The following is a 50312-nucleotide window of genomic DNA, read 5'->3' on the forward strand; positions in this document are numbered from 1 at the left end:
TTCCTCGTCACAGCCCTGCGCTCACCCATCGAAAGCTCCACACCATCAGGCGTACCCGCAGCCGGAGATTCCTACATGAGGCAACGACCACCAGCACGCGGAGGTTTCCCATGAGTCAACGCGTCGAGTTGCATCTTCCTTGCGAGCAGTAGTATGCTGATCGGTCCGATCCAGATGAATGGGTGTCTCGGGACATCGTTCCTGCATGACACGAGCGAGGAATCGCGCGATTGTGCTGGCGATCGTGGGGGACGGACTGACCGTGTCCGGAGCGGCCGGCCATTTCAGAGGCAGAACTACAGTGCATCAAGACCTTGCTGACGCGGCACCACCGAGGAGGTCCGGATCACCTGAAGCCTCGGTCCCGGCATTGTGGGACTTGGTGATCCCTGACTGCATGTGCGCAGGCAAGCTGTTCCACCAGTCCGGAACCTGGCTCTGAAGCCCCGCTCGCGCGGAACGATGTCCTGAGACATACCCCCGCCAAAAACAGAAAAGTCTCAGGACATCGAGTGAACGATGTCCTGAGACTTCACATTGGTCGGGATGACAGTGTCTGGTTTCAGGACATCGTTCCGGCATGTCTCGCGTCATGCTTCCGTGATGTCCCACGTCATCGTTCCGGGGGTGTCCCGCGTCATCGTTCCTGCATGACGCAAACAAGGAACCGTGAACCGTCCCGGGTTCTTTGCCGCTGTTATACGGGTTGCGGCACTTCGGTGAGGGCCGCGTAATGGGCCGCCTCGAATTCGTTCGGGGTGACCATTTGCGAGGCTACCGTGGAGCCGGCGGTTGTTGTACCAATCGACCCATCCGGCCGTGGCGTACTCGACGTCCGCGAGGCTCTTGTAAGGGCCTTGGTGGAAGACCGTGGTGCGGATGCACTCGGCCTTGTAGAGGCCGTTGATCGTCTCCATCAGGGCATTGTCATAGGCGTCCCCGACGGACCCGATGGACGGTTGGATGCCTTCCAGGGCCAGGTGCTCGGTCAGCTTGATCGAGGTGTACTGAGAGCCCGCGTCCGAATGGTGGACCAGTTGTCCGGGCCTGACGGGGGTTCCTGCCCGGTCCCGTTCCCAGAGCGCCATCCGTAACGGGGTGGTGACCAGGTCGGTGTGTTTGCTCGTTTGGGCGTGCCAGGCCACGATCTTCTGGGAGTACACGTCCACGATGAACGCCACATACACCCAGGCCGGCGCCCACGTGCGCACGTAGGTGAAGTCCGTGACCCAGACCTGGTTCGGCGCCTGGGCGGTGAAGTCCCGGTTCAGCAGGTCCCCGGCCCGGACTCCGTCTTTGCCCGGGATCGTGGTGCGGACCCGCTTGGTGCGGGTGACGCCTTCCAGGCCCAGCAGCCGCATGCCACGGTCCACGGCCCCGCGGGACGCGTCCGGGACCCGGGTCCGGCGCAGATAGGCGGTCATTTTCCGCCGCCCGTACAAACCCTCCGGTGCCAGGACCCGACGGACGCTGCCGTCCGGGAAGACTCTGGTGGTCCAGGCTGTTTCCCGCAACGCCTCCACGACCTGCGCGTCCGTCACGGTCCGGGCCGCGATCCGGGGTTTGCGCCAGGACCGGTAGGTGCGCGCGGCGATCTTCACACCCTGCTGACGCAGAACCCGCAAGACCGACTCGACCGAACGCCCGTCACTTCTCATCTGGTCGATGAACCCGGTGATCACCGGTTGCGGGGGTCGAGTTCCCCCGCGAAAAAAGTCGCGGCCGCCTTCAAGATCGCCACATCCTCGCGCAGGCGCTTGTTCTCCGCCTTCAGCCGCTTCAGCTCAGCATGTTCCTCGCTGGTGGTCCCGGCCCGGTCCCCGGTATCGATCTGGGCCTGCAGCACCCATCGCCGCACGGTTTCCTTCCCGACACCGAGCTGCTTGGCCACCGCCGCCGACGCGGCCGTCAACGACGCGTACTCCCCGGCGTGCTCCGTGACCAGACGCACAGCCCGCTCACGCACCACGGGATCGATCTTCTTGGGCATGATGACATCCTTCCAAACTCAAAAGAATGCGGCATCAAACCCAGGCCGGTTCATGATCCTCGGGCGCGGCACCGGAGAAATCATCGCCACATTCCACATCGACCCAGCCAAGGACTACCAACCCAAAACCCGGTCCTGAACCCCGCCCGAACGGAACGATGACCCGAGACATGTCCGGAACGATGACGCGGGACATACCCCACCGGACACAAAAAAATCCCAGGACATCGAATGAACGATGTCCTGGGACTTCACATGGTCGGGCTGACAGGATTTGAACCTGCGACCCCCTGACCCCCAGTCAGGTGCGCTACCAAGCTGCGCTACAGCCCGCCTTGCCTGACCGTTATCGCTGTTCGCGGCCGTTCAAGCAACGGGTTCTACCCTATACGAAACCGGGCCAGATGAGAAATCCTGGCCACCCCGTGAGCCTGCGTGTCGCGCCCCAGAACGCCACAGGGCCGCGGAGCCCGCGGACCGGCCGCCACGCCCCACCAAACTCCCCGCAACCCTCCCGTCACCGGCCATTCAACCCGGCTCGCTAGCCTCCCTAAGCACCCACTCCCCCGGGCCTGCACCCACGCCGCACAGCAAGGACTTCCCCATGGACCGCCGTCGCTTCTTCACCGCCGCTGCCGCCACCACGGCTGCCGCCTCCCTTCCGCTTCTCGCCGCCGAGCCGGCTTTCGCCGACTCCACCGACGCCCAGGACAAGAGACTGACCCGTCTCATGCTGGACGCCCTCGGCCGCGAGCTGGACGATCCGGCCACTGCCGCCGTCGTCGAGCCCCACATCCAGGACGTCGGCTTCAACTGGCACCCGCCCGTCGTCGCAGTGGCGGACATCGACTACATCGTCGCCTACTCCTTCGGGAACCGCGCGCCCGCCGGCGGCGGCGACCCGGCCAAGGTCCTCTACGAGCCCGGCCCCGTCAACGAGGCCCTCGCGGACACCATCGCCGCCGTCCGCAAGCAGAAGACCGTCCCCGTCTTCGCCCAGTGGGAGATCGCCCGTTTCCTGAGCTCGAAGTACAACATGACCCAGGTGATCTCCATCGAGCCGGTCATCGCCAAGGACGGCACCATTACTTACCTCAGTACTGATGGCGTCGCCGCCCAGGTGGTCGCGCAGCGCGGCACCGGCGGGACGGCCGGCGTGATCGGCTTCCGCGACCACGTGAAGCGCTGCGTCCAGACCACCCGCGACCGCGGCATGACCGCCTTCGCCCCGGCCGGCATCGACATGCCGGGCACCTACGATCCCGAGTCCGGCCAGCCCTGGACCCGCCGCCGCGACCTCTACCTACTCCACGACATGTACGCGCAGATGGCCGTGCTGCGCGCCAAGGAGATCGCGAAGGCGTACCCGAACGGGTAAGGCGCGGCGGGTTCGGCGTTGTCACTTCTATTGCGTCCACGCAATAGAAGTGTCTATACGGTGCACGGACCGTGGTCGGACGGACAGACCCCTCGACTTCAAGAAGTCTCATCAGAACATTCTCATCTTGAGAAGGTTCTGACGCGGCCTCGATTGCCAAACTAGGACACCTCATTGAGATCGCCACGGGTCAGCTTGAGTTCGTCGCCACGGCTCATCTGCTGGACAAGAAGATCTCTCGCGTGGCACTCGCCACGATGGAGTCCCGGGGTCGTCCTGTACGCCTCGCCGACAGCACACCACAAGTGACCGTCGCCAAAGCAAGTCTGTACCAGCAACTGGCAGTTCATTGGACTGCTGTACCTGGCCTCAGTCCCGAGACAGCAATTTCATTCTGGGAGATCGGTAGCAGCAACCCGTACGTCACCCACCAGACCGTGGCTCGCAACGGGTGCCTCCGACGGCCCAGAAGGGACGGAACACGGCCCACCGAGAAGACCTCAAGCCGGGGCAGATCATCGGGTGGCCCGGCGTTCAGCCCTTCAGAACCCATCATCCGCGCGGACGCTCAACGCTTGTCCACACAGGCACGGCAACGGTTCATGCCGCGCCGTAGCGGCGGGGCGGAGGTCAACTGGGGTGAATTCCGCGTGCTCGTGAAACCCATACCAACAAGGCCAAGCTCCGGCGAGGCAATGACTAGGTGGCTTTGTTTCGGCATCTGACGGACACCAAGTGTGTGCCATCTATCAATTAATTCACCTTGCGAAAATTGCCACCCACGCATTGTGCTCTGGAGCCGCATTGACGCACTATGAGTGAGTATCGATGTCAAAAATTTCGGACATCCCAAACGACAGCGACCTCCGGGCATAAGTCAGATCTATTCGATGGAGTGTTGACTTTCGTTCGCAGAGCCATACTGCGCCGACCTCATGTCCTAAAAGCGATCAAAGCTGAGCTAATTTTCTCCGCAGAAGGGGGCGCAAGCAATGTCTGAACAGCCCTCACAAGATGGGAATGGAAATGACGCGGCGGGCGCAACGGCAGACGCTACAATCCAAGCTCGGCCGCTTGAGGGATCGAAGCCGTGGGGCGCCACGGCACCGGTTCCTCTCGGTTCCGGTCCAGCAATTCAGGCAGTGGGCGAGGTCGCAGCGCCACTCCTAGCGGGTTTCTCGATAGCGCTCATCGGCGTGATCGCTCAAAATCCTGGCTCATTCCGATGGGCCGGGCTGAGTCTTCTGCTGCTAACCCTCGCTGTCGGCATGCTCCTGCTCTCCGTGCAATCAGGATTCCACGCCCGACAGATGTACTGGACCCGCGATGAACTACTGCCGTGGTTTGCCGGGTCACTTAACGAAACGAGCGAGAAGGCCTTCAGCGGCATGCATACAACCCACCTCCAGCTTTGGAAAAAGTGGGTTGACCGGACCAGACGGTCCTACAACAGCGGAATCATCCTATTGATGCTTGGAGTGGCGGCGACCCTTGCGCCTCCCACCGCGCAAGCTAGCGACCTCATCTCGGCAGCTGACCCGCTCTTTCGATGGTCGGCGGTGGTGGTTGCCGCGTTACTGGCAGTAGCAGAGTTCATCTGGTGGTGGGCAACGGGAAAAGAGGGGAAATGACATCCATGATGGGCGAGTTCGACGGCGAAACAAGGCCGATCGAAGTGGCTGGTTGGCAAATTTCATCAAAGAACATCTCAGTCCCCGAACTGCCGTTCGAGTTGCAAGTGCCCGTTGAAAATGAGCCGGCCTTCGTTGACCTTACGGCCGCATTTGGTTCCTCGGAGCCTGTAGTCCTGCGGCTGATCGCGACGACTACAGTTCGCTTCCGTGAAGACATCATCCAGGTTGAGGGGCCGCAATGGCAGGAACCTCTCCTTCTGGTTGGAGCAGTCGAACTTGGCACCCGAATAACCGTGGGGGCCGAAGACATTGCAGTGAAGCTCTGGCCAGCCTGCGTGCATGGCTTTGCACCGCCTTCAATCTGCGCGACCTGCTCTTCTCCTTCGACGACAGGTCCCGAAGAAGCCCTGAGATAGGAGGACTTCGCCGCGTCCAACAACACCAGCATCACACCACTCCACCAATGGTCCAGATAGATGATTCCTGTGCACTTTGTGGACTCGCAGCGAAAAAGGTCTGTGATGTCCGAATGGATTCTCATCCGCCATTGCCGAGATCTACACCAGCCGAACGAAGGTCGCTGAGATCTAGGGCCGTGCAACATTTCGTCAGATGGGTACTGACCATCGCTCCACAGCGAGTGGCCTTTGGCGGGTGGAAGGGTCACTAATCGAGCGACGATTCCCTGCAGGCAATACGTTGCGTCAGCTCTCAGCCTAAGCGCCTCCGCCTCCGCTAAGGCGTCGCCCTCTTGTGGCGCGCCGCAGACGGTGACGCCCCGCCGTCGTACTCCTCACAGCCCAGCCAGCACCGCCGCCGCGGCTTCCCGGTACCGTTCCTGCCCGCCCTCCCCGATGAAGACGCTCTGCACCATGTAGCCCTGTACCAGGCCGACCATCGCCGGTGCCGCCCGGGCCGCCTCGGCCGCGGCCTCCTGCTCCCCCAGGCCCCGCGACTGCCGGAACCACGCCGCCAGGTACTCCGCGAAGTGCCCCGTGACCTCGCCGATCAGCGTCTCCGCCGTCTCCGCGAGCTCCACCGAATGCACCGCCTCGCCCCACACCTGCACCGCGGTCCCCGGGAAGAAGCCGTCCTGCGGCATGGCGTTCATGAACGCCGGGATCACCACGCTGGGCGCAGGCACCTCGGGCATCGCCAGGAACCCGTCCAGCACCGCGATCTTCTCCCCTAGGATCCGCCGCCCGACGTCCACCGTCAGCTGCTCCTTGCTGCGGTAGTAGAGATACACGGCCCCCGCGGACAGCCCGGCCTCGGCGATAATGTCCGCCATCGACGTCGCGGCGAACCCCTTGCGTCCCACGCACGCGACCGCCGCGTCCAGGATCCGCTGCCGCTGCCGTTCCCGGTGTTCCTCACTGACCTTGGGCATCTCCGTGCCGCCTCCCGTTAAAAACGAATGATCGTTCTTGACAGTCTAGCGCCTCGGTTCATAATAGAGAACGAATATTCTTTTTGTTGAAGGAGTCGCCATGAGCACCACCTCCACCGAGGCGCAGCACCACCCCCGGCACGCCGACGACGCCCGGCCCGCGGACGCCTCCCCCGGCCGCACCACCCACGCCCCGCACACCCCCTGGGCGCACGCGTTGCGCACCGCGGTGCTCGCCGCCGTCGCGGTCTGCCTGATCCTCCTCGCCTTCGCCTGGCCCAGCGTCACCGCCAAACCACAGCACCTACCGGTCGCTGTGGTCGGCACCACCGAGCAGATCCAGCAGCTCACCGCCAAAGCGCCCGACGGCATGCTGGACATCCACACCGTCGGTTCTCGGGACGACGCCATCAGCCAGATCAGGAACCGCAGCGTCTACGGCGCCGTGATCCTGCCTGCCGCCGGCGCCCCGGAGATCCTCGTCGCCAGCGCTGCCAGCCCGGTCGCCAGCACCGCGCTTACCCAGCTGGGCGCCGGGATCCAGAAGCAGATCGACCAGCAGGCCATCGCCGGCCTCACCGACGCGGTGAAGAAGATGCAGGCCGCCCTGGCCGCCCACCAGCCGCCGGTCACCGACATTCAGCCGACGACGACGGCGCCCACCGCGCCCGCCGCCGTCCCCACCGTGGTGGTGACCGACGTCGTCCCCCTCTCCTCCGATGATCCGCGCGGCACCGGGCTGGCGGTCGCGGGCCTTCCGCTGGCGATGGGCGGCATGGTGGGTGGCGTGCTCATCAGCCTGCTGGTGTCCGGCGCGTGGCGACGGCTCGCGGCGGTCCTTGGATACGGCGTGCTGGGCGGGCTGGGGCTGGCCGGCATTCTGCAGGGCTGGTTCCACGTGCTGCAGGGCGACTACTGGGCGAACTCGCTTGCCGTGGGTCTCGGCCTGGCCGCGACGGCGGCGATCATCGCCGGGCTGTCCTCGCTGATCGGTCAGGCGGGGGTGGCTGTGGGCGCTGTGATCACGATGTTCATCGGCAATCCGCTGTCCGCGCTGACCCAGCCGAAGGAGTTCCTGCCGGCGCCGTGGGGCGACGTGGGCCAGTGGTTCGTGCCGGGTGCGTCGGGGACGCTGCTGCGCGATCTGTCCTACTTCCCGGATGCGAGCACGGCGTTCCCGTGGCTGGTGCTGGGTGGGTGGGCGGTGCTGGGCGTCGTACTGATCGCGACCGGGCACTTCCGGAATCAGGGGGCTGTTGCGGAGGTGTGATTCCTGTTAGGTGGTTCTCCCGGGGCCGTCCTCCGGCACCCTGTGCCGGCGGCCGGCCTTCGCAGTCTTGTGGATAACTTTCGTCACTCGATTGTGATGCCGTGTAGGGTGATAGGCACATCACTCACCACATGATCGGGGATCATCATGAAGCGTGCTCTGTCGGCGTGCGCGTCCATCGCACTGCTCACGCTGGGTCTTGTGGCCTGCGGTTCTGAGGCGGGAAAGCCCGGCCCTTCGGCGAGCTCGACGACGTCCGTCAGCGCTTCGGCTTCCCCCACGCCTACTGCATCCGCCGCCTACAAGCCGGCCACCGCGACGAGCAAGGCCGAGAACGTTCCGGTTCCGGTCATGCCGGCCGCTGCGAAGGCGAAGACGCCCGAGGGTGCGAAGGCGTTCGTGGGGTACTGGGTGGCGATGCTGTCTTATGCGTATGAGACCGGGGACACGAAGACGGTATCCGCAATGTCGGCCCCCGATTGCCAGCTGTGTCAGACAATGATCTCCGCAGTTCAGGAGCAATGGCACGCGGGCGGGTGGATCGAAGGCGGCAAGCTCCGCACACCAGCTGGCGACATCAAGGTCACGCCCAATTCGGAACGAGTGACCCTGATTGCCCAAGTAATCCAAGAGCCCTTTGCGGTTCATGATGCCAAGAACTCGGTAACCGAGGAGCAGAAGGAAAGGGCCAACCTGGCATTGGCATTCGTCGTCGACCGCGTCGGCGACTCGTGGAAGATCCACGACACCAAACGCTGGGTCGGATGATGTTGAAGATCCTGGCAGCAACCGTTGCCGTCCTCATCGTGCCGTTCACCCCGGCTCCAGTGCCGGCGCCGACTGCCACGGGTTCTTCTGGAAGTAGCGTTTCTCTGGACAAGCAGTCGGCAGACGCTACGACCACTAACGAACTCGACCAGAAGACGGGTGAGCTCAATTCAGTCCATACTTCTCCCGAAGCGCCGAAGTACCAGTGGCTCCTAGGCTTGCCCTGCCAGATCGACAAAGAAGGCACCCGAGACAGCAAGTGCCTGGCCGCCGAGCGGAACAACCAGAAATGCCCTCCAGGCAACGGCCACAAGGACGCCGGCTTCCTTGCCCAGTACAAGTACGCACCGATCGGTCTGAACAATCCCGAATGGTCCCAATGGGCCAACGACGGCGCCCCCACCTGCGTCTACAACCCCGCCGAAGCCCAGGCCCTGCTGAACATCCCCGGCCTCATCGCCAAAGAGCTCCAGTCACGGAAGCTCGCCGCAGCCACCTTCGTCATCCAGCCGAATCCGCACACCCTCATCGGCTACCAGACCAACTTCACCGCCCACGCCGACACCCAGAAGATCACCATGACCCTCCTCGGTCAGCGCATCGACATGACCATCTACCCCGTCTCCTACACCTACGACTACGGAGACGGCACCACCCTCGGCCCCACCAGCCTCGAAGGCTCCTCACTGCCCAAAGACCAATGGGGCAGCGAGACTCGCACCTCACACTCCTACGCCAAGACCGGCGACTACACCGCCACCGTCACCACCCGCTACCACGGCACCTTCAGCATCAACGGCGGACCCGCCATGCCCATCCCCGGCGAAGCCAACGTCCCCAGCCCCGGCATCCGCCTCTCCGTCTGGCGCTCCAAAGTCGACTGGTACGCCGACGACTGCAACCAGAACCCCACCGGCCCCGGCTGCTGAACCAGCTCCGCCCCACGAAGCCCGAGCTGCTCAGAACTCCTGCGGCCGGATTCACTTTTCGCGGCCGAATCCGCCCGCGAAAAGCGAGTCGGGGCGCACCCCGCGGCTAGGCAGGGACCACGCCGCCGCCATCCGGGCGCCCTTGTTGACACCGGGCTCCCCAATCGCGGAGCCCAACGTCAATAAGGGCGCCCGGGCGCCGGCCCGGCCCACAAAACGAACCCCCAGCTCCCCCAGAAAACGCCGAACGGCGGGCCTCCCACCCAGGGAGACCCGCCGTCGTCGCACATCAGAAGAGGTTACTTGCCCCGCCCGCGGCGCTCACGCACGCGCATCGACACCTCGATCGGCGTGCCACGGAAGTCGAACGTCTCGCGCAGACGGCGCGTGATGAAGCGGCGGTACCCCGGGTCCAGGAACCCCGTGGTGAACAGCACGAACTTCGGCGGACGGCTGCTCGCCTGCGTGGCGAAAAGGATGCGCGGCTGCTTGCCACCACGCACCGGGTGCGGGTGCGCGGCCACGAGCTCGCCCAGGAACGCGTTCAGCTTGCCCGTCGGAATACGGCGGTCCCAGTTCTCCAGCGCCAGGTCCAGGGCGGGCACCAGCTTGTCCTTGTGCCAGCCGGTCTTCGCGGAGATGTTCACGCGCGGCGCCCACTCCACGTGCGCCAGATCCTGCTCGATCTCGCGCTCCAGGTAGCGGCGGCGGTCCTCGTCCAGCAGATCCCACTTGTTGAACGCCAGCACCATCGCCCGGCCGGACTCGATGGCCAGCTGAATGATACGCACGTCCTGCTCGGACAGCGTCTCATCCACGGCCAGCAGGATCACGGCCACCTCGGACCGCTCCAGCGCGGCCTGCGTGCGCAGCGACGCGTAGTACTCGGAGCCGTGCGCCATGTGCTGACGGCGGCGGATACCGGCAGTGTCGATGAACTTCCAGGTCTCCCCGCCGAGCTCGATGAACTCATCCACCGGGTCACGCGTGGTCCCGGCCAGTTCGTTCACCACCACGCGCTCCGCGCCGGCCAGCTTGTTCAGCAAGGACGACTTGCCCACGTTCGGGCGCCCGATCAGCGCGATGCGCCGCGGACCGCCGGAACGCTCCGTCGCATCCACCGCGGAGAACTCCGGCAGCACCTTCATGGCGTGATCCAGCAAGTCCGCCACACCACGGCCGTGCACGGCGGACACCGGCCACGGCTCGCCGAAGCCCAGGCCCCACAGCGCAGCCGCCTCGGCCTCCTGGACGAAGTCGTCCACCTTGTTGGCCACCAGGATGACCGGCTTCTTGGCCTTGCGGAGCATCTTCATGACCAGCTCGTCCGTGGACGTCGCACCCACCGTGGTGTCCACCACGAACAGCACCGCGTCGGAGAACTCCACGGCCACCTCGGCCTGCGCGGCCACGGAGGCGTGGATGCCCTTGGCGTCGTGCTCCCAGCCACCGGTGTCCACCAGGGTGAAGCGCTTGCCGTTCCACTCCGCCGGGTACATGACGCGGTCACGGGTCACACCCGGAACGTCCTCCACCACGGCCTCACGACGGCCCAGGATGCGGTTGACCAGCGTGGACTTGCCCACGTTCGGCCGGCCGATGATCGCCAGCACCGGAGCGGGCTTCCGCTCCACCTGCTCGAACTCCTCGCCGTAGAACTCGCCCAGCAGCGCGGCGTCGTCCTCATCCAGCTCATAGTCGTCCAGCCCGGCACGCAGGCTCGCCGCGCGGGCCTCAAGCTCGGCCTCGTCCATGGCGGCGAACGTCTCGTCCACGGTGTCCGGACCGGAGGGGATGTACTCCTCGTCCTGTCCGTTCAGCTTCTCGCTCATGTTCTCCCTTACCAATTCACCGGCCGGTCACGGCCGCGTCCACGCTGCCTTCCGGCAGCTCAAGTCCACTTCTCTGCACGACGCCGGCGACTTCCACCACCAGCGCCTGCCTGATCTCCTCGGCCGTCCTGTCCATTGAAGCACGGCCGCTTTCACCCGCCCGGCGCGCCGCCCGCAGCGGCTCCCCGAAGCTCACCGCGAACTGCCGTCCCGGCTTCGGCACGTGGTCCACGTGCTCACCCGCGCGTCGCGTCCCCGTGATGCCCACCGGAACCACGACGGCGTCCGTGTGCAGTGCCAGCCACGCCACCCCGTTGTTGAGGCTCACCGCCGTCCCGCTCCCCCGGGTGCCTTCCGGCAGGATCCCGACGTTGCGGCCCGCATCCAGCAGCGCCTTCGCGGTGTTGAGCGCTTCACGGCCGTGTGTCCGGTCCACCGGAATCTGCCCCGAGCCCCGCAGCACGCCGCCCAGGAAGCCGGAGAACATCTCCTGCTTCACCAGGATGTGCATCGGCACCGGACTGGCCCCGAACATCACGGGCCCGTCCAGATAGCTCAGGTGGTTCCCGGCGAACAGCACCGGCACGTTCCGCGGGACGTTGTCCGCCCCGAACACCCGGGTCCGGTACGCCACGTTGTCCAGGATCCAGCCCACCGGCCGCGCCCACCACATGGTGGCGGGGTGCGGGATGCGCACGCTGTCAGTCACGGGTTTCCACGACCCGGTGCTCCAGCACCCGGTGCACGATGTCCAGCACCGCGTCCACCGTCTGCCGGAAGTCCAGATCGCTCGAATCCAGGGTCACCACGCCGTCGGCCGCCCGGGTGAAGTTCACCACGGTCGAATCCTTCTTATCGCGCTCCAGGACCTGCTGGGCCAGCTGTTCCTTGCTCTGCGTCCCGCCCAGCTGCACGCCGCGGCGGCGCAGGCGCGCCTCTTCGCTGGCCGTGAGCAGGAGCCGAACCTCGGCCCGGGGAGCCACCACCGTGGTGATGTCCCGGCCCTCCACCACCATGCGGTTGCGGTGCTTTTCGATCTGCTCGCGCTGACGGCGGATCAGCTCGGTCCGGGCACCCAGCGTGGTCGCCACGGCGGACACGTTCTCCGAGATGCGCGGCTCACGGATCGCCTCCGTGACGTCCACGCCCCCGACCTTCACGAACTCCGCGTCCGGGCTGGTGCTCTGCTCCAGCGGCAGCTCCTCCGCGGCGTTCTCCACCGCGGCGGCGTCCTTCAGGTCGATGCCACGGTCCAGGCAGTACCAGGTCAGCGCCCGGTACATGGCGCCCGTGTCCAGGTAGGCCAGGCGCAGCGCACGCGCCGCCGCCTTGCTCACGCTCGACTTGCCGGAGCCGCTGGGGCCGTCCACGGCCACCACCAGGGGATGCCCGGCGCGCAGCACCGGTTCCTGGCCCGACGTCGTCATGGTCCCGTCACTCACTGCAACACCCTCCAGCCGCGTTCGCTCAGTTCTTCCACCAGGGCATCGTGCTTGCTCGGCAGCACCGAGAGCTCCACCATGCCCACGTTCTGCCCGGACGAGTGGTCCAGGCGCAGGTCCTCCACGTTCACGCCGATCTCGCCGATCTCCGTGAGCAGGCGCGCGATCTGCCCGGGCGTGTCGTCCACCAGGACGGTCAGCCACGCGTAGCTGCGCGCCGGCCCGCCGTGCTTGCCCGGGATGCGGGCCTGCCCGGCGTTGCCCTCGCTCATCAGCTGCGCCAGATCCAGCCGCGCACCCGGCGCCTTGGGGGCTTCCAGGGTGCTGATCAGCCGGTTCAGGTCCTCCCGCACACCGTGCAGGATCTCCACCACCGGCCCCGCGTTGGCGCCGAGGATCTGGATCCAGAGGTCCGGGTCACTCGCCGCGATGCGGGTGGTGTCCCGCAGGCCGTTGCCCGCCAGGGAGAGCGCATGCTCCGGAACCTCCTGCAGGCGGGTGGCCAGCAGCGACGACATGACCTGCGGCAGGTGCGACACCAGTGCCACGGCCTCGTCATGCTCGGCGGGTGCGAACTCGTACACCGTCGACGCCAGGTCCACGGCCAGGGTCCGCGCGGTCTCCACCGCATCCGGTGACGCCGCCGGCCCCGGGCACAGCACCCACGGCATCGAGGTGAACAGCTCACCGCGCGCCGCCACCGGCCCGGACTTCTCCCGGCCGGCCATGGGGTGCGTGCCGACGTACCGCTCCAGCTCCTCCGGCGTGGCCCCCGCGGTCACGGCGGCCAGGATCCCGGCCTTCACGCTCGCGATGTCCACCACCACGGCGTGCGGGTAGCGGCGCAGCGCGTCCAGCACGACGGCGGCCGTCACGTCGGGAGGCGAGGCGACGACGGCGAGGCGCACCGCGCCGTCGTCGTGCCCCCGCACCTGCAGTTCAGCCAGCGGCAGGCCGGCGCCGATGTCCACGGCGACCGCCTGGTTGGTGGGCGACGGGTCGGAGAGGAAGACCTCCACGTCCCGGCCGCGCAGGCCCAGGCCGATGCTGGCACCGAGCAGGCCGGTGCCGACGATCACCACGGGACCGGTCAGCTGACCGGGCCCGTGCATGCCGAATGCGGACACTGTTACAGACCCACCGCGGCCATCAGGTGGCCGAGTTCCTGCTTGCCCAGGCGGCGGATGCTGCCCTGCTTCTGGTCGCCCAGGCCGATGGGGCCGACCTTCAGGCGCACCAGGCGCAGCACAGGGAAGCCGACGGCGTCGAACAGGCGGCGCACGATGCGGTTCTTGCCGGAGTGCAGCACGACCTCGATCAGGACCTTGCCGGGGGTGGAGTCCACCAGGCGGAAGGAGTCGACCTTGGTGACGCCGTCCTCCAGCTCGATGCCTTCCAGCATCTTCTTGGAGATACCGTGCGGGAACGGGCCGCGCACCTGCACCAGGTACGTCTTGGGGACCTCGTAGGACGGGTGGGTCAGGCGGTTGGCCAGTTCGCCGTCGTTGGTCAGGAGCAGCAGGCCCTCCGTCTCGGCGTCCAGACGGCCGACGTGGAAGAGGCGGTTGCCGCCCGTGAGGCTCGGCTTGATGTAGTCGCTGATGCAGCGGCGGCCTTCCGGGTCCGTCATGGTGGAGACGACGCCCTTGGGCTTGTTGAACGCGTAGTAGACGAGCGAGTCGTTGAGCTGCAGGCGGATGCCGTCCACGTGGATGGCGACCGTCTCCGGGTCAACGCGCAGGCCGAGCTCGGTGACGATCTGGCCGTCCACCTCGACGCGCCCGTCCTCGATCATCTCTTCGCAGACGCGACGGCTCGCGACGCCGGCCTGGGCCATGAGCTTCTGCAGGCGGACACCCTCGGTGGAGTGGAGCTCGTGGTCCGGGGCGTTGCGGCGGGGTGCACGGCGCGGAGTGTTGGTGCGCTTGACCGGGCCCTTGTACTCACCGAAGCGCTCGTTGCCGAACGGGGCGCTGGGGCCGGAGGTGGGGCGGGCGGTTCCGGGGCGGCCGGCGCCGGCCTTGCTCAGGCCCGCCTTGCGGGTGCCGCCGACGGTGCCGGCGCCGCCGCGGCCGGTCCCGGCCTTCGGCTTGCCCGCCTTGGTGAAGCCCGGCTTGCTGGAGTTGGGGCGGTTCGGCTTGTCCTTGGAGAACGGCTTGCCCTCGCCGGATCCTGCGCCGAAGCGGTCATTCCGGTCGCTGCGGCCTGCGCCCTGTCCGCGGCCGTAGCCTTCGGAACGGTTGTAGCCCTCAGAACGCTCCGTGCGGCCGAAGCGGTCGCTGCGCTCGTAGCCGCGGTCGTTGCTGTTGCGGTCGTTGCCGTAGCCGCGGCCTGCGCCTGCGCGGCCCTGGCCCGAGCCTCCGCGGGAGGCACCGCCCTGGCCGAATCCGCCGCCGCGGCGTCCGCCGCCGTCGTTGCGTCCGCCTTGCTGGGCGTCGCGGCCGTACTTGCTGAAGCCCGAAGAGGCCTGGCGGCGGCTGCCGCCCTGATTACGGGCGTCGCCGCCCCGGTGTGAACCCTGTCGTCCCGACTGTGTCATGACCTGTGCCTTATGTTCTGCTGAAATGTTCCAGCGTTGTGGTGTTCCTGTGCGCCGCCCCGATGGTGCTTCCGGGAGGCCGCCCCGTGAGGGGTTCCTGTCCCGGAAAGGGAGCGCGGCCGCCTGACGGCATGCCAAAAAGAGGGCCGAAGCCCGGTACCAGTCTACCGGAAAGGCGCGTGGTCCCGAGGGAGACGTTGCTTACACGAGACCATACGCCCGGTCCCGACCGTCCCGTACCCCACCTGCCTCCCCCTACCGCCGAAACAGTGGGTTTCCGCTGAAACAGTGGTTTAACCCCACTGTTTCAGCGGAAACCCACTGTTTCGGCGGGGCATTGCCCACAGCTCCGGCAGGCCAGGTTGTGCCCATGGGCGATGTTCACTCCGAATCCGCAAACCGCCGGCCCGCACCATCAATTCATGACAACGCAACCCCCTCCCGAACAGTCCCGGCCGAAGACCACGATTCTGGACCTCACCCAGCGTCTGGAAGCCGAAGAGGTACTCTGGTCGACCGCCGAGCTGGAGGCCCGCGGCATCTGGCATGGTGAACGACGACGGCTGGTGCAGTCCCGCGTGCTCGTGCAGATCCAGCGGGGCGCCTATGCGCGGCGCTCCCATGCGGACGGCCTCCGGCGTTCCGAACGCGCCGAGCTCCGGCTGCACGCCCATGCAAAGGTCTATTCGACGCGGCGGAACAGGGGCTTCGTCTACAGCCATACCTCTGCCGCCCGGATCCATGGCTGCCAGCTCTGGCATGCCGATGAGTTCGTTCACGTGACCTGCAGGTCCCGGACTTCGCCCGGCCGGCTGTGCCCTGCCACGGTGATGCACCACCTGTCGGTGGCACCGGACGAAACCGACGGGACCGGCTTCGTCGAGTTCACGACGCTTGAGCGGACCGTGGTGGACTGCTGCCGGATTCTGGATCTAGAGGGATCCCTGGTGATCATGGACCAGGCCCTCCGGCTGGGCGCCGATCGCAAGCTCGTTGAACGCTATGCGGAAAGGCTTCACGGACAGCGAGGCGTGGTGAATCTGCGGAGCGTCCTGGAACTCGCCGATCCCAAGAGTGAATCCATGGGAGAGACCCGGACTCGGTTCATGCTGTGGCTGCTGAACATGTCCATGCCGGTCTCCCAGTATGAGGTGATGACCGACCGCGGCCTCCGGCGGCTCGACTTCGCCTGGCCGGACCTCATGGTGGCGCTGGAGTTCGACGGCAAGATCAAGTACTTCGGGGAAACTCCCACCGATGACGCCATCGCCGAGGAACGGATCCGTGAACGGCGGCTCATGGAGATGGGCTGGATCTTCGTCCGCATCGATTGGAAGGACCTCGACAACCCCGTCGGAGTGAAGCGTTGGATCCACGCGGCGTGGGCCTCGGCGCGCAGCCGGTCCCGGTCGTGACCGCGCCGGCCCGTGAAACAGTGGCTTTCCGCTGAAACAGTGGTCTAAACCCACTGTTTCAGCGGAAACCCACTGTTTCACGGATAGGACCTCGCGGTGGTGGTCCCGGGGCGGCACAGTTTCGGCGCACAAGAGGAGCGCCCGCCCTTACCTCCCCGGGTAGATCGCCGTGGATTCCTCGAGGTCGGGGAGGAACGGGGAGATCGCGGGAAGTTCGGCCAGGTCTTTGACCCCGAGCCGTTCCAGGAAGTACGCCGTGGTCCGGTACTGCATGGAGCCGGACTCAGGGTCGGTCCCGGCCTCCTCCACCAGGCCACGCTGAACCAGGGTCTTCATCACCGAATCCACGTTGACCCCGCGAATCGCCGAAACCCTCGCCCGGGACACCGGCTGCCGGTACGCCACCACGGCCAGGGTTTCCAGTGCGGCCTGCGTCAGACGGGCCGTCTGTCCGTCCATCACGAACCGCTGCACGGCCTCGGCATGCAGCGGGCGCGAATAGATCCGCCACCCGCCCGCCAGGTTCCGCAGCTCAAAGCCCCGCACCCGCCCGCCGGACACGCGCCCGCCGGGCGCACCGCCGTCGTACTCCGCCCGCAGCGCCAGCAGCGCCTCCTCGACCTCCGGCTCCGGCACCTCCAGCGCCGCGGCCAGCTGTGCCGCCGTCACCGGTTCGTCCACCACCATGAGCACAGCCTCCAGAGCGGAGAGCAGCCCGTCGTCAGCCATCGGCTTCACCTTCCAGCGAGTCGAAATCGGAAACCTGGGAAGAAATGGCACCAGTCCCCGTCCAACGCACCGTCAGCTCCCCCAGCGCCTCGGGCTGCTCGAAGGACACCACCTGGTCGCGGAAGAGCTCCAGCAGCGCCAGGAACCTCGCGATCACCACCTGCGCGTCCGGGGCATCCGCCACCAGGGCCCGGAAGCTCAGCTGCGCCTCGGCCTGCAAGCGCAGCGCCAGCAGCTCCGCCTGCTCCCGGACGCTCACGGGCGCGCTGTGCAGATGCTCCACACTCACCGAAGGCGGCACCGATTCCGCACGCGGCGCCAGAGCCTTCGCGGCCAACGCGGCGAACTCGTCCGGCCCGTGCTTCCACACCAATTCCGGCAGCAGCGCCGCGAAGTGCGGCTCCAGGGACACCAGCCTCGGGAACCGCAACGCCTCCTGGGTCAGCTCCTCACCCAGCCGCGCCGCAACCTCCTTGAACGCCTTGTACTGCAGCAGCCGCGCGAACAGCAGGTCCCGCGCCTCCAGGACGGCCAGGTCCTCCTCCGGGTCCAGCTCGCCCGCCGGCAGAAGCCGCGCCGCCTTGATGTCCAGGAGGGTCGCTGCGATGACCAGGAACTCGCTCGCCTCATCCAGCGCCCACTCCTCCCCCTGCTCCTGCAGGGCACGGATGTACGCGATGAACTCGTCCGTCACAGTGGCCAGCGCCACCTCGGTCACGTCCATTTCCCGCTTGGAGATCAGGCTGAGCAGCAGGTCGAACGGCCCGGTGAAGTTCGTCAGCCGGACTTGGAAACCGACGACGACGGCGGCCCCCTCCTCAGCGGGAACGCCCGCCTCGGTGGGAGCCGCCTCAGTCATGAGAGCCTCAGCCGTGCTTACGGGGCACCGCCGCGCTCGATGAGCTCCTTGGCCAGCTGCCGGTATGCTTCAGCGCCCGGGTGGTTGCTGGCGTACTGGGTGATCGGCTCGGCGGCCACGGTGGCGTCGGCGAACTTGATGGTGCGGCGGATGACGGTCTCGAAGACCTTGTCCCCGAACGCCTCCACCAGACGCGTGATGACCTCGCGACTGTGGAGGGTCCGCGCGTCGTACATGGTGGCGAGCACGCCGTCCACGGTCAGGCGCGGGTTCAGACGGTCCTGGACCTTCTCGATGGTCTCCACCAGCAGTGCCACGGCACGCAGGGCGAAGAACTCGCAGATGAGCGGGATGATGACGCCGTGCGCCGCGGTCAGGGCATTGACCGTCAGCAGGCCGAGGGACGGCTGGCAGTCGATGAGGACCACGTCGTAGTCGTCCTCCACCTTGCGCAGGGCGGTGGCGAGGACCTGCTCGCGGGCTACCTCGTTGACCAGCTGCACCTCGGCCGCGGAGAGGTCGATGTTGGCGGGCAGGAGGTCCACTCCCTCCACCCCGGTGGGCTGGATGGCGTCCCGGATGTCCGCCTTGCGGTCCATGAGGATGTTGTAGACGGTGAGGTCCAGTTCGTGCGGATTGGCCCCGAAGCCCGCGGACAGGGCGCCCTGCGGGTCGAAGTCCACCAACAGGACGCGGCGCCCGTATTCGGCGAGCGCCGCGGCCAGGTTGATGGTGGAGGTGGTCTTGCCGACGCCGCCCTTCTGGTTCACCATGGCGATGATCCTGGCGGGGCCGTGGGAGTCGAGGGGCGCAGGGGTGGGGAATTCCCGCAGCGGGCGTCCGGTGGGGCCGAGCCTGACGTCCTCCGCCGTGCCGCCCAGCGTGGTCGTGGAGTGTTCGAGGTTCACGTGACGATCCACTTCTTCCTGCGTCGCTTGATCTTGCCTCCATCCACCCTAACGGTTCCGACACGCGGGAGCGGGGATCTCTTGACAAACCGCCCCCGGTGAGCCTTTACCTTCAAGTAGAGGGTCAAGGTTAGGCGCGCGAGCCCACTTTCTCTCCCGCGGAATCACCCGCCGGCGCGGCAGCCGAACCGTGCCCGTCCGCCAGCATGGTCGCCTCGTCGAACGGCAGTTCACCTGCGAGAACGCTGCGGACACGGCCGTTGTCGATTTCCTTGACCCAGGTGCCGATCAGCACCGTGGCCACCGCATTGCCGGTGAAGTTGGTCAGGGCTCGCGCCTCGGACATGAAGCGATCGATGCCCACGATCACACCCACCCCGCCGAGCAGTTCGGGACGGTGCGCCTGGAGCCCTGCGGCCAGCGTGGCCAGGCCCGCGCCGGTCACACCGGCGGCGCCCTTGGACGCGATGATCATGAAGACCAGCAGGGAGATCTGCTCCCCCAGGTTCAGCGGCGTGCCCATGGCGTTCGCCACGAACAAGGAGGCCATGGTCAGGTAGATGGCCGTGCCGTCCAGGTTGAAGGAGTATCCGGTGGGCACTGTCACGCCGACCACCGGCTTGGAGACGCCCAGGTGCTCCATCTTGGCGATGAGCCGCGGCAGGGCCGCCTCGGAGGAGGACGTGGAGAAGATCAGCAGGTACTCGCGGGCCAGGTACCGCATGAGGCTGAACACGTTCACGCCGGCCACCACGCGCAGCAGGCTGCCCAGGATCACCACGATGAACAGGATGCACGTCAGGTAGAACGCCAGCATGAGCGTCAGCATCGACAGGATCGCCTTGGGCCCGGTGGCGCCCACCACGGACGCGATGGCTCCGAAGGCGCCCACGGGGGCCACCCACATGATCATGATGAGCACGCGGAACACGAGCTTCTGCGCGGTACCGATGGCGCTCAGAACCGGCGCGCCGGCCGTGCCCATGCGCTGCACGGCGAAGCCCACCAGGATCGCCACCAGCAGGGTCGGAAGGACCGGGATGTCGCCGGGGATCATCCCCAGCAGGAAGTCCACGGTGCTGTCCGAGGCCGCCTTGGCGTTCGGGTTGTACGGGGTCAGCTTGAGCCCGTCTCCCGGGTGGATGAGATTGCCCACCACCAGGCCGATGGCGAGCGCGAAGGTGGACATGACCACGAAGTAGCCCAGGGCCAGGCCGCCCACCTTGCCCACGGTCGCCGCCTTGGCGATCGATCCGATGCCCAGCACGATGGTGCAGAAGATCACCGGGGCGATCATCATCTTGATGAGCTTGATGAACCCGTCCCCCAGCGGCTTGAGGGACTTCCCCACCTCGGGGAAGAGAACGCCCACCAGCGCACCCAGCACCACCGCGACGATCACGGCGATGTAGAGGTAGTGGGATGATTCAAGGCGTTTGCCGCGCGCCGCCATTGGCGCCGGATTCCGCTGGGACATGCCTGTGCTCCTTGGGAGTCATCGGAGCGGCCACCGTGGACGCACCGTATGCGACCATGGTGGCCGGGCGGGTGACGCAGGTCACCGTTGCGGTCATATTGGTCTCATCGCGCACCCTGGGAAGGACGGAACGGTGAAGGATCTCCTCTCCCGCTGGGGTACGTCCCGCTGGAGCATCGCGCGCCGCCTCTTCGTGACGAACCTGCTGCTCGTGCTCACCGCCGCGGTGGCTGCGAGCGCCTTCGCCGCCGTCGACCTCCGCACGCGCAGCTACGACGACGCCGGCCGCCGCACCCAGGCGGTCGCCGCGGCGGTGGCGTCCTCCCCCCTGGTCCTGCAGGCGTCGTCGTCGGCTGATCCGCCGGCTCTGCTCCAGCCGTACGCCGTGCAGGTCATGGCGCACAGCCACGTCGACTTCCTGACCATCATGGCGCCAGACCGGACGCGCTGGACCCACGCCAACCCGGCGGAGATCGGCAAGCAGTACATCGGCACGGTGGAGCCGGCGCTTCAGGGCCAGGACTTCACCGAGACCTACACCGGCACCCTGGGCCCCTCGGTCCGGACGATCGTGCCGGTCAAGGACCCGTCCGGGAAGGTCCGCGCCATGGTCGCCGCGGGCGTCACGGTGCAGAACGTGGACTCCGGGATCGCGGTGCGCCTTCTGGCGATCCTGGGTCTGGCTGCGGCCCTGGTGGCGGGCGGTGCCCTGGTGTCCTGGCTCCTGGGCAGATACCTCCGCAGGGTCACCCACGGCTGGGGCCCCGAGCAGCTGGCGCAGCTCTTCGCCTACTACGAATCCGTGCTCCACTCGGTACGCGAAGGCGTGGTGCTGGTGGACACTCACGGCCGCGCTGTGATCTACAACGACCAGGCCGCGGAGCTCCTGGGCCTGGAGACACCGGCGAACGCCGGCACCGCGGGCCCGCGCGCCGGCTGGGGCGGCCCGGCCCCGTCGGTGGCGGAGATGCCCCTGGAACCCGGCCTGCGGGAGCTCTTCGAATCCGGCCGGGACGCCCGCGACGAGATCCATCTGGCCGGGCCCCGCCTCCTGGTGGTCAACCAGCAGGCTGCCGTGGAACAAGTCGGCGACGGCCGTGGCAGGGCCCGCCGGCTCGGCACCGTGGCCACCCTGAGGGACCGGACGGAGATCGAGTCCCTCGGCTCCGAGCTCGCCACCACACGCACCCTCTCCGACGCCCTCCGCGCGCAGACCCACGAGCACGCCAACCGCCTGCACCTGCTGGTCTCCCTCATGGAACTGGGGCGCTCGCAGGAGGCGCTGGACCTGGCGACCCGGGACCTGGAGCTCGGCCAGCGGATGGCCGATGACCTGCTGGGCGCCGTGGACGAGCCCGTCCTGGCCGCCCTGGTCATGGGCAAATCGGCCGAGGCCCATGAGCGTGGCGTCCGTCTGGAGCTGGCGGCCTCCACCCTGCCCGCCTCGCTGGAGCTGCCGGTCCAGGACCTCGTGACGATCGTGGGCAATCTGCTGGACAACGCCATCGACGCCGCCGCGGGCACGGACGGCCCCCGCCGGGTCCTCCTGGGTGTCGCCTCGGACGGCCCGGACGTGATCTTCACGGTGCAGGACTCCGGGCCGGGCATCGCTCCGGAGGAACTGGAACGCGCCTTCGAATACGGCTACTCCACCAAGCCGTCCCGCCACGGCCGCGGCGTGGGGCTGGCACTGGTGCGCCAGACGGTGCGGCGGCTGGGTGGGACACTGGAAGCGGATCCCGGCCGCGCGCCGTCGTTCGTGATGGACGACGGCGGCCTGGCCGGCGCCCGCTTCACCGTCACGCTCCCGCTGGACAGCGGGAGCCCCGCAACGCCTGGAGAGCCGTCATGAATCCCATCCGCGTCCTGGTGGTGGAGGACGAACCGATCGCCCGGGAGGCCCATCTCGCCTATGTGGCACGGCTGAGCGGCTTCACCGCGGCAGGGTCCGCGTCCTCGGGGCAGGAGGCGCTCAGGGAACTCATCCAGGCGCAGGAGCGGGGCGAAGCCGTGGACCTGGTGCTGCTGGACATGAACCTCCCGGACCTGCACGGCCTGGACGTGGCCCGGCGCATGCGCAGTGCCGGGTTCCTGACGGACATCATCGCCATCACCGCGGTCCGCGAGCTGAACGTGGTCCGCGGGGCGATCGCCACAGGAGTGGTCCAGTACCTCATCAAGCCGTTCACCTACGCCACTTTCGCGGAGAAACTGGAGAACTACCGGGCCTTCCGGGCCACACTGGGCTCCGATGCCCCGTCCGCGGGCGGCTCCTCCCCCGCACCGGTGGACCAGAGCGCCGTGGACCAGGCCTTCGCCACGCTCCGCACACCCGTGGACCTGCCGTTGCCCAAAGGCATCTCCGCGGCCACGCTGGCGGCCGTCCGGGAACTCGTCACCGGGGCACCGGCCCCGCTGTCCGCCTCGGAACTCGCGGAGCTGGCGCAGCTCTCCCGCGTCACGGCACGCCGCTACCTGGAGCACCTGGTGAGCGCCGGCGTCCTGAAGAGCAGCCCGCGGTACGGCACGCCCGGCCGTCCGGAGAACGAGTATCGTGGAAGTTAGAGTCCGGTAGCACTTCCTCGCGCCATGGACACGCAAGATCATGCGCGCCTCTGCCCGCCGGCACAGCCAGCGCATAGAAAAGTCGACGAGCATGGGAGGCATGCACATCCTGAAACGACGTGCGGAGGCCAGCCCCCTCCACCGCAGACGACCCTGGAGACTCCTGGCGACCCTGCTGACCGCGACGGCGCTGTCCGCGTCACTCGCGTCCTGCACCGCGGCCCACGGCAGTTCAGCCCTGGGTGCCTTGCCGGAGGAAGCCACCGCCCCCGCAGCCGACGTGGTGGTGATCGGCGACTCCCTGAGCACCGGGTTCATGACCTCAGTGGATGACGCGTGGCCCACCCTGATCCAGGGCAAGCTCGCGGGTGCCACGTCCTCACCGGCGTCGAAAGGCGCACCCCGCTCGCTGTACAACGCGGCGCGGAACGGCGCCGGCTACGTCACGGTGGGCGATCAGGATGAGACGTTCGGTGATGAGGTCCGCGCCGCGGTGACCAAACAGACCAAGGACGTCCTGTTCTTCGGCTCGGACAACGACCTCGGCCAGGATCCGCAAGCCATCACCAGCGCCGCGGAGGCCGCACTGGCCCAAGCGCACGCGCAGGCCCCCCAGGCCACCCTGATCGTGGTGGGCCCGCCCTCCTACACGGAGACCCCGGACGCGGCCCTCACGGCCATCCGGGACGCCCTGCAGACCGCGAGCAAGGCCGAAGGTGCACGCTTCATTGATCCGATCACCGAGAACTGGATCGCCCCGGACGCCGCGAATCTCCTGGCCGCCGATGACGAACACCCCTCGGTGCAGGGTCACCAGTTCCTGGCCGGCAAGATGGAGTCGATTCTCGGCATCGGCTGAGGACCCTTCCGATGCCGGAGGCAGGCCGATCAGGCGATCCCGAGCCGCTCCCGGACCAGCGCGCACGCACTCGGTACCGGCTCCACGATCTCCACGGTGCCCTGCTCCGCGAGCCGCCGCGCGGTCTCGCTCAGCGGCCCTCCGGCGATGATGACGGCCTCCGCTCCGGCCTGGACGCAGCGCCCGACCGCGTCTGAGAGCTCCTGGAACTGCCGTTCGGGGTCCGCCGCCAGCTCCAGCGGAGGGGATACTGTCAGCTCGACGCCGGCGAACGCGGCCCCTCCGCCGTGCTCGGCGGCTAGGACGCCCAGGGACTCCGCCAAGAGGGGCGTACTGGTGGCCATGCCGAATCCGCGGCCACCGGCGGAGGCTTTCAGCACGGACGCCTGACCGATCCCGATCACCGGGATCCCCGGCAGCAGAGCCTCCAGCTCCTTCCGCCCGGGGTCGCCGATGGCCGCCACGATAACGGCGCGCACCGTTCCGCCGTCGTCCGCCAGCCTGCGGTGGACCGCCTCCAGGACCTCCGGCGCAGAGGCGGCCAGCGCCACGGGATCCAGGATCATCGCCGGGCCGGCCGCGGCCGTGAGGCCCTCGACGGCCAGCCCGGTGCCCGCGAGTTCGCGCTCGGCCAGCGAGCGCATCATCTCCGTGGTGGCGATGTTCGTATTCGGGTTGACCAGCAGGACCGTACCGGCCCTGCGCGCATCTTTTGTATACATTGCATGATTCATCCTGGCAATTGTCTCCCAAATTCTCCCTATTTCGGCCCTTTGTGTATACAGTGAAAGGAGTTCCTCGAAGGGAGAATCGTGCGAGCCAGTGACCGCGCCTACCACCAGCTGCGCCAGGAGATCATCACCTGGCGGCTGGCACCCGGCACCGTCTTGGCCGAGGTCGAACAGGCCGGCCGCCTCGGCGTGAGCCGCACGCCGGTCCGGGAGGCGCTCTCCCGGCTCATGGCGGAAGGCCTGGCGGCCACGGAAGGCCGCCGCGGCGTCGTCGTCGCCGAGCTGTCCGTCACCGACCTGGAACAGCTCTTCGAGTTGCGCGAGACGCTGGAGCGCAAGGCCGCCGGCCTGGCCGCGGCGCGCGGCGACCGCGGACGATTCCGGCGGCTCCATGAACAGTTCCTCCACGCGGAGGCCTCCCTGGACGCCCCCGAAGAAGTGGAGGCGTATTACGCCCTGGTCGGAGAGCTCGACGCCGCGCTGGATGAGGAATGCGGGAACGCCTACTTGGCGCTGTCCCTGCGGCAGCTGCGCCCCCATCTGCAGCGGCTGCGCCGGCTGGCCCACGACCAGCCCGAACGCCTCGCAGCGTCCGCCCGCGAACACGCCGCGATCGCCGCCGCCGTCGCGGACGGCAATCCCGGCCTCGCCGCCGCCGCCACCACGGTCCACCTCAGCGCGAGCCTCAAACACCTGCACCACAGCCAGTCCGGCCAGGGAACCCTGGCGCCGGCCCACTCCGTCCACCTCACCACCCACGAAAGCGAGTCACGGTGAAACTCCACAACGTCCGCGTCCACCGCAGCGAAGAGAACCTCAGCCGCGAGGACCAGCTGGCCCACAAGATCGCCCGGGTGGCCACGGACCCGGTGCCCGTCGACGCCGATGTGACGGACATGATCATCAATCGCATCATCGACAACTCCTCCGTGGCAGTCGCCTCCCTGAACCGGGCGCCCATCGTTGCGGCGCGAGCCCAGGCGCTGACCCACTCCCCCAGCTCCGGCGGCGCCGGTGCCACCGTGTTCGGCATCCAGGAGAAGGTCTCGCCCGAGTGGGCCGCGTGGGCCAACGGCGTGGCCGTCCGCGAACTCGACTACCACGACACCTTCCTGGCCGCCGACTACTCGCACCCGGGAGACAACATCCCGCCGCTGCTCGCGGTCGCCCAGCACGTCGGGGCCTCCGGCGCGCAGCTGCTGCGCGGCATCGCCACCGGCTACGAGGTGCAGGTTGACCTGGTGAAGTCCATCTGCCTGCACGAGCACAAGATCGACCACGTCGCCCACCTGGGCCCGTCCGCCGCGGCCGGCATCGGCACGCTCCTGGACCTGGACACCGAGACGGTCTTCCAGGCTGTCGGCCAGGCGCTGCACACCACCACGGCCACCCGTCAGTCCCGCAAGGGCGAGATCTCCACCTGGAAGGCCCACGCCCCCGCCTTCGCCGGCAAGATGGCCATCGAGGCCGCGGACCGGGCCATGCGCGGACAGACGTCCCCCGTGCCGATCTACGAAGGTGAGGACGGCGTCATCGCGTGGATGCTGGACGGCCCGGACGCCTCCTACGAGGTCCCCCTGCCCGAGCCGGGCGAGTCCAAGCGCGCCATCCTGGACACTTACACCAAGGAGCACTCCGCCGAGTACCAGGCGCAGGCGTGGATCGACCTGGCCCGCAAGCTGAACGGCGAGCACCCGGAAGCCACCGACCCGGCCAATGTCGCGAGCATCGTCATCCACACGAGCCACCACACGCACTACGTGATCGGTTCCGGCGCGAACGACCCGCAGAAGTACAGCCCCACCGCGAGCCGCGAGACGCTGGACCACTCCATCCCGTACATCTTCACCGTGGCCCTGCAGGACGGCCGCTGGCATCACGTGGACTCCTACGCCCCGGAGCGCGCCACCCGTGAGGACACCGTGGCGCTCTGGCACAAGGTGACCACGGAAGAGGACGCCGAGTGGACCCGGCGCTACCACTCCCTGGACATCACGGAGAAGGCCTTCGGCGGCCGCGTAGTCATCACGCTCACCGACGGCCGCGTGATCGAGGATCAGATCGCCGTCGCGGACGCCCACCCGCTCGGCGCCCGGCCGTTCGCCCGCGAGCAGTACATCGGCAAGTTCCGTTCTCTCGCCGAGGGGCTCGTGGAGCCGGCCGAGATCGAGAGGTTCCTGTCCACCGTGCAGCGGCTGCCCGAACTGGCCGCCGGCGAACTGGACCAGCTGAACATCCAGGCCGCACCCGGCGTCGTCGACCTCGCCGCCGCCCCGAAGGGCCTCTTCTGATGCTGTACGCCACCCGCACCCCTCAGGCCAAGCGCCGCGCCCTGCGCGAGCTGCTGGCCTCCGGCCGCACCGTGCAGTTCCCCGGCGCCTTCAACCCGCTCTCCGCGCGTCTCATCGAGGAGAAGGGGTTCGACGGCGTGTACATCTCCGGCGCGGTCCTGGCCAATGATCTGGGGCTGCCGGACATCGGGCTCACCACGCTCACGGAGGTCGCCACCCGTGCCGGGCAGATCGCCCGCATGACCGATCTGCCGGCCCTGGTGGACGCGGACACCGGTTTCGGCGAGCCGATGAACATGGCCCGGACCGTCCAGGAACTGGAGAACGCCGGCCTGGCCGGCTGTCATATCGAGGACCAGGTCAACCCCAAGCGTTGCGGGCACCTGGACGGCAAGGCCGTGGTGGACGCGGAGACCGCCACACGGCGCATCCAGGCCGCCGCGCAGGCACGCCGGGACCCTGACTTCCTCATCATGGCCCGCACGGACATCCGCGCAGCCGAGGGGCTGGAGGCCGCACAGGAGCGGGCACAGGCCCTCGTGGCCGCGGGTGCCGACGCGCTCTTCCCCGAGGCCATGAAGACCCTGGAGGAGTTCGCAGCCATCCGTGAGGCCGTGGACGTGCCGATCCTGGCGAACATGACCGAGTTCGGGCAGAGTGAGCTGTTCACGCTTGAAGAACTGTCCTCGGTGGGCGTGAACATGGTCATCTACCCGGTGACGCTGCTGCGCAGCGCGCTCGGCGCGGCCGAACGGGTCCTGGACACGATCAAGGCGGACGGCACCCAGCAGGCCGCCGTGCCGGACATGCTGACCCGTGCCCGCCTGTACGAACTGGTCGACTATCCGGCCTACAACCGCTTCGACACCGGGGTGTTCAACTTCCAGGTCCCCGGAACGCCCCGCTGAGTCCCTCCGGCCCGGGCCCTGCGCCCGGGCCGGAATCCAACCGTCATCCCGTTCGAAGCCGATTCACAGGAAGCAGTCACACAATCAGCCCTGAAGGCTTCATCCGACGAAGGAGTCACCATGAGCACCGCACCCACTGAGAGCACCCCCGACATCAAGAAGGGCCTGGCCGGCGTGGTGGTGGACTACACCGCCATCTCCAAGGTCAACCCGGAGAGCAACTCCCTGCTGTACCGCGGCTACCCTGTGCAGGAGCTCGCCGCGTCCAAGAGCTTCGAAGAGGTCGCATACCTCCTCTGGCACGGCGAACTGCCCACGCAGGAGGAGCTGGCCGCCTTCACCGCCCGCGAGCGCGCCGGCCGTTCCCTGGACCCGGTGGTCAAGTCGGTCATCGACACGCTGCCCACCACGGCACACCCCATGGACGTGTGCCGCACCGCGGCGTCCGTCATGGGCGCCCGCCACCCGCAGGCGGAGGAGTCCAACCCGGAGGCCAACCTGGCCAAGGCGATCGACCTGTGGGCGGCCATGCCCGCCGTCGTCGCTTATGACCAGCGCCGCCGCCGCGGCGAGGGCCTGGTGGATCCCCGCTCGGACCTCGGCTATTCGGCCAACTTCCTGTGGATGACGTTCGGCGAGGACGCCGCGCAGCCCGTGGTGGACGCATTCAACGTCTCGATGATCCTGTACGCGGAGCACTCCTTCAACGCCTCCACGTTCACGGCCCGCGTCATCACCTCCACCCTGGCGGATCTGCACTCGGCGGTCACGGGGGCCATCGGCGCCCTGAAGGGCCCGCTCCACGGCGGCGCCAACGAGGCCGTCATGCACACCTTCGAGGAACTCGGCATCGACCCGTCCGAGTCGGCGGAGGACGCCGCGGCCCGGGCGAAGGCGTGGATGGAGGACGCGCTGGCTGCGAAGAAGAAAGTCATGGGCTTCGGCCACCGGGTTTACAAGCACGGCGACTCCCGCGTGCCCACCATGAAGGCGTCCCTCGACGCCCTGATCGAGCACTACGGGCGTCCGGAGCTCCTGGGCCTGTACAACGGCCTGGAGCAGGCGATGGACGAGGCGAAGGGCATCAAGCCGAACCTCGACTACCCGTCCGGTCCGGCGTACCACCTCATGGGCTTCGACACCCCCGTGTTCACGCCGCTGTTCGTGGCGAGCCGGATCGTGGGCTGGACGGCGCATGTCATGGAGCAGCTGGGCTCCAACTCGCTCATCCGCCCGCTCAGCGCCTACAACGGCCCCGAGGAGCGGCACCTAGGCTAGGCGGTCACGCCCGGTTCCACGTCGAGAGGGCGGCGGTCGGCTTCGGTGCCGGCCGCCGCTCTGTCGTACCTGGCGGACGCCACGTTGTGGTTGTCCTCGGCCAGCGTGATCTCGATGGTGGACAGATGGCCGGCGGTGCCCTCCCGGACGGCCGCGAGCGCCTCCATCAGGATCGGCTGGACCCAGTACCCGGCGTCCGGCCACATCCGCGCGTACGGCAACGAGTTCACCCCGTGCCATTCGGGGGCGATTTCGGCGCTTTCAGAGATCTCACCCTCCCAGCTCCCGGCGGCGTAGAGGACCGTGTCCATGTCCCAGGCGGGACGGGCGGGGAAGCGGAAACGGATGGTCCCCAGGTGGTGCAGCTCTGTTTGAGGTACGACGGCGCCCACCTCCTCGCGCACTTCACGCACCACCGCCTGAGCGACGGTTTCGCCGTCCTCCACGTGGCCGCCGATGCCCACCACCTTGCCGCGCGCGAAGCCGGTCTTCTTCAGGCCGAGCAGCGCCTCCCAGCCGTCGGCGCCGTCCCTGACGGATCTGCCGTCGACGGGGCGGACGAGGAAGCAGAGGGCGACGGAGGCGGCGGAGTCCATGCCCCCATTCTCTCCCCGCGAAGTAGCAGCTCACGCCCGTATGACACGGTTTTCGGGGCGTGAGCTGCTACTTCGCGTTGAGGGGCACTCAGCCCAGCGCCCGAGGATGGGCCGCGGCGTAGACCTCGCGGAGCGTGTCCGCCGTGACCAAGGTGTAGATCTGCGTGGTGGTGACGGAGGCATGGCCCAGAAGCTCCTGCACCACCCGGACGTCCGCACCGCCCTCCAGCAGATGGGTGGCGAAGGAGTGCCGCAGGGTGTGCGGTGAGATCTCACGTTCGACGCCGGCCCGTTCGGCTGTCGCTTTGAGGATCGCCCAGGCGCTCTGCCGGCTGATCCGCCCGCCGCGCACGTTCAGGAACAGTGCGGGCGTCCCTTTCCCCTTGGCCGCGAGCGACGGTCTGCCCCGCACCAGATACGCCTCCAGTGCGCGGGCCGCATAGCTCCCCAGCGGCACGACTCGCTCCTTGGACCCCTTGCCGAACAGCCGTACCAGGGCCGGACCGTCGCCGTCGGGCTCCACGAGGGCCAGGTCGTCCACATCCAGCCCCACGGCCTCGCTGATGCGCGCACCGGTGGAGTAGAGGAACTCCAGGAGCGCCGCGTCACGGAGCCCGGCCGGGGTATCCGTGACGGCGGCCTGCAGGATCCGTTCCACCTCGGAGAACGGGATCGCCTTGGGCAGCCGCTTGCCGGGCATGGGCGGGCGCACCTCGTGCGCCGGATCGTGCAGGGTCAGGCCTTCGAGCGCCCAGAACTTGTGCAGCCCCCGCACCGCGACGATGGTGCGCGCCGCGGACCGCACTCCGAGCACGGAGCCGCCGTCCGCGCCGTCGTGCAATGCCTGGGCGAATGCGCTGACGTGCTCGCGCCCCACGCCCTCCGGGCGCTCAAGGCCCTGGGAGGCGAGGAACCGCGCGTAGCGGTCCAGGTCCCGCTCGTAGGACAGCAGCGTGTTGCGGGCCAGACCGCGTTCCACGGTCAAATGCTGGAGGTACTGCCGGATGGCGCGGTCGACGGCGGTGGGCTCCGGCACGTCCGGCTCCTGGTGGACGGCGCTCACCGGAGGCGCGGGTGGGCCGGCCACGGGGCGTCGGCAGGACGCAGTCCGGCCGATTCGAGTGCCAGGCCGTCCAGCGAGCCGCCCGCGCGGGCCACGGCGGCGTTCAATGCCAGGATGGCCGCCACGGCGGAGACGTTGTGCACCTCGCCGGCCAGGATCGCCGACACGGCATCGTCCAACGGGACCCAGGCGTATTCGAACTCGGCCTCCTCATCCGTGCGCACATGCCGCTCGGATTCCGGAACGGGGCTCAGCCCGGTGGCCACATAGGCGCGCAGGGCCTCGGAGGAGCCGCCCGGGGAATTGAAGAAGTCCACCAGCACGTGCCATTCGGCGGCCACCAGATCGGTCTCCTCCGCCAGCTCCCGGGCCGCAGCGGCCACCGGGTCCTCCCCCTCGACGTCCAGCAGCCCGGCCGGGATCTCCCAGAGGTCCATCCCCACGGGATGACGGTACTGCTTGAGCAACAGGATCCGCCCCTGGTCATCGACCGGGATCACCGCGACCGCTCCGGTGTGCTCCACGTAGTCCCGGACGATCGTGGGACCGCCCGGGCCGAGGGACACCGTGTCGGAGACGACGTTCCAGACGCGCCCCTCGAAGACCGTCCGGCGCTCCGTGACATCCCGCGGATGAAGGGTGTCCGCGAGGCGGGCCTCCGGTTGCCCCTGGACGTGATCCCCTGATGACCGGGTCATGATTCTCCTTACTCCCGTGGCTGATGCGGCCATTAACGACAATAGCGGCGCCCTGGATCGGACGCCGCCATTGGCGGTGCGGGGTCAGGCGCCGCGGAGTGCGGGTTTCAGGCCGCCAGCATCCGTGGACGGCTCCGCGCCGCACGCGGTGTGGCGAGCAGGAGGGAGATGATGGTGCAGCCCACGGCGATCAGAGCCAGCGGAAGGTCCAGGCCGTAGGCTGAAATCGCCACGGAAGGCAGGATGAACAGCACGACGGCGGCCACGGTCGCCGCTGCGGAGACATGGCTCCCGTCCGGTTCGGGGATGGGACGCTCCAGGCGCATGGTGCCCAGGGACACCAGCCAGACCACGGCGAACACCGCCACCATCAGGATTGGGCGGGTGAGCCACCAGGCGGCACTGCCCGGGGCCGGCATGGGCAGCGGCAACAGCAGCTGGAGCCCGGTCAGCGCCACGATGGCAGTGACATGCCAGAGGTAGATGGTCATCAGCCGGGACCCCGCGGCGAACACGACGGCCTGCACTCCACGACGCCGGACCAGTGCCTCCAGCGGCCGGCGCAGCAGTGTGAAGGCGGCCGCCTGGATCGGGGCCAGGACGGCGATGGGAGTGGTGGGCGGCCACTGGTTGCTGAGCATGCTGGGGGAATAGGAACCGAAGAAGACCAGCGCCCCGATGACGGAGAAGCCGACCACGATCAGCCCGGCGAGCTGCCACGAGGCGAGACGGGAGAACCAGCCGTCCTTGAGACAGAAGCCCAGCTGCTGGGCGAAGAGCCAGACGAAGGCGATGTTGGGAAGGCCGAAGAGCTCATCCCCCAGGCCGTAGCCGTCATGGTCGATCTTCCCCAGCCCCAGGGTCCAGATCCCGACCACCAGGCGGATGACATCCACCAGCAGGGCGGCGGCGAGGAGCACCGTGAGCGTCCGCCACGGGGCGCGCTCGTGCAGGAGGATCATCCACGGCGCCAGAGCCTGCACCAGCATGTATGCACCCAGGAACCACAGGACAGACCCCACAGGCACCTCCACCGCGCTCACCAGCTCCGGGTCGACGCCGAGGAGCTTCACCGTGATCAGCACCGCGGCCAGAAAGCAGTACAGCGGCAGGGCCGGGCGGGCCAGCCTCGCCAGGCGGGTTCGGACGAACCGCCCGGCAGACTCCCCTCTGGCCTGGGCCGATGACCAGCCGGTGCGGGCAGCGAAGCCCCCGACCACGAAGAACAGGGGCATGATCTCCGCGACCCAGGAGGCCGGGGCCACCCAGCGGGTCTGGTTCACGGGGTCTGCGAGAAGGATCGAGCCGTCCGGATTACGGCCCACACCGACCAGGACCAGGTGCACGAAGACGACCACCAGGACGCAGGCCACACGGGCCAGATCCAGGGTGAGGTCCCGGCCCGCCGGAACCCCGGGACGGGTGATCTGAGCGAGTGGCTGAGTCATGCGCTCAGCCTAATACTCCAATCGATTTATTAACAAGTGCCCGGACGCGGCGAAGGGCGGCGCTCCGGCTCGACGCCGGGACACCGCCCTCCGCTGGGGACCTACTTGGCCGCGGCCTTCACAGCCTTGGACTTGACCGCACCGGACTCGACCGCACCGGAGTGGGCCAGGGCGGCCTTGACCAGACCGGAGAACAGTGCGTGCGGGCGCGTCGGACGCGAGCTCAGCTCCGGGTGGGCCTGGGTGGCCACGTAGTACGGGTGCACCTCGCGCGGAAGCTCGACGAACTCCACGAGGTTGCCATCCGGGGAGGTCCCGGAGAACACCAGGCCGGCTTCCGCGATCTGCGGACGGAACTTGTTGTTCACCTCGTAGCGGTGACGGTGACGCTCGTCGACCTCGGTGGCTCCGTAGGTCTCGGCCACCACCGAGCCCTCGGCGAGCACGGCCGGGTAGAGGCCCAGGCGCATGGTGCCGCCCAGATCGCCCTTGCCATCCACGATGTCGACCTGCTCCGCCATGGTGGCGATGACCGGGTACGTGGAATCCGGCTCAAACTCGGAGGACGACGCGCCCTCCAGGCCCACCACATTGCGGGCGTACTCGATGACCATGCACTGCAGGCCCAGGCACAGGCCGAGGGCCGGCAAGCGGGTCTCACGGGCGAACTTCAGAGCACCGAGCTTGCCTTCCAGGCCGCGGATGCCGAAGCCGCCGGGCACACAGATGGCGTCCACGCCGGCCAGGGCCTTCTTGGCGCCGGCCTCGGTCTCGCAGGTGTCGGAGGGGACCCAGCGGATCTTGACCTTGGCGTCGTTGGCGAAACCGCCGGCGCGCAGGGCCTCCGTCACGGAGAGGTAGGCGTCCGGGAGGTCGATGTACTTGCCCACCAGGGCCACCTCGACCTCGTGCTTCGGGTTGTGCACGGCTTCCAGCAGACGGTCCCACTTGGTCCAGTCGACGTCCTTGAACGGCAGGTCCAGGGCGCGCACGATGTAGGAGTCCAGGCCCTGGGCGTGCAGGGTCTTGGGGATGTCGTAGATGCTGGGGGCGTCCGCCGCGTTGATGACCGCGTCCCGGTCCACATCGCACATGCGGCCGATCTTCTCGCGCATGGCGTCCGGCACCTCGCGGTCGGAACGGATCACGATGGCCTCGGGCTGGATGCCGATGGACCGCAGGGCGGCCACGGAGTGCTGCGTCGGCTTGGTCTTCAGCTCCTGGGACGGGCCGATGTACGGCACCAGGGAGACGTGCAGGAAGAACACGTTGCCACGGCCGATGTCCTGACGTACCTGGCGGGCCGCCTCGAGGAACGGCTGGGACTCGATGTCGCCCACCGTGCCGCCGATCTCGGTGATGATGACGTCCGGGCTGCCCTTGCCGTCCTTGGGCTCGGAGGGCAGGCGCATGCGGCGCTTGATCTCATCGGTGATGTGAGGGATGACCTGCACGGTGTCGCCCAGGTACTCGCCGCGACGCTCCTTGGCGATGACAGTGGAGTACACCTGGCCGGTGGTCACGTTGGCGGAACCGTCGAGGTTCTCATCGAGGAAGCGCTCGTAGTGTCCGATGTCGAGGTCGGTCTCGGCACCGTCATCCGTGACGAACACCTCACCGTGCTGGAACGGATTCATGGTTCCAGGATCGACGTTGAGGTACGGATCGAGCTTCTGCATGGTGACCGAGAGGCCACGGGCTCGGAGAAGATGTCCGAGGCTGGAAGCGGTCAGGCCCTTGCCGAGCGAAGAGGCCACGCCGCCGGTGACGAAGATCTGCTTGGTGACCTTGTCGGAGTCCTGGAAACGGGAATGAACACGGGAATTGGATCGCTGCACCACGGAATTCAAGCCTATCACTCTTTGCCTCTCTCAAGCGCGGGACGAGGCGGCGAACTGCCGCGCATCATCCAGCAGTTCCTGCGCGTGCGCACGCGCCGATTCCGAATCCTCCTGGCCCGCGAGCATGCGGGCCAGTTCCACCACGCGCGCCTCGCCGTCGAGCACTTCCACATCGCTCGAGGTGAAGCCGCTGTCAAGGCCGCCATCGGCGCCCCGCACACTGTTCTTGATCACACGGACATGCCGGTCCGCGAAGGCCGCCACCTGCGGCAGGTGTGTGACCACCAGCACCTGCACGTGCCGGGCCAGCATGGCCAGACGCCGCCCGATCTCGACGGCCGCGCGGCCGCCCACCCCGGCGTCGACCTCGTCGAAGACGAACGTGGGCACCGGGTCCACCTCGGCCAGCACCACCTCGATGGCGAGCATCACCCGGGACAGCTCACCGCCGGAGGCGCCCTTGCCCACCGGGCGGGCCGGCGCGCCCGCATGTGGCTGCAGGAGGATGGCGATCTGGTCGGCCCCGTGCGGGCCGGGCTCGGTCTCCTCCACCTTGACGTGCAGACGTGCATCGGGCATCGCAAGGGCCGCCAGTTCGGCGCTCACCCGGGAGGCGAGTTCGACGGCGGCATCGCTGCGGAGGCCGTGCAGCCCGGCGCCCAGCGTCAGAAGCTCCTCACGGCGGGCCTGGACTTCGGACTGCAGGGTCTCGATACGTTCGGAATCGCCCTCGAGTTCCTCGAGGCGGGTGCGGGACTCCTCGGCCCAGCTGAGGACCTCGTCGACGCTCGGCGCGTACTTGCGCACCAGCTTGGCCAGCTCCGCGCGCCGGGCCTCGAGGGCGGCGAGGTGCTCGGGTCCCTCGGTCTCCAGCCCGGAGGCGTAATGTGCCAGTTCCGAGGAGATGTCCTCCAGGAGCACCGACGCCTCCCCCACACGGATGGCCAGGGCTTCCAGGGCGCCGTCATGCTGGGATACCTGTTCCAGGGCACGCTGGGCCGTGGCGAGCAACTGGAGCGCGTCCCCGCTCTCCGCGTAGTCGTCGCCACTCAGCACGGCCTGCGCCGTACCGGCCGCAATGCGCAGCTGCTCCACATGAGCCAGCTTCACGGACTCGGCTTTGAGCCGCTCGTCCTCGCCCTCCTCCGGGGCGACGGCGTCGATCTCCTCCAGGGCGCTCTGCAGGGATTCGGCCTCACGGAGACGCTCGCGTTCCGCGGTGGTCAGCGCCTCGAGTTCCTGTTCGGCCGCCCGGCAGGCCCTGTAGCAGTCCTGGTAGGCGGCCAGGGCGTCACCCACGGCGGTGCCGCCGAACTTGTCCAGGGCCTCCCGCTGCGCGGCCGAGCTTTTGAGCCGGATCTGGTCGGTCTGCCCGTGGATCACCAGGAGCCGCTCCCCCACCTCCGCGAGCGCGCCGACGGGGGCCGAGCGGCCGCCCAGGTACGCACGGGAGCGGCCCTCCATGCTCACGCTGCGGGCCAGCAGAAGCTCCGTCCCGGCGTCGCTGTCCTCCGTCTCCGCGCCGGCCTCTTCGGCGCGTTCCAGCGCCGAGTGGCCGTGTGGCAGGAGAGCGGTGGCCTCCACGCTGGCGGCCCTGGCACCCACCCGCACCGCACCGGCGTCGGCCCGTGCGCCGAGCAGCAGCCCGACGGCCGTGACCACCATGGTCTTGCCCGCGCCGGTCTCGCCGGTGACCACGCTGAGCCCAGGACCGAGCGGCAGCCGGGCCTCCGAGATGACGCCGAGGTCCCTGATGCGGAGTTCTTCGATCATGCTGAGTTTTCGTCTCGCTTTCCCCGTGGTCCGGCCTGGGCCGTCACAGGTGTTTCGGGCTGGGCACCGGGGTGCTGGGCTTGGGCTGGTTGATGACGGGGACCGGCCCCGTGGGCTCGTTGCGTGACTGGTGCATGGGCCCCCGCCAGCCGCTGGTGGGGAGCTCGAATTTGCTCACCAGACGTGCCGAGAACGGCGTCTGGTGAGTCCGGGCGAGGCGCACGGGTTTGTCCGAACGGGTCACCTCGATGCGGGATCCGGGCGGCAGGTCGATCGAACGGCGGCCGTCACACCAGAGCACGCCATGCGCATCGGTCCGGGTGAGGACCTCGACGGCGAGACGCGAACGCGGCGACACCACAAGCGGCTTCGTGAACAGGGCGTGAGCGCTGATGGGAACCATGAGCAGGGCCTCCACCTCCGGCCACACCACGGGGCCGCCTGCGGAGAAGGCGTAGGCGGTGGAACCGGTGGGGGTCGCCATGACCACGCCGTCGCAGCCGAAGGACGTCAGGGGGCGTTCATCCACCTCCATGACCACCTCGAGCATGCGTTCCCGGTTGCCCTTCTCCAGGGACACCTCGTTCAGGGCCCAGGTGTGCCAGAGGCGCTGGCCCTTCACCCAGACCTGGATGTCGATGGTCATCCGCTCCTCGACCACATAGTCCCTGCGGGCGATCCAGCGGACGGTGTCCTTCAGATCCGCCCGCTCGCTCTCGGCGAGGAAGCCTACATGGCCCAGGTTCACCCCGAGCAGGGGGAGGTTCTGGTCCCGTACCATCTCCGCGGCGCGCAGGATGGTGCCGTCGCCGCCCAGGACCATGCCGAGTTCGACGTCCGGGAGCTCGCAGTCACTGCCCAGGACCTCCGCGGGCTCGTCCCGTTCTCCGAAGAACAGGGCCATGTCGGCCCGCTCCTCCGGGTCCATGACAGGAATCAACCCACTGGCGATCAGCTCGCGGCAGGCCTCGCGCGCGGCCTTGAGCGATTCCTCGCGGCCGGTGTGGGCGAGGACAAGGATCCGTCGGCTCATGCCTGCTCCTGTGGGGTGGGCCAGATGGCGGTCAGCAGCTCGGCCACCCGGGCTTCCGTCTCCGGTCCCGCGGTGGCCTCGTCTGTGTCGATCTTAGGGGTCCGGGCCGCCCGCGTCTCCGGTGCCGCGCCCGTTGGACGCGAGAGCCAGAGGAAGTATTCCTTATTACCGTCCTGCCCGGGCAAGGGGCTCTCTGCAAGACCTCTGAGGTCCAGCCCGGCCTGGACGGCGCTGGACGCCACCTTGCCCACGGCCTCGCGGCGCTGCATCTCACTGCTCACCACGCCGGTGCGGGACAGCCGCTCGCGGCCCACCTCGAACTGGGGCTTCACCATGAGGACCAGGTCTCCCCCGGGTTCCGTACAGGAGGCCAGGGGTCCCATCACCAGGGTGAGGGAGATGAAGGAGAGGTCCGCCACCGTGAGCGCCACCAGTCCCCCGATGGCGTCCGCCTCAAGGTAGCGGACGTTCATGCCCTCGAAGACGTGGACGCGGGGATCGTCGCGAAGCACCTGGACCAACTGGTCGTGCCCCACGTCCACAGCGGCGACCTCCCGGGCACCGGACCGCAGCAGCACGTCCGTGAAGCCGCCGGTCGAGGCCCCGGCGTCCAGGCACCGCCGGCCCTCCACCTGGACGTCAGGAAAGGCGTCCAGGGCCCCGCGCAGCTTGTGCCCCGCCCGGGAGACGTAATCGGTGAGGTCTGAGGACGCGACCGTCAGCTCGGCGTCCTCCGCCACGGGAAGGGAGGCCTTGGACAGCACCGTGCCGTGACTGCTCACCAAGCCGGCGGTAATCAGCTTGGCGGCCTCGGTCCGCGACCTCGCCAGGCCGCGCCGGGCCAGTTCCTGGTCCAGGCGCGCCATCAGGCCTGGACTCCCGGCACCAGGGGGCCGTCCAGCAGGGCGCTGAGCTGGTCGTGGACCGCGTCCAGAGCGGCCGGGTGCTCGTGCAACGGAGCCTCCTCCACGGCTTTCAGGGTCCGCAGGACCGCTTTCACTGCGGGATCCTGCACGCTGTCCTGGGCCTGGGCGGCGAGCTCGTCATCCATGTCCCCATCGTAATAGTCTCCTCCGACGGAGATCCGCCGTCGCTCAGGAGGAACTGGTCACGAGCCGGCCCTCCGCGCCCAGAGCAGTTCCGGGCTGGTCGCCGTGTCTTCGTCCGGATGTGCCGCCCACCAGGCGGCACACGCGGCACGCCAGCCGTCCAGCGAGTCCTCCACGGCGGTGACGGTGACGACGTTGCCGTCCACGGCCGCCGACGCCTCACCGACGCGCCACACGCCGTCGTCGTGCACGGTCTCAGGGTACGGCTCGTACAGCGCGCCCAAATCGGCGATCAGGTGCGTCGGGCGTTCCAGGGTGAGCGCATTGAGCGCGTCACGCGCCGTGTTGACCCCGGTCAGCACCAGGATCGTGGCGTAGCCGGCGCGGTTGCCGCCCAGGATGTCGGTGTCCAGACGATCGCCGACGACGGCGGGATGGGACGCGCCCAGCCGCGCGGCGGCTGCGTGGAAGAGCGGGACCTCGGGTTTGCCGGCCACGAGCGGCTCGGCGCCGGTGGCCGCCCGTACGGCAGCGACCAGGGTCCCATTGCCGGGTGCGATGCCGCGTGCCTGAGGGATGGAGAGATCCGTGTTGGTGGCCACCCAGAGGATGCCCGCCGCCACCGCGTAGGACGCCTCCGCGAGGTCCTTCCAGCCGAGTCCGGGGTCGAAGCCCTGGACCACGGCGACGGGCTCCTCGGCGGCCGACCACACGGGTTCCAGGCCCGCTGAGCGGACCTCGTCGGCCAGGGCCTCGCTGCCCGTGATGAGCACACGGGACCCGGCGGGGATCCGCTCCGCGAGCAGCCGTGCGGCCGCCTGCGGCGAGGTCACCACCTGCTCGGGGGTGGCCGGGGCGCCGAGCTCGCGGAGGTGCGCCGCGACCTGCTCCGGAGACCGGGAGGCGTTGTTGGTCACGTACGCCAGGCCCACTCCCCTCCCGGCGAGCGCCGAGAGAGCCTCGGTGGCGCCGGGGATGGCGGAGGGGCCGGCGTAGACCACGCCGTCCAGGTCGGAAAGGATCGCGTCGAACGCCTCGACGAGCCCGGTCACCCTCAGGCGTCCTGAGAGTCGTCCGTGCCGGGCGCTTCCTCAGCGGCGTCGGCTTCGACTTCGTGGAGGTCGTCGTCTTCATCCACGCCTTCGGCGGACTCGTCGTCGGGGTCCTCGGCGGACTCCACGTCATCTTCCTCAGGCGCCTCTTCTGCCGGCTCCTCGGTGGACTCGGCGTCGCGGCGCTCTTCGCGCTCCTCCTCGTCCTCGCCGGCCAGGTCGAAGATTTCCGGCTCGGCGTACTGACCGACGCCCAGGGCCTCTTCGGCGACGAGCGCCTGGCGGGCCCAGCGGGTGGCCTCGTCCTCACGGCCTGCGGCGACGAGCGCGTCAGCGTAAGCGCGGAAGAGACGCGGGCTGTAGGAGAAGGCCCGGTTGATGTCCAGCTGCGGGATCTCCAGCTCGGCCACGGCCGCGGCGAAGTCCTCCTTGTCGGCCTGGGCGCCGGAGGCCACGATGGCCAGCTCGACCTTGCCCGGAGCGTCCAGGTCCTGGGCGTCCTCGCTGCGGACCAGTTCCAGAGCCTTGTCCGGGCGGCCCAGGCCGCGCTCGGAGTCGGCCATGAGCGGCAGGTGCACATTGGAGCCGGAGATGCGGCGGAAGGTGCGGAACTCGCTGAGGGCCTCGGCGTAGTGGCCCGCGGTGTACGCCGTGATGGCGACGGCCTCGCGGACGGACGCCAGACGGCCAGCGCGGCGGCTTGCGGCGAGCGCGTGCTGGTAAGCCAGCTCGGCGTCCTCCTCCAGGTAACGGCCGGCCATCACGAGGTGCTGGGCGACGAACATGCCGTTGCGGCTCTCGAGGGAGCGGAGCTCACCCAGGGTGCCGCGGTCCAGCTCGCGACCGGTCACGTCCTCATCGATGTCCGGGGACTTGGGACGGTCGGGGCGGTTGGACGCGCGCAGATCGGCCGCGTTGATGTAACGGCCCTGGGAATCCTGGTTGCCGTAGCGGGGGGCGTCGTCGCGGCGCGGGCCGCGGTCGTCACGACGGCGGTCCTCACGGTCCCGGCCGTAGCCTTCGCGCTGGGGACGGTCGCCATAGGGGCGGCGGTCGCTGCCGTCGCGGTTGAACGGACGGCGCTCACCGCGGTCCTCCCAACGGCGCTCACCCTCACGCTGCGGACGGTCACCGAACGACTTCCGGTCACCGTAGGGACGACGGTCCCCGCCGTCCCGGTTGAACGGACGGCCCTCGCCGGACGAACGACGCTCACCAAAGGAGCCGCGGTCCTCGCGCTGCGGGCGGTCGTTGAACGGGCGGCGCTCACCGCGGTCTTCCCAGCGGCGCTCACCACCCTCACGCTGCGGGCGATCACCGAAAGGCTTGCGATCACCATAGGGACGACGGTCCCCGCCGTCCCGGTTGAACGGCTTACGCTCACCACGGTCCTCCCAACGGCGCTCACCACCCTCACGCTGAGGACGGTCACCGAAAGGCTTCCGCTCGCCGCCGTCGCGGTTGAACGGACGGCGCTCACCCTCACGCTGCGGACGGTCACCGAACGGCTTCCGGTCACCGTAGGGACGACGGTCCCCGCCGTCCCGGTTGAACGGGCGGCCCTCGCCGGACGAACGACGCTCACCAAAGGAGCCGCGGTCCTCGCGCTGCGGGCGGTCGTTGAACGGGCGGCGCTCGCCACGGTCTTCCCAGCGGCGCTCGCCACCCTCACGCTGCGGGCGATCACCGAAAGGCTTGCGGTCACCGTAGGGACGACGGTCCCCGCCGTCCCGGTTGAACGGCTTACGCTCACCACGGTCCTCCCAGCGGCGCTCACCACCCTCACGCTGAGGACGGTCACCGAAAGGCTTCCGCTCGCCGCCGTCGCGGTTGAACGGCTTGCGTTCGAAACCACCGCGACGGTCGCCGTCGCGTCCGTTGCGGTCGCCGAACGGCTTCCGGTTCCCCTGGGGACCGAAATTCCGCCCGCTGCGGCGGCCGCCGTCGTGCTCTGCCATGGTGGTTTCCTCCTCGCGTGAGCCGCATGCCGTGATGCGCTCATCGCTCTTAGCCTGGTGGGTTTCTCCCCGGGGACGCACCCCGGCACAATCCCTTCCATTCTAGGCGACGGACGGCCTGTGGGCGGCGCCACTCATCGCCCGGCCCGGACCCGGAAACGCCGGAGGACCGGCAGCGGTGCTGCCGGTCCTCCGAATGACGATGCGCGGACGTCAGTGAGTGCTCGCGGTCTGGTGCGCGGCCTCTTCGGCGCGCACTTCGGCAATCTCCTCGTCCTCCATCGTGATGGTGAGCGGACGGCGGAAGAAGCGGGTGATGGCCAGGAGCACGATCACACCGGCGGCCAGCCAGATCGCGCCGTACGTCAACGCGTCGGCGTGAAGGTTGACCCACAGCACACCGGTCAGGATCATGCCGATGACCGGCAGAACGAAGTTCATGAAGATCTGCTTCGGGGTGCGGGATTCCTTCTTCTTGAAACCGAACAGGATCATGACGGTGAGGTTCACCACCGTGAAGGCGATCAGAGCGCCGAAGTTGATCATCGAGGAGATGAACTCCAGGGAGAACGGGATCGCCAGCAGGGACACCGCGCCCACGAAGAGGATGGCGTAGAACGGGGTGCGGGTCTTCGGGTGGACGTAGCCGAAGAAACGGGAGAAGACACCGTTGCCGTTGCGGCCCATGACGTAGATCATGCGGGACACGGAGGCGTGGGAGGACAGGCTGGACGCGACGGCGGCGGCGAGAGACGCGGAGGTGAAGAGGATCTTGAAGAACTCCCCGCCCACCTTGAGCGCCATGTCCGGCAGCGTGTCATCGGTGTTCTGGAAGCCGTCCAGCGTGGGGAAGGTCGCCTGGCTGAACCATGCGGCCACGAAGAACACGGCACCGCCGATGAGCAGGGCCAGGACGATGGCCTTGGGAACGGTGTTGGCGTCCTTGGCCTCTTCCGAGTACATGGTGATGGCGTCGAATCCGATGAAGGAGAAGCAGACCACCGTTGCACCGGAGATCACGGCGCCCGTGTCCACGCCGTCGTGGAAGAAGGGCTGCGTGGTGAAGATGGTGCCATTGCCGGCGCCGCCTTGCAGAGCGTTCCAGGACAGAACCAGGAAGACACCGATCAGGATGACCGAGAAGATGACCAGCACGCCGTTGACCTTGGAGGTGCTGTTCATGCTCCAGAGGTTCAGCAGGGTGATGACTGCGACGTAGATGACCACCCAGATCCAGGTGGGGACGTCCGGGAAGAACGACTCCATGTAGATCCGGACGATGAGCGCGTTCACCAGCGGCAGCAGGAGGTAGTCCATGAGGGACGTCCAACCCACCAGGAAGCCGAGATTCGGGTGGATGGTCTCCGAAGCGTAGGTGTAGGCGGAACCCGAGGACGGGAACACCCGGGTCATACGGCCGTAGCTGATGGCGGTGAAGACCATGGCGACCAGTGCCACGAGGTAGGCGGTGGGGACGACGCCGTTGGTCTCCTGGGAGACGATGCCGAAGGTGTCGAAGACCGTGGTGAGCGTCATGTAGCCGATGCCGAGGCCGACGATCGACCACAGGCCGAGCGAGCGCTTGAGCCGGGGAGTGTTCTGGGACATCTGGGGAGTCTTTCTTTTGGGGAGGTCGGAGGCCCGGTGCCGGGGCCTCCGGCGGGTGTCCCGCGCCCCGCCCCGAGTGCCTCGGCCGATGGGCCTGGCGCTCGGGGCCGGATCGCTCCGGACACCCAGTGCGGCGCATTTGTGTTCTGCGCCACATCGAGACGATAGCGCTCAATCATCTGGAAGGGAAGGATTTTTTATGAATGTCGTTCAAAAATTACGCCGGACCGCTTTTCGTGACCTCGCTTGGGTTGATTCATCTAATGCTTGTCGATTCCATCCAGAGATCTGGAGCCGCGCAGCCCCTAGGGTGTGGCCCAGGACATCACCGCGCCACGGCGCCCGACGGAAGGCCACTCATGACCCTCGACGCCACGGCACGTCCCTTGGAAGGCCTCCTGGTGGCGGACTTCTCCCGGGTCCTCGCCGGCCCGCTGGCCAGCATGACGCTCGCGGACCTGGGCGCCCGGGTGGTCAAGGTGGAGCGGCCGGGCAGCGGGGACGACACCCGGAGCTGGGGACCGCCCTTCTCCCCCACCGGATCCACCTACTTCGAGAGCGTGAACCGCAACAAGGAATCCCTCTGCCTGGATCTCGGCGATCGGGACGACCTCGAGCTCGCCCGCGAGCTGGCCCGGCGCGCCGACGTCCTGATCGAGAACTTCAAACCCGGCGGCATGGACCGCCTGGGCCTCGGCTACGAACCTCTGGCCAGGGACAACCCCGGCCTGGTCTACGCCTCCATCACGGGATTCGGCAGCGCGGGCGGAGCCGGGCTCATGGGGTACGACTTCGTGGTCCAGGCATTGGGCGGGCTGATGAGCATCACGGGCGAGCCGGAGGGGCAGGCGATGAAGGCCGGCGTCGCGCTGGTGGACGTGCTGACGGCCAAGGACGCGACGATCGGAATCCTCGCGGCCCTCCAGGCCCGGGAGGGCCACGGCAGGGGCGCCCGTCTGGAGGTCAACCTCCTCTCCAGCCTGCAGGGCGCGCTGGCGAACCAGGCGCAGGCGTACCTGGGTGCCGGAGTAATCCCTGGACGCATGGGCAACGACCACCCGTCGATCGCCCCGTACCAGCTTCTGACCTGCGCCGATGGCCCCCTTGCGGTCGCCTGCGGCAATGACGGCCAGTTCGGGCGCCTCACGGAAGTCCTCGGACTGCCGCTGTTGGCCACAGACGAACGCTTCGCCACGAACCGGGACCGCGTCCGGAACCGGGTGGAACTCACGGCCCGTCTTGAGGAGGCCCTCTCGCGGGACACTGCCAGGAACTGGCAGGACGCATTGGTGGGCGCCGGAGTCCCCGCCGGGCAGGTCGGCTCGATCGCCGACGGCCTGGCATACGCCGAGGAACTCGGGCTCGAGCCGTGCATCGAGGTCCGCTCCGCTGACGGCTCCGTCACCGGCCGCCAGGTCCGGCATCCGGTCACGTGGACCCCCGCGTTCCCGGCACGGACCCAGGCCCCTCCCCTTCTGGGGCAGCACAGCGAAGACCTGTGCACCTGGTTGACCGGCCCGGCCTGAATTCAGGCTCGCCGCAGCGCGAGCCAGAGGTTCGCCGCGATGTCAGGATCGTCCGGATCCGCGTCGAGGAGACGGGCGGCGATCGCCATCCGGTGCCGCAGGGAGTTCCTGTGGATCCCCAGCTCACGCGCGGCCGATTCCCAGTGGCCCCGGTGCCGCAGGTAGACGCGCACGGTCCCGGGAAGATCCGCCCGGTCGTGGCTCCGCAGGGCCGCGATCCAGGCGTCCGCCCGAGGGTCCAGCGGGCTGAGCGGCGGGGACTGTACGGCACCCCAGGTGGCCGCCGGGAGGAACGCGCGCAGCTGCACCAGCTGCTCGGGCAGCTGCGCCAACGCGACCGGCGGGCTGAGAGCCGCACGCACGTTCTGCGTCCGGCCCTCATCGGAGTGCACGACGACGGCGCCGCCATCCCAGCCCTGTGGCACCGCAGGAGTCTGCCCGCCGTCGTCGTCGCCTTCCTCCCGCAGCAGCAGCACCAGCCGGGCGCCGTCCGCGCAGCGTGCCACCGCGACGCCCGGGCGCCCGTCAGTGTCGCGTCCCAAGGACCCGAGCAGTGCCGACGCCTCCCGTAGCGGGGTGCCCTCCGGAACGCCCTCGAGGAGTGCCAGGCGGACGCGATCGCCGGGCAGCCCGATGCCGAGCTCCTCGGCCAGGAGCCGCGCGGGTTCGGCATGCCCGCCGAGGAGCAGACGAAGCACGGCGGAGTGCAGCAGCTCTGCACGTTCCTCGGCCTCGCTGTCCTGCTGTGCCTTGAGCGAGAGAAGGACGCAGACGGTCTGGATGACCTGGCGGTCGGCACGCGTGAGCGTCCGGCCGGCACCGATCGCGAGCACACCGACGATGCGCTGGCCCACCAGGATCGGGTGCTCCACGACATCCGCTCCGTGGACCTGGAAGGTGGCGGCCGAGTGCAGGCTGCTCATCCGCAGCCGGGCCGTCTCCTGCCGGAGCAGTGGCAGGAAGGGGGCCGCGCTGGGCGGCCAGTATGTCGGTTCGCCGGCGTCCTGGGGCAGGTACGCGGCCCATCCTCCCAGCGCCTGCGCCAGGGCCCGGACCACGGACCGGAGGGCGTCAGGCCGGGTGGCCGCCCGGGCCAGGGCTGTCTGGGTGCCCAGACTGGCCACCAGATCCGACTGGCCGAGCCTGGCCACCAGGTCCCAGTACGCCCGGGAGATGTCCATGAACGGCACCCCGTCCGGGACCACCAGGAGAGCCACGCCGGATCCCGCGCAGGCCTCCCGCAGCGCCTCCGGGACATCGTCGATGCCCGCGCCGAGTCCCAGGCCCAGGGCGGTGATGCCGCGTGCGGCGATCCGTGAGACGTAATCCCTGGTCCGCTCACGGGTACCCCGGACGGGGATGCCCGTGGTCAGCAGCAGCTCCCCGCCTTCCAGGTAGGGGGTGGGGTCCTCCAGCTCAGAGATGTGGACTCCTGTGACGCTCTGAGCGGCCGGCGGCCTCCCGTCCAGGGTCCGGAGCCGGTCTCCCACCTGATGCTGGAGCTGAGCAAGGCTGATCATGGGCGCTCTCCGCGTGTCCTCCGGCGCCGCCGGGAATGGTCATTTCAACCACAGTTGATCTCATCCAAGTCGGATTGTCCAATGTCTGTGTTCCAGCGGCTGGATAGCGTGATCCCATGACCCCCGCCACACCCATCGGAGAGAACGTGAGCATCTACGACCTGGTCGACCTCGATTCCCTATTCACCCCCGAGGAGCTGGCCTTCCGTGACAGCGTCCGTGAGTTCGTGGACCGGCGCATCCGCCCTGACATCGCCCGCTGGTACGAGGACGCAGTCTTCCCCGTGGAGATCGTCCCGGAGATGGCCCGGCTGGGCCTGCTCGGCATGCACCTGAAAGGCTACGGCTGCCCCGGACGCTCCGCCGTGGAGTACGGGCTGGCGGCGCTGGAGCTCGAGGCCGGCGACTCGGGCCTGCGCACCTTCGTCAGCGTCCAGGGCTCGCTCGCCATGAGCGCCATCCACAAGCACGGCAGCGAGGAACAGAAGAACGCCTACCTGCCGCGCATGGCGGCCGGCGAGGTCATCGGCTGCTTCGGCCTGACCGAGCCCACTGCCGGCTCCGACCCTGGCAGCATGAAGACCTTCGCCCGCCAGGAGGGCGACGAATGGGTCATCAACGGTTCCAAGCGGTGGATCGGTCTCGCTTCGATCGCCCAGATCGCGATCATCTGGGCCATGACGGACGACGGCGTCCGCGGTTTCATCGTCCCCACGGACACCCCGGGCTTCCGGGCCACCCCCATCGAGCCCAAGCTCTCCATGCGCGCCTCCATCCAGTGCGACATCGAGCTCGCCGAGGTCCGGCTTCCGGCCACCGCTCTCCTGCCCGGGGCCAAGGGCCTGCGCGGTCCGTTCGAATGCCTCAATGAGGCCCGCTACGGGATCGTCTGGGGCGCCATGGGCGCGGCCCGGGACAGCTACTTCGCGGCCCTCGAGTACTCCCAGGAGCGCCTCCAGTTCGGCAAGCCGCTGGCCGGCTACCAGCTGACCCAGGAGAAGCTGGTCAACATGGCTCTGGAGATCAACAAAGGCCTCCTGCTCGCCGTGCAGCTGGGCCGGCTCAAGGACGCCGGACGCCTGGAGCCGCACCAGATCTCCGTGGGCAAGCTCAACAACTGCCGCGAGGCCATCCGGATCTGCCGCGACGCTCGCACCGTGCTGGGCGGCAACGGCATCACCCTGGACCACTCCCCACTGCGCCACGCGAACAACCTGGAGTCCGTCCGCACCTACGAGGGCACCGACGAGGTGCACACCCTGGTGCTCGGCAACCACATCACCGGCGTCCCCGCCTTCCGCTGAGGAGCACCGTGACCATCGAACTCAAGAGCCTCATCGGCGGCCGCTGGACGGAGGGGACCGGAGCGCTCCTGGAAAGCCGCAGTCCGGCAGCCCCCGGCGTCGTCGTCGCCCAGGGCCGCCAGGCCGGACCGGAGCAACTGCTCGACGCCGTCGCTGCCGCCCGCGCCGCGGCCCGTGGCTGGGCACGTACGCCCGCCCACGAGCGGGGAGCAGTGCTGCTGCGTGCCGCCGCCATCATCGAAGAGCACGCCGGAGTGTGGGGCGAAGAGCTCTCCCGCGAGGAAGGAAAGACGCTGCCCGAGGGCACCGGCGAGGTGCTCCGCGCCGCTCAGGTCCTGCGTTACCAAGCCGGCGAAGGTGACCGCGAGGCGGGCACCGTCCATCACTCCCCGCGGGCCGGGGAGCAGATCCTGGTGACGCGCAAGCCGCTCGGCGTGGTCGCAGTCGTCACGCCGTTCAACTTCCCCATTGCGATCCCGGCGTGGAAGATCGCCCCCGCACTGGTCCACGGCAACACCGTGGTCTGGAAGCCGGCCAGCACGGTTCCGCTGCTCGCGATGCGCCTGGCGCAGGCGTTGCACGACGCCGGTCTGCCGGACGGTGTGCTCAACCTGGTGATCGGCTCCGGCGCGCTGGGCGACGCGCTGGTGGACCACCCGGACGTCGACGGGCTGACCTTCACCGGATCGACCGGCGTCGGCCGTGCCCTGGCCGGCCGCGCCGCCGCCCGGGGCGTCCCGGTCCAAGCCGAGATGGGCGGCAAGAACGCCGCCGTCGTCCTGGCCGACGCTGACCTGGACCTCGCACTCGAACAGGTCCTGCTGGGGGCGTTCCGCTCGAGTGGGCAGAAGTGCACCGCCACGTCCCGCCTGGTGGTCGAGGAGCCCGTGGCGGACGAATTCCTGCGCCATCTGGCGGAGCGCGTCAGCGCGCTCCGCCTTGGCGATCCGCTGGAATCCGGCGTCGACCTCGGCCCGGTCATCTCCGCGACGGCCCGCGATGGCATCCTGAAAGCCGTGCGGGACGGGATCGACGACGGCGCGCGGCTGCTCTGCGGCGGCCCCGACGCCGCGGTTCCCACGGGGGGTCACTTCGTGGCGCCCACCGTGGTGGAGCTCGACGGGGAAGCACCTCTCTGGCGGGACGAACTGTTCGGCCCGGTGCTGGCCGTGCGGCGTGCGGCCACAGTCGAGGAGGCGTTCGCCCTGGCGGAGGACTCGGAGTTCGGTCTCTCGGCAGCACTGTTCACTCAGGACCTCACCCTGGCCCTGGAAGCCATGGAAGGACTCGATGTGGGCGTCCTTCACGTCAACTCGGAATCCGCCGGCGCGGATCCACACGTTCCCTTCGGCGGGGCGAAGAAGAGTGGTTACGGGCCCAAGGAGCAGGGTCAGGCGGCGCGCGAGTTCTTCACGCACACCACCACCGTGTATCTGCGTGGCGGGAAGACACGTCCGTGACGGCCGGCGGACGCAGGATCCTGGTGGTCGGCGCGGGCGCCATGGGGTCTCAGATCGCGATGCTGTGCGCGCTGGCCGGCCACCGCACCGAGATCTTCGACGTCTCCGCAGACGCGTACGACGCCGCGCTGGCGGCTCTGCGCGGACGCGTCGAGCGGATGGTGGTCAAGGGGCGGCTGACGGACGCCGAGGCTGACGAGGCATTCTCGCGGCTGGCCTTCGTGCCGCTCCTGGAGGATGGCGCCGCCACGGCAGACCTGGTCGTTGAGGCGGCCACAGAACGCCTGGACGTGAAGCGGGACATCTTCACCCGGCTCGGCGCTGCCGCGCCGGCCCATGCGGTCCTCACCACCAACTCGTCCACGCTCGCCTCCTCCCGTCTGGCGGAGGCTAGCGGACGGCCTGACCGGCTGTGCAATATGCATTTCTTCAATCCTGCGCTGCAGATGGCATGCGTGGAGGTGGTGAGGAACCCGGAGACTTCGGATGACACGGTGGACACCGTTCTGGCGCTGGCACGCGAACTGGGAAAGCAGCCTGTCCTGGTCCAGCGGGAAGTCCCAGGGTTCATCGCGAACCGCCTCATGGGGGCAGTGCAGAAGGAGGCCCTCGCCCTGTACGCGGAGGGCGTGGCGAGCTTCGAGGACATCGACGCGACTGCCCGTGGGGCGCTGAACCACCCGATGGGCCCCTTCGAGCTGATGGACCTGGTGGGACTGGACGTCACGCAGTTCATCGCGGAGGCGATCTTTGCCGAGACCGGCGCGCCGGAGGACGCGCCCTCTCCCCTGGTCGGCCGGCTGGTCGATCACGGAAAGCTCGGGCGGAAGTCCGGTGAAGGCTGGTACCGCTACGGCTGACGGGCCGGAATCAAAAAGCCCGGAATGAGGAAGGCCCTGAGATGCGCATCTCAGGGCCTTCCTCATTCCTGGCGGACCCCCGGTTTCCGGCGGGTGCTGCCCTTCGGTGTTCGTGACGGGTCTGTGTGGCTTTGCCGGGCGGGTCGTGTTCCGGGTGTTAAATGCGGGAGGCCCCCGGGCGTCGTTGCCTGGGGGGCCTTCCGTTCTAGGTTGTGTCCGGCGGTGTCCTACTCTCCCACACTCTCTCGGGTGCAGTACCATCGGCGCTGTGGGTCTTAGCTTCCGGGTTCGGAATGGGACCGGGCGTTTCCCCCACGCTATGACCGCCGTA

42 protein-coding genes, 1 tRNA gene, 1 rRNA gene and 1 pseudogene are annotated in these 50312 nt (G+C 68.5%); 18 read left to right on the forward strand and 27 right to left on the reverse strand.

Features of this window, described 5'->3' with window-relative positions; all coding sequences use genetic code 11:
* Positions 1 to 697: 697 nt before the first annotated feature.
* Together Q9R02_RS15025 and Q9R02_RS15030 are read right to left on the reverse strand one after the other, a co-directional pair.
* Positions 698 to 1990, reverse strand: a pseudogene (locus Q9R02_RS15025) (IS3 family transposase).
* A 256-nt stretch (positions 1991 to 2246) separates the two neighbouring features.
* Positions 2247 to 2323, reverse strand: a tRNA-Pro gene (locus Q9R02_RS15030).
* Between the two features lie 271 nt (positions 2324 to 2594).
* On the opposite strand from Q9R02_RS15030, the gene Q9R02_RS15035 reads away from it, so the two are divergent.
* The 3 genes from Q9R02_RS15035 to Q9R02_RS15045 all read left to right on the forward strand — a co-directional run bounded on the left by Q9R02_RS15035 (position 2595) and on the right by Q9R02_RS15045 (position 5418).
* Positions 2595 to 3368 carry a hypothetical protein gene (locus Q9R02_RS15035; RefSeq protein ID WP_305997522.1) on the forward strand — a complete coding sequence of 258 codons (774 nt, stop codon included), beginning with the start codon at positions 2595 to 2597 and terminating at the stop codon, positions 3366 to 3368.
* Between the two features lie 1142 nt (positions 3369 to 4510).
* Positions 4511 to 4999 carry a hypothetical protein gene (locus tag Q9R02_RS15040; protein WP_305997523.1) on the forward strand — a complete coding sequence of 163 codons (489 nt, stop codon included), beginning with the start codon at positions 4511 to 4513 and terminating at the stop codon, positions 4997 to 4999.
* Complete coding sequence (locus tag Q9R02_RS15045) at positions 4996 to 5418, forward strand: hypothetical protein (RefSeq protein WP_305997524.1); 423 nt, start codon at positions 4996 to 4998, stop codon at positions 5416 to 5418. The genes Q9R02_RS15040 and Q9R02_RS15045 overlap by 4 nt, the downstream gene beginning before the upstream one ends.
* A 377-nt stretch (positions 5419 to 5795) precedes the next feature.
* Here Q9R02_RS15045 and Q9R02_RS15050 read toward each other — a convergent pair whose 3' ends face one another.
* Entirely contained in the window at positions 5796 to 6392 is a 597-nt protein-coding gene (locus Q9R02_RS15050; protein ID WP_305997525.1) for a TetR/AcrR family transcriptional regulator, read from the reverse strand.
* A 100-nt stretch (positions 6393 to 6492) separates the two neighbouring features.
* Here Q9R02_RS15050 and Q9R02_RS15055 point away from each other — a divergent pair, with 100 nt between their 5' ends.
* The 3 genes from Q9R02_RS15055 (at position 6493) to Q9R02_RS15065 (ending at position 9359) form a co-directional block, all read left to right on the forward strand.
* The gene (locus tag Q9R02_RS15055; protein ID WP_305997526.1) at positions 6493 to 7662 is read left to right on the forward strand and encodes a YhgE/Pip domain-containing protein; all 1170 of its coding nucleotides are present in this window, start codon (positions 6493 to 6495) and stop codon (positions 7660 to 7662) included.
* Positions 7663 to 7809: 147 nt separating this feature from the next.
* Positions 7810 to 8430: a DUF6318 family protein gene (locus tag Q9R02_RS15060; RefSeq protein ID WP_305997527.1), complete on the forward strand. Its 621-nt coding sequence runs from the start codon at positions 7810 to 7812 to the stop codon at positions 8428 to 8430.
* Between the two features lie 218 nt (positions 8431 to 8648).
* Complete coding sequence (locus Q9R02_RS15065) at positions 8649 to 9359, forward strand: PKD domain-containing protein (RefSeq protein ID WP_305997528.1); 711 nt, start codon at positions 8649 to 8651, stop codon at positions 9357 to 9359.
* Positions 9360 to 9658: 299 nt separating this feature from the next.
* Here Q9R02_RS15065 and der read toward each other — a convergent pair whose 3' ends face one another.
* Genes der through Q9R02_RS15090 form a run of 5 tightly spaced genes read right to left on the reverse strand, consistent with a single transcriptional unit; the run spans position 9659 to position 15172 of the window.
* On the reverse strand, positions 9659 to 11191 hold the full coding sequence (gene der / locus Q9R02_RS15070; protein WP_305997529.1) for a ribosome biogenesis GTPase Der: 1533 nt from the start codon (positions 11189 to 11191) through the stop codon (positions 9659 to 9661).
* Positions 11192 to 11207: 16 nt separating this feature from the next.
* A complete protein-coding gene (locus Q9R02_RS15075) occupies positions 11208 to 11864 on the reverse strand; it encodes a lysophospholipid acyltransferase family protein (protein WP_305997561.1) in 657 nt (218 codons plus the stop codon).
* Positions 11865 to 11892: 28 nt separating this feature from the next.
* Positions 11893 to 12618, reverse strand: coding sequence for a (d)CMP kinase (gene cmk, locus Q9R02_RS15080; RefSeq protein ID WP_305997562.1), 726 nt, complete (start codon positions 12616 to 12618; stop codon positions 11893 to 11895).
* 11 nt (positions 12619 to 12629) lie between these two features.
* Positions 12630 to 13760: a prephenate dehydrogenase gene (locus Q9R02_RS15085; RefSeq protein WP_305997530.1), complete on the reverse strand. Its 1131-nt coding sequence runs from the start codon at positions 13758 to 13760 to the stop codon at positions 12630 to 12632.
* 2 nt (positions 13761 to 13762) lie between these two features.
* Positions 13763 to 15172: a pseudouridine synthase gene (locus Q9R02_RS15090; RefSeq protein WP_305997531.1), complete on the reverse strand. Its 1410-nt coding sequence runs from the start codon at positions 15170 to 15172 to the stop codon at positions 13763 to 13765.
* A 422-nt stretch (positions 15173 to 15594) separates the two neighbouring features.
* Between Q9R02_RS15090 and Q9R02_RS15095 the strand changes: the two genes are divergently transcribed.
* Positions 15595 to 16587 carry a hypothetical protein gene (locus Q9R02_RS15095; RefSeq protein ID WP_305997532.1) on the forward strand — a complete coding sequence of 331 codons (993 nt, stop codon included), beginning with the start codon at positions 15595 to 15597 and terminating at the stop codon, positions 16585 to 16587.
* A 147-nt stretch (positions 16588 to 16734) separates the two neighbouring features.
* Here Q9R02_RS15095 and scpB read toward each other — a convergent pair whose 3' ends face one another.
* The 4 genes from scpB to Q9R02_RS15115 form a co-directional block, all read right to left on the reverse strand.
* On the reverse strand, positions 16735 to 17316 hold the full coding sequence (gene scpB, locus Q9R02_RS15100) for an SMC-Scp complex subunit ScpB (protein ID WP_305997533.1): 582 nt from the start codon (positions 17314 to 17316) through the stop codon (positions 16735 to 16737).
* A complete protein-coding gene (locus tag Q9R02_RS15105; protein WP_305997534.1) occupies positions 17309 to 18175 on the reverse strand; it encodes a segregation and condensation protein A in 867 nt (288 codons plus the stop codon). The genes scpB and Q9R02_RS15105 overlap by 8 nt, the downstream gene beginning before the upstream one ends.
* Positions 18176 to 18192: 17 nt before the next feature.
* Positions 18193 to 19083 carry a ParA family protein gene (locus Q9R02_RS15110; protein WP_305997535.1) on the reverse strand — a complete coding sequence of 297 codons (891 nt, stop codon included), beginning with the start codon at positions 19081 to 19083 and terminating at the stop codon, positions 18193 to 18195.
* 130 nt (positions 19084 to 19213) lie between these two features.
* A complete protein-coding gene (locus tag Q9R02_RS15115; RefSeq protein ID WP_305997536.1) occupies positions 19214 to 20560 on the reverse strand; it encodes a cation:dicarboxylate symporter family transporter in 1347 nt (448 codons plus the stop codon).
* 133 nt (positions 20561 to 20693) lie between these two features.
* Between Q9R02_RS15115 and Q9R02_RS15120 the strand changes: the two genes are divergently transcribed.
* From Q9R02_RS15120 to Q9R02_RS15130, 3 genes are all read left to right on the forward strand, one after another.
* Entirely contained in the window at positions 20694 to 22412 is a 1719-nt protein-coding gene (locus Q9R02_RS15120) for a sensor histidine kinase (RefSeq protein WP_305997537.1), read from the forward strand.
* Positions 22409 to 23125 carry a response regulator gene (locus tag Q9R02_RS15125; protein ID WP_305997538.1) on the forward strand — a complete coding sequence of 239 codons (717 nt, stop codon included), beginning with the start codon at positions 22409 to 22411 and terminating at the stop codon, positions 23123 to 23125. Before Q9R02_RS15120 ends, Q9R02_RS15125 begins: the two co-directional genes overlap by 4 nt.
* A gap of 100 nt (positions 23126 to 23225) precedes the next feature.
* Complete coding sequence (locus Q9R02_RS15130) at positions 23226 to 23984, forward strand: SGNH/GDSL hydrolase family protein (RefSeq protein ID WP_305997539.1); 759 nt, start codon at positions 23226 to 23228, stop codon at positions 23982 to 23984.
* A 29-nt stretch (positions 23985 to 24013) separates the two neighbouring features.
* Here Q9R02_RS15130 and Q9R02_RS15135 read toward each other — a convergent pair whose 3' ends face one another.
* Positions 24014 to 24706 (reverse strand): aspartate/glutamate racemase family protein, encoded by a 693-nt coding sequence (locus Q9R02_RS15135; RefSeq protein ID WP_305997540.1) that lies wholly within the window; start codon positions 24704 to 24706, stop codon positions 24014 to 24016.
* Positions 24707 to 24796: 90 nt separating this feature from the next.
* Between Q9R02_RS15135 and Q9R02_RS15140 the strand changes: the two genes are divergently transcribed.
* The 4 genes from Q9R02_RS15140 to Q9R02_RS15155 all read left to right on the forward strand — a co-directional run bounded on the left by Q9R02_RS15140 (position 24797) and on the right by Q9R02_RS15155 (position 29192).
* Positions 24797 to 25492, forward strand: a complete 696-nt coding sequence (locus Q9R02_RS15140) for a GntR family transcriptional regulator (RefSeq protein WP_305997541.1) — start codon at positions 24797 to 24799, stop codon at positions 25490 to 25492.
* Positions 25489 to 27006, forward strand: a complete 1518-nt coding sequence (locus Q9R02_RS15145) for an MmgE/PrpD family protein (protein ID WP_305997542.1) — start codon at positions 25489 to 25491, stop codon at positions 27004 to 27006. The genes Q9R02_RS15140 and Q9R02_RS15145 overlap by 4 nt, the downstream gene beginning before the upstream one ends.
* Positions 27006 to 27914 (forward strand): methylisocitrate lyase, encoded by a 909-nt coding sequence (gene prpB, locus Q9R02_RS15150; protein WP_305997543.1) that lies wholly within the window; start codon positions 27006 to 27008, stop codon positions 27912 to 27914. Before Q9R02_RS15145 ends, prpB begins: the two co-directional genes overlap by 1 nt.
* 120 nt (positions 27915 to 28034) lie before the next feature.
* Positions 28035 to 29192, forward strand: a complete 1158-nt coding sequence (locus Q9R02_RS15155; protein ID WP_305997544.1) for a bifunctional 2-methylcitrate synthase/citrate synthase — start codon at positions 28035 to 28037, stop codon at positions 29190 to 29192.
* Here the strand turns inward: Q9R02_RS15155 and Q9R02_RS15160 are convergent.
* The 12 genes from Q9R02_RS15160 to Q9R02_RS15215 all read right to left on the reverse strand — a co-directional run bounded on the left by Q9R02_RS15160 (position 29189) and on the right by Q9R02_RS15215 (position 43311).
* The gene (locus Q9R02_RS15160; protein WP_305997545.1) at positions 29189 to 29788 is read right to left on the reverse strand and encodes an 8-oxo-dGTP diphosphatase; all 600 of its coding nucleotides are present in this window, start codon (positions 29786 to 29788) and stop codon (positions 29189 to 29191) included. The two genes, Q9R02_RS15155 and Q9R02_RS15160, sit on opposite strands and share 4 nt — an antisense overlap.
* Positions 29789 to 29876: 88 nt before the next feature.
* Positions 29877 to 30824 (reverse strand): site-specific tyrosine recombinase XerD, encoded by a 948-nt coding sequence (xerD, locus tag Q9R02_RS15165; protein WP_342006940.1) that lies wholly within the window; start codon positions 30822 to 30824, stop codon positions 29877 to 29879.
* A gap of 23 nt (positions 30825 to 30847) precedes the next feature.
* Entirely contained in the window at positions 30848 to 31549 is a 702-nt protein-coding gene (locus Q9R02_RS15170; RefSeq protein WP_305997547.1) for an NUDIX domain-containing protein, read from the reverse strand.
* Between the two features lie 107 nt (positions 31550 to 31656).
* Positions 31657 to 32997 carry an acyltransferase family protein gene (locus Q9R02_RS15175; RefSeq protein ID WP_305997548.1) on the reverse strand — a complete coding sequence of 447 codons (1341 nt, stop codon included), beginning with the start codon at positions 32995 to 32997 and terminating at the stop codon, positions 31657 to 31659.
* Positions 32998 to 33098: 101 nt separating this feature from the next.
* Complete coding sequence (pyrG, locus tag Q9R02_RS15180; protein ID WP_305997549.1) at positions 33099 to 34856, reverse strand: CTP synthase; 1758 nt, start codon at positions 34854 to 34856, stop codon at positions 33099 to 33101.
* Between the two features lie 12 nt (positions 34857 to 34868).
* Entirely contained in the window at positions 34869 to 36611 is a 1743-nt protein-coding gene (gene recN, locus Q9R02_RS15185) for a DNA repair protein RecN (RefSeq protein ID WP_305997550.1), read from the reverse strand.
* Positions 36612 to 36654: 43 nt separating this feature from the next.
* A complete protein-coding gene (locus Q9R02_RS15190; RefSeq protein WP_305997551.1) occupies positions 36655 to 37644 on the reverse strand; it encodes an NAD kinase in 990 nt (329 codons plus the stop codon).
* On the reverse strand, positions 37641 to 38510 hold the full coding sequence (locus Q9R02_RS15195) for a TlyA family RNA methyltransferase (RefSeq protein WP_305997552.1): 870 nt from the start codon (positions 38508 to 38510) through the stop codon (positions 37641 to 37643). Before Q9R02_RS15195 ends, Q9R02_RS15190 begins: the two co-directional genes overlap by 4 nt.
* Positions 38510 to 38695 (reverse strand): hypothetical protein, encoded by a 186-nt coding sequence (locus tag Q9R02_RS15200; protein WP_305997553.1) that lies wholly within the window; start codon positions 38693 to 38695, stop codon positions 38510 to 38512. Before Q9R02_RS15200 ends, Q9R02_RS15195 begins: the two co-directional genes overlap by 1 nt.
* 57 nt (positions 38696 to 38752) lie before the next feature.
* The gene (locus Q9R02_RS15205) at positions 38753 to 39751 is read right to left on the reverse strand and encodes an HAD-IIA family hydrolase (protein WP_305997563.1); all 999 of its coding nucleotides are present in this window, start codon (positions 39749 to 39751) and stop codon (positions 38753 to 38755) included.
* Positions 39748 to 41703: a hypothetical protein gene (locus Q9R02_RS15210; protein ID WP_305997554.1), complete on the reverse strand. Its 1956-nt coding sequence runs from the start codon at positions 41701 to 41703 to the stop codon at positions 39748 to 39750. Before Q9R02_RS15210 ends, Q9R02_RS15205 begins: the two co-directional genes overlap by 4 nt.
* Positions 41704 to 41916: 213 nt before the next feature.
* Complete coding sequence (locus tag Q9R02_RS15215; protein WP_305997555.1) at positions 41917 to 43311, reverse strand: APC family permease; 1395 nt, start codon at positions 43309 to 43311, stop codon at positions 41917 to 41919.
* 359 nt (positions 43312 to 43670) lie between these two features.
* Between Q9R02_RS15215 and Q9R02_RS15220 the strand changes: the two genes are divergently transcribed.
* Positions 43671 to 44837 carry a CaiB/BaiF CoA transferase family protein gene (locus tag Q9R02_RS15220; RefSeq protein ID WP_305997556.1) on the forward strand — a complete coding sequence of 389 codons (1167 nt, stop codon included), beginning with the start codon at positions 43671 to 43673 and terminating at the stop codon, positions 44835 to 44837.
* 2 nt (positions 44838 to 44839) lie between these two features.
* Here Q9R02_RS15220 and Q9R02_RS15225 read toward each other — a convergent pair whose 3' ends face one another.
* On the reverse strand, positions 44840 to 46357 hold the full coding sequence (locus Q9R02_RS15225; RefSeq protein ID WP_305997557.1) for a PucR family transcriptional regulator: 1518 nt from the start codon (positions 46355 to 46357) through the stop codon (positions 44840 to 44842).
* A gap of 116 nt (positions 46358 to 46473) precedes the next feature.
* Here Q9R02_RS15225 and Q9R02_RS15230 point away from each other — a divergent pair, with 116 nt between their 5' ends.
* The 3 genes from Q9R02_RS15230 to Q9R02_RS15240 are packed head-to-tail and all read left to right on the forward strand — an operon-like array spanning position 46474 to position 49981.
* The gene (locus Q9R02_RS15230) at positions 46474 to 47661 is read left to right on the forward strand and encodes an acyl-CoA dehydrogenase family protein (RefSeq protein ID WP_305997558.1); all 1188 of its coding nucleotides are present in this window, start codon (positions 46474 to 46476) and stop codon (positions 47659 to 47661) included.
* Between the two features lie 8 nt (positions 47662 to 47669).
* Entirely contained in the window at positions 47670 to 49121 is a 1452-nt protein-coding gene (locus Q9R02_RS15235; protein WP_305997559.1) for an aldehyde dehydrogenase family protein, read from the forward strand.
* On the forward strand, positions 49118 to 49981 hold the full coding sequence (locus tag Q9R02_RS15240) for a 3-hydroxyacyl-CoA dehydrogenase family protein (protein ID WP_305997560.1): 864 nt from the start codon (positions 49118 to 49120) through the stop codon (positions 49979 to 49981). The genes Q9R02_RS15235 and Q9R02_RS15240 overlap by 4 nt, the downstream gene beginning before the upstream one ends.
* A 214-nt stretch (positions 49982 to 50195) precedes the next feature.
* Here Q9R02_RS15240 and rrf read toward each other — a convergent pair.
* Positions 50196 to 50312 (reverse strand): 5S ribosomal RNA (rrf, locus tag Q9R02_RS15245).

It is taken from the genome of Arthrobacter horti, assembly GCF_030731045.1.
Taxonomy (GTDB): domain Bacteria; phylum Actinomycetota; class Actinomycetes; order Actinomycetales; family Micrococcaceae; genus Arthrobacter_E; species Arthrobacter_E nanjingensis.

Excerpts from the sequence above, each read along its gene's own strand:
- Q9R02_RS15035 (WP_305997522.1), top strand. The coding sequence starts at position 2,595 with ATGGACCGCCGTCGCTTCTTCACCGCCGCTGCCGCCACCACGGCTGCC.
- Q9R02_RS15045 (WP_305997524.1), top strand. The coding sequence starts at position 4,996 with ATGACATCCATGATGGGCGAGTTCGACGGCGAAACAAGGCCGATCGAA.
- Q9R02_RS15050 (WP_305997525.1), bottom strand. The coding sequence starts at position 6,392 with ATGCCCAAGGTCAGTGAGGAACACCGGGAACGGCAGCGGCAGCGGATC.
- Q9R02_RS15055 (WP_305997526.1), top strand. The coding sequence starts at position 6,493 with ATGAGCACCACCTCCACCGAGGCGCAGCACCACCCCCGGCACGCCGAC.
- Q9R02_RS15060 (WP_305997527.1), top strand. The coding sequence starts at position 7,810 with ATGAAGCGTGCTCTGTCGGCGTGCGCGTCCATCGCACTGCTCACGCTG.
- der (WP_305997529.1), bottom strand. The coding sequence starts at position 11,191 with ATGAGCGAGAAGCTGAACGGACAGGACGAGGAGTACATCCCCTCCGGT.
- Q9R02_RS15075 (WP_305997561.1), bottom strand. The coding sequence starts at position 11,864 with ATGTGGTGGGCGCGGCCGGTGGGCTGGATCCTGGACAACGTGGCGTAC.
- cmk (WP_305997562.1), bottom strand. The coding sequence starts at position 12,618 with ATGACGACGTCGGGCCAGGAACCGGTGCTGCGCGCCGGGCATCCCCTG.
- Q9R02_RS15090 (WP_305997531.1), bottom strand. The coding sequence starts at position 15,172 with ATGACACAGTCGGGACGACAGGGTTCACACCGGGGCGGCGACGCCCGT.
- Q9R02_RS15095 (WP_305997532.1), top strand. The coding sequence starts at position 15,595 with ATGACAACGCAACCCCCTCCCGAACAGTCCCGGCCGAAGACCACGATT.
- scpB (WP_305997533.1), bottom strand. The coding sequence starts at position 17,316 with ATGGCTGACGACGGGCTGCTCTCCGCTCTGGAGGCTGTGCTCATGGTG.
- Q9R02_RS15105 (WP_305997534.1), bottom strand. The coding sequence starts at position 18,175 with ATGACTGAGGCGGCTCCCACCGAGGCGGGCGTTCCCGCTGAGGAGGGG.
- Q9R02_RS15115 (WP_305997536.1), bottom strand. The coding sequence starts at position 20,560 with ATGTCCCAGCGGAATCCGGCGCCAATGGCGGCGCGCGGCAAACGCCTT.
- Q9R02_RS15125 (WP_305997538.1), top strand. The coding sequence starts at position 22,409 with ATGAATCCCATCCGCGTCCTGGTGGTGGAGGACGAACCGATCGCCCGG.
- Q9R02_RS15130 (WP_305997539.1), top strand. The coding sequence starts at position 23,226 with ATGCACATCCTGAAACGACGTGCGGAGGCCAGCCCCCTCCACCGCAGA.
- Q9R02_RS15135 (WP_305997540.1), bottom strand. The coding sequence starts at position 24,706 with ATGTATACAAAAGATGCGCGCAGGGCCGGTACGGTCCTGCTGGTCAAC.
- prpB (WP_305997543.1), top strand. The coding sequence starts at position 27,006 with ATGCTGTACGCCACCCGCACCCCTCAGGCCAAGCGCCGCGCCCTGCGC.
- Q9R02_RS15155 (WP_305997544.1), top strand. The coding sequence starts at position 28,035 with ATGAGCACCGCACCCACTGAGAGCACCCCCGACATCAAGAAGGGCCTG.
- Q9R02_RS15160 (WP_305997545.1), bottom strand. The coding sequence starts at position 29,788 with ATGGACTCCGCCGCCTCCGTCGCCCTCTGCTTCCTCGTCCGCCCCGTC.
- Q9R02_RS15170 (WP_305997547.1), bottom strand. The coding sequence starts at position 31,549 with ATGACCCGGTCATCAGGGGATCACGTCCAGGGGCAACCGGAGGCCCGC.
- Q9R02_RS15175 (WP_305997548.1), bottom strand. The coding sequence starts at position 32,997 with ATGACTCAGCCACTCGCTCAGATCACCCGTCCCGGGGTTCCGGCGGGC.
- recN (WP_305997550.1), bottom strand. The coding sequence starts at position 36,611 with ATGATCGAAGAACTCCGCATCAGGGACCTCGGCGTCATCTCGGAGGCC.
- Q9R02_RS15190 (WP_305997551.1), bottom strand. The coding sequence starts at position 37,644 with ATGAGCCGACGGATCCTTGTCCTCGCCCACACCGGCCGCGAGGAATCG.
- Q9R02_RS15195 (WP_305997552.1), bottom strand. The coding sequence starts at position 38,510 with ATGGCGCGCCTGGACCAGGAACTGGCCCGGCGCGGCCTGGCGAGGTCG.
- Q9R02_RS15200 (WP_305997553.1), bottom strand. The coding sequence starts at position 38,695 with ATGGATGACGAGCTCGCCGCCCAGGCCCAGGACAGCGTGCAGGATCCC.
- Q9R02_RS15210 (WP_305997554.1), bottom strand. The coding sequence starts at position 41,703 with ATGGCAGAGCACGACGGCGGCCGCCGCAGCGGGCGGAATTTCGGTCCC.
- Q9R02_RS15215 (WP_305997555.1), bottom strand. The coding sequence starts at position 43,311 with ATGTCCCAGAACACTCCCCGGCTCAAGCGCTCGCTCGGCCTGTGGTCG.
- Q9R02_RS15220 (WP_305997556.1), top strand. The coding sequence starts at position 43,671 with ATGACCCTCGACGCCACGGCACGTCCCTTGGAAGGCCTCCTGGTGGCG.
- Q9R02_RS15225 (WP_305997557.1), bottom strand. The coding sequence starts at position 46,357 with ATGATCAGCCTTGCTCAGCTCCAGCATCAGGTGGGAGACCGGCTCCGG.
- Q9R02_RS15230 (WP_305997558.1), top strand. The coding sequence starts at position 46,474 with ATGACCCCCGCCACACCCATCGGAGAGAACGTGAGCATCTACGACCTG.